Genomic DNA, 55,947 nt, shown 5'->3' on the forward strand with positions numbered 1-55,947 from the left:
GGATCGATCGGCGCCGTGATGCTTCATGCCGATTTCAGCGGCAACCTTGAGCAGGACGGCATCAAGGTCACCTTCATTCAGTCCGGTGCGCACAAGACGGATGGCAACCCCTACGAAGCGTTGCCCGCAGGCTTACTCCAGCGTTGGCAGGCGCAGGTGGATGCGATCCGCGATCGCTTCGCTGAACAGGTTGGCAAAGGTCGCGGCAAGCGCATGACCAAGGCGCAGGCATTGAACACCGAGGCAAAGTTCTACGCATCGGCGGATGCGCTTGATCTTGGCCTCGTTGACGCGATCGGGCCGGGGCAGGAGGCTTTTGCGGCCTTCATCAAGGAAGTCAACCGGAGATCCTGACCAATGGTCAAAAGCCTTTTGGCCGCCGTTCACAACGCTGTTGTGGGCGCGGTCGATGACGCTCGCGAGGAGAGCGAAACCGGCGCCGCGGCGCTCAACGTAACCAAGAAGGAAGGCACGATGTCGAAAGACAACCAGCCAGCCGGCGGCGATCCCAATCAAGCCGGTATTTCGCAGGCCACGCACGATGCCGCAGTCGCCGCCGCTCGCGCGGATGGCAAAGCCGAAGGCGAAAAAGCCGCGACCGAACGGTTCAACGCTGCGCTCGGCGCCGAGGGCATCAAGGGCGACGCTGGCCGGATGGCTGCGGCGCTCGACCTCGCCGTCAAGTCGCCGGCGATGGCGGGTGCGGATGTCGCCGCGTTCGTCGTCGCCAATGTTGCGGCGTCAACCGCGTCGACGACGGCTGCGACTTATTCGGCGCAGCGCGTCGAAGCCGCGGGCTTGGCCCAGCCAGGCGCAGCCGCCCCGGCGAAGAAGGCAACCATCGACACGAATGGCATTTATGCCGCGCGTCGCAAACAGTCTTAGGAGGGCTGATCCATGGATAACAAGACTGAAGGCCCGCGCGATCTTGAGTTCGTTTTATCGGAAGGCAACGGCAAAATTTCCCGCGAGGTCGTCACCATCAAGTCCGGTGCCGGAAAGCTGGTTGCTGGCACTGTGCTCGGCGCCATCACGAGCGGCGGCAAATATGTCATCTCGGCCAATGCGGAAGTGAGTGGCTCCGAAGGCGCAGAAACTGCCAAGGCTGTGCTGGCTTACGGCGTCGATGCCACCAGTGCCGACGTTCAGGCTGTCGTCATCCGTCGTTTCGCCGAGGTGAAAAAATTGCTGCTGGTGTACGACGCAACCGTCAACGACGCCGGCAAGATTGCAACCAAGCTCAGCCAGCTCGCCGCGCAGAACATCATCGCCCGGTAGAGTGGGCAAAACCTCATCGCCCGTTAAAGGGCAAAACATTATCGCCCGGAGGAGGGCCACATGCCTCAAGTTGTCGACGTTTGGGATGGTGACGGCTTCACCATCGAATCGCTTACTGCGGCGATCAACAATGAGCCGTACCGTCCAGGTCAGGTCTCGGCGAGCGGTCTATTCGAAGAAGATGGCGTCACCACCACGCGTATCTCCATCGAAGAGCGCAACGGCAAATTGTCACTGGTCGAGCCAAGCCCGCGCGGCGGCCCTGGTGAAACGACCGGCGGCGATGATCGCAAGCTGGTGCCATTTGATATCCAGCACTATCAGCGGGACGATGCCGTGCTGGCCGATGAGGTGCAGAATGTCCGCGCCTTTGGAACCGGCGATCAGCTCGAAACGATTCAGGATCGCGTCGAGCGCAAAGGCATGCGTCACGCGCAGGATTTGACCATGACGCTGGAGCACCAGCGGGTTGGCGCGATCAAGGGAATCGTTACCTCGAAGAGTGGCGCCACCTTGCACGATCTCTACAATCGGTTCGGATTGTCGGTCCCGAGCGCCGTGTCGCTCGAGCTCGATGTCGATACCACGATTGTCGCGAGCCTGTTTCAGGACGTTGTCTATTCGATCGAAGATTCTCTCGATGAGCCTTATTCCGGAATCCACGTCTTCACGGGGCGCTCCTTCCATAAGGCGCTCTGGACCCACAAGTCGGTGCGTGAGACGTTCCTTTACAACGGTGGTGCGTCAGTGCTTCGGCAGGATGTGCCGGATACCTTTGAGTTCGGTGGCGCCACATGGGAGCGCTACAGGACCGGCGCAAAGGCAACGACCGATCTCGGCGCACCCTACATCGCGGACACCGAGGCCCGCGTCGTCGTCAAAGGCGTGCCGGACCTCTTCATCACCCGGTTTGCGCCGGCCGACTACGAGGAGACGGTCAACACGCTCGGGTTGCCCTTTTATATGAAGCAGTATCCCAAGCCGAATGGAAAGGGCCGCGAAATCGAGGTGCAAATGAATTCGATTTCGCTCTGCACCAAGCCCGGTACGCTGCGCAAGCTTACCCTGACCTGATCCCTGCAACGCAGCCGATCGCGGTCTCGCCCTCGCAGGGCGAGGTCCGCGCGGCTTGGCTGCGGCGAGCGCCTTGCGGGCGTTCCCCAGAGTCAAACCCGAAAGGAGCCGGCAATGGCAAAATCCGACACGATAACGATTGCATTTCCTCACGGCGGCATCCTTCCGCGCGATGTGACGGGCGGAGATGAGCAATCTGTCAGCCCTCATGAGCCCGTCGAAGTTCCGCGTGCTTATGGCGAGCACCTGATTGCCGATCGCTTTGCGTATTCGGTAAATCCGAAGCCCGCAAAGGCTCATCATCATTCGGCCGATGGCCAGTCCGGCAAGTCCGCAGCGAATAAGTGAGCGGACTAGACTGAATGTCGAGTGCCTTCAATGTCGCGGCGCGGATGGCTTCTAGTGCGCTCGATCAGCGGCACGGAGAGCAGATCACGTTCCGCGCCATGAAAACTGCGGCGAGCGTCAACCTGCCGCGGGTGGCGGACGAAAGCCGGGAGGAATTCACCGTCACCGGTGTATTCGTTGCACCGCCGAAATCGGTATATCCGCAAGCTCGCGCCGGGGTGTCTGACGACCATGCACATCGGGCCGATATCTCCGCACCCCGCGTCTCGGTCGATCAGCGATTGTTGAATTGGCCGGTGCAGCCATTCGATAGGGTGGTCCGCGTGCAGACAGGCGAAATGTTCGAAGTCGCTAAAGTGATGCCAGGCGACACGATACGCACGTTCTTTCACCTGACCGGGAAATCATCATGACGCTGGCGCGCACGGCGTTGCGGCTTTGTGTTGTCGAGGCACTCTCTGGCTCGCCCGGCGATCGTCCGACCATCGCGCAAGGCCGCGTCTACGACAGCAGGATCTCGGATTTCGCGCCGGAGACGAGCCTCGACGATGTCAAGCCGACCATCATCCTGTTGACGGACAATGATGAAGGCGATGCGCTGTCACAGCAGAACGGCGGACCGCCATTTCGGCGCATGATCGATGTCGTGCTCGAAATAGGTATGACGCAAAGCGTCAAGGACGGTAACGACTTCATCGTCGGCTATCCCGACACGGATGCTCGACACGAAGCCTCGCTCGACTTTCTCGAATTCCAGGCCATTCGGCGGTTGTCCTACGATCCTGCGCCGATGGCGGTGCTGTTTCGCAAGATCGCGAGAATCCGAAAGTACGACTGTCATCGTCAGGTGACCGACGACACCGGCGTCAAGATTGCCGCTCGCCTGCTCACGCTGACCTGCGAAGTCAGCGACGATCAAGTCCAGGTCTACAGCACCGGCGATGACCAACCGAACGGCATCGATGCTTTGCCTGAACCTCTGAAGAGCGTCGCGGTCGCGCTGCCGTCCGGGTCGAGCGGAGCGGATGTCGTCGCGGCGATCATCGGTGCGATGTCGACACTTACGGCGCCGGCGCTCAGGGGCATCGATATCACGGCAAGCTCTGACAGCGACCCTGACAATGATGTTCAGTCCACGGTCGACACGCTTGCCTTCACTGGCTTGGACTTCGGCGACCCTCGTAACAGCCAATATGTAGGACAGGTCATATGACGATAGCGGTTAAAGACGGGAATGGGGATATCCAAACCGTCAAGACGATCGACGATCTCGTTGCCATCGTCGCGCTGGCAGCGAAGCAGGACACCGGCAACGGCACGCTCGCATCGATCCTCGCTAAGATCACTGCCGATCCTGCGACGGCGACCGGGCAGGCCGCGATTGTCGCTGCAGTCGGCGGCAACCTTAAGACCCTCGACGGCGGCTCGGCCTTTGCGACTGTGTGGGGCCTCGCAGGTGTGCCGTTTGCAAGCGCTGATCAAAGCGGTGCCGTGGCGAGTATCACAGATGCTCCGGTCAGTGGCCAAAAGCTTGTAATCGACGACATTATTCTAAGCGTCGATACCGACATGACGGTGACCTTCAAAGAGGAAACGTCCGGGACAGTTATCTTTGGGCCCTGGTATCTGAGCGCCAAAAGCGGACCGGTCCAAGTGACGTTGCGAGGTAAGCGGAAGCTCCCGACCGCCAACAAGAAGCTTCAGGTGATCACGAGTGTCGCCGGCAACATCACCGTTTTGGTTGGGTCTCATAGCGAGTAACGGCCATGTTCGTCTCCGCTGCGATCCGGCCGAAGTTTAGACGGCCAACGACTGTACCTGCATCACCGCCGCCCGCCCCAACACTGACATGGACCTCTAGCGTCTCCAATGCGTATCCGGCCGGGGATGTGTACTTGGATGAGTCTGCGGTCGCGGGAGACAGCATACACTCTCAGCTTCAAGTCTCAGGCGGCGATTGGTCCTCCCTAGCAGCATCCGCTTCGCACACCATCACTAGCGATGAGATCACCTCGGGAGACTTGAGCTTAACGCAGGGTCCTCTTGCATCCGGGACCTATGACTGGAGAGTACGGACGCGGCGGGCATCTGACGGGCAGTATAGCGCTTGGTCCAACGTTGAGACCAAGACCCTAGCTATTCACGATCAGAGCGCCGACACCGTTGAGGCTAAGGCATACTTTGCCCGTGTTACCTCGGCAGGGCTTGAATCCGATAAGGCGCACGATGACGCTATAGCTGACCTCATTAACGGCCTCGTGGCGGACGGCGTATGGCCAAAGCTTGATGCTCTCTGGCTAACAGCGGCATCCTCTCTCGCCGTCGCACGATTGAACCTCGTGTCGTCTTCTTTTGCGTTGGAGGATATTTCCGGGAATGTCCCCACCTTCGTTGCGGATAGGGGCATCAAGTGCTCCAACTCCTACGGACAAAGCACACAATACACACCGTCTACCGCTGGGGGAGTTCTTACACTCAACTCGGCCCACGCAATGGTATGGACCAACGAGGCCATTGATAGCGCGTCCGGCGACTTCGGAACACTCGCAGGCACAGGCGACTGGATATTCATTTACACTGACACGCCTACAGGACCTTTCGGCAACAGCCTTAGGGTCAACACCACGGCTGGCGGAGACCCTTATGGTCACGCCACGAGCGGCAAGGGCTTCTATCTAGGATCGCGCGACAGCAACACCGTAAGAACGGCCTACCACGGGCAAGATGGGACCCTCACTAATCACGGCACGGGAGGATCAGGTACTGCCAGTGCTTTACCTAACAGCGAACTGCACTTGGGTGGCGTCAACGGTAACGGCGTTGGCAATAAGCAGGTCTCGGCGGCAAGCGTCGGTGCGTCTCTCACGCCAACCCAGGTGACGGCCTATTACTCGCGTCTTCAAGCCTACATGACAGCAATAGGTAACGTATAATGACGGCTCCATTCGCGACAGCGCACAATCGTGGCAGGCTTCAAGTCAACCTCAACTTCCTACAGATCGGCGGCGAATACCCCTTCCTCAACCTGATGAAGGAGGCGCAGCAGTGGACCTTGATTGATAATTCGGGGCATCCTGAACCAAGCACCCTCGATGCTAACGGCTACCCGACCACCATTGTAGGCGGCGGTGTCTATACTGTCCTCTACGCACCAACCCAAGCGGCTCGCCATGGGCGCTATGCTATGACATGGGACGGCCCCCCAGGCTCACAGGCATATCTTGGTGTGGCCGTGAGTGAGGCGGAAGGAGGCTTGACGACACCTGCATCAGGACATGGACGCTACGAGTGGTTGCCTCCTGATGACGCAAGCCGTCGTTTTGCGCCGGGCCTCACGTCAACGGGCATGTCCAACCTTCGCGTATTCCACGTCGATGATGAAGCCAGGCTCAATGCGGGCGAGGTATTCGGCGTCAAGTTCAAGGAGCGCTTAGTTGAGGCGAACTTCGGACGTATCCGCTTCCTCAACTGGCAACTAGGCAACACATCGAACGTTGTTGATTGGTCCGACCGGAAGCCCGTCAGCTATGTGTACTACGCGGGGTATGAGAACCGAGCGTCATCCTATGCGGGAACCACGGCAGGCTCAAGCAGTGCGTTCACTGTGGCCGCCCCACCAACTTGGAGTGGCTTGGTGGACAAGGCAAGAGTATGCATCAAGTTTGACCGCAGCAATGCTGCCGCATCAACCCTCAACGTCGGAGGGACGGGCGACAAGAACATATTGAGTGCGTATGGGACGGCCTTGTCAGAGGGTGGCAACTCATTCCCCGTCAGCGGGAGGATGGCCTACCTCGTTTACGATGCGGAACTCGATGCGTGGATCAAGTTCGGAGGGGACGTTGCGCTTGGGAGCATGGGGCTGGACAACGGTGTCCCTCCTGAATTGCTCATGCAGCTTTGCGCTGAGGTCGGTGCACATCCGCACTTCATCACGCCGATGTTCCCCTTCGACGCTGCGACAGACTACATCCCATCACTTGCTGCTTACACCCGTGACAATGCACCCGACTGGATGATCCCGTGCTACGAGGGTGCCAACGAGGTATTCAATACCGCAGGTGGGTTCTATCAGACGACATATGCACAAGCTAAGTCGGGGGCATATGGTTGGGGCTCCGATTACTACAACTGGTATTGTCGTGGCGTATCGTTCGTGGGGCAGCAAGTTTCGGCAGCATACTCGGCCGACCGCTCTAAGTACCACGTAGCTTGCGGGGTGCAGACGGCCGTCTCACCGGACGCACAAGACGACAGGATGCTCGGCACACTCTGGCTAGCGAGCGCCGTGCCTCTGCCTTCTGGCCTCCTACGACAAGCTGCCAAGCTATGGGTCAATGAGGTCGTATGCGCACAGTATTACTCCCCCGGCAGTGAAGACGATGCGACCCTGGCGGCGAACTACGCAGCGGCAACCACAGATGAGGACCGCACTGCAATCGCTGCGAGCTACTTAGCCACTGCGGAAGCAACGGCGACATACTCGCTAGCCTATGCCATCCCTCGATACGCGACGTGGAAGTCGTGGAGCATCAAGCACGGCATCAAGCGTATGTGCGGCTATGAGGGTGGTTACTCGCCAGATTATACGGCAAGCGGAACGTCCGACTTGGATAAGCTTAAAGCTGCATCCAAACGCCTTCCTGCCGTGGCTGACTTCAATGAGCGAAACATTGTAGGGTTCTTCGCCAATAATAAGGGCGACTTTGCTGCGGTGTATCCTTCGCTGTTTCAGCTTGGGGGCGGGGTCTATGACGGCTACTCCGCGAGTGCTTGGTCCGTTCTTGAGGACATCTTCGAGGAAGGCCCGCCTCAGTGGCAGAGCTACGTGTCCCTGAGCAACGCGCCGAACACCAAGCGGTGGGCGGTCAAGTCGGTCTAAAAATAATCGACCAAACCATTCAAACCGAGGCGCGGGATTCACCGAAGGAGAGGCGTCTCTTCGTCATGGTCTTTCGCTGACGATAGGTCATGAACCCGATGCTAAAGAAGCCCAAGATCATCATTGCCCAGGTGGAGGGTTCGGGGACGGCGGCGGCTAAGCCATCAACTGTGACTTTGATCGTGTAGGGGGTTAGGTTGTACTCGACGAAACCGCCGCCAAAAAACCTGTCTCCATAACCATAACGCGCGCCCCCAAAACCTATTGGAACTGTGCTTTCAATGCTGAAGGGGGTCAGAATGTTTCCTGGGATGCGAGGATCAACAGCGGTCATACTAATGGATCGAGTAGCAAGGCCAGTGTAGTCGCGGTTGAGCACGATCTGAGAAGTTTATCCGATCGATGCCGTGTCAGAAGCGTAAGTATCGCCAGCGGAAAGGCCTAAGGGCGAAAGGCTCCCGTATCCGACACTTGGGGACGAGATCAGGCCCATGTCCAAGTTATCCAAACGGACAGGGGTAAAAAAACCAGGGATGGCTAAGGACGTGTCGAAAACAAAAGTCAACGAAAATTGACCGGATCCCAAACTGCCCGAATTTGGGCCTCCGTAGCCAGGCTGGCCGGGTGGATAGTTGCCTGACCAAGACCCCGTGTATGTGCCGGTATAATCGATTTGAATAATCGCCGCCTCAGCGTCTGCAGATGCCAAGCATATTGATACCGACAAAGCCGCCAATATAGTTTTGAACATCTTACTCACCCCCGTTTGGGGCGTATTTCACCCTTCGTATGGCGGAGGAGTCAATTACGTCTTTTGAATTAGCTGTTCCGCTTCGATCCCTTGCTCATCTTTCGGACGAGCTCGCGGAGCCGGAGGACCTGCTCATAGAGTTCGCGAAGTTTGGCTTCGGACAGCCGCTTAGGTCTGACATTCGACGAGGGCTTTTTCGGCTTGCGGCTCATCGGCTTCGCAATCTTGCAGGCAGGTTCGAGGCCGCCGGCGGAATTATGGGGATACGCCGACGACCTCGCTCCGCGCGGAGCCGGACTGGGTGTCGTCCGGTGACGAGATCAAAGAAGAAGACGGGCGAGTGCACAACTAAAGCTTGCAATTAAGCTTGATGCGCCCGCCGGAGGTTAAATCTGGAACTGGTGAGCGAGCTGCGAAGTGCGTCCGTCACGTTCTGCCATAGCGACAATCGAACTTCATCAACCGTAAGCAAAGGGCATTCCATGCCGATGATCTACGTCAAACCCGCCCCCGGCGGGCGCGTCCGTATGCCTGAACGTGGCTCACGCCCGATGCCTCCCGAAGGGGCATGGGTTCCGCGTGTCGACTATTACGAGCGCCTTTTGATCAGCGGCGACGTGAAGATCAGCGAGCCGCCGGCGCCACCCGCAGCGCTCAGGAAGAAAACCCCGATAGCAAGGCAAGACCATCAGACGGCGGCTCAGCCTGCCGCAACGGTGGCGACTGCCCTCGCGCGTTCCGCAAAGGAGACCTGATCCATGACTGTTGCTTTCAACACGATCCCGGCGAACCTGCGCGTCCCGCTGTTCTATGCTGAGATCAATGCAGGTCAGTCGCCGTATTCCGGACCCAGCCGCCTGTTGCTGATCGGTCAGAAGCTCGCCGCGGGCTCGGCCGTGCTGAACACGCCGATCCGGCTCGACGGAAACGAGGAAGGCCTGCTGGGCGCGGGCTCTATGCTGGCTGAAATGGCGATCTGGGCGCGGCAGAATCATCCATTCGGTGAAATCTGGTTGCTGCCGATCGACGATCCGTCCGGCGCTAACCAGACCTTCACGGTCACGGTTGCCGCCGGCATCGCTGGCAAGACCGGCACCGTCGTGCTGTACGTTGCCGCCGAGCGCATCGAAGTCGCGGTCGCTGCGACCGACGATGAGGATGACGTCGCTGCCAACCTGGTCGCTGCGATCGGCGAGGGCTACGTCAAGTTCGGCCGCCCGCTCGCGTTTCCGGTCACGGCTGCGGCAGTGGACAATGTTGTCACGTTGACCGTGCGTCATAAAGGAACGTTGGGCGCCAAGCTCTCGATCGAGAAGAACCTGATCGGCGATGAAGGCCCGCTGGCGCAGTATCTGACGATCGCGGCTGGGACTGCGGGCACCGGCGTGCCTGCGCTCGGCGCCGCGCTCGCCGCTCTGGGTGACCAGGAATACGACTGGATCGCCGCGCCCTATGCGGACGCGACCTCGCTCGACACCATCAAGGATTTCCTTGGCGCCACGTCGGGCCGATGGTCGCCGATGCAGCAGCTGTATGGCCACTATGTCACGTCGCTGTTCGATACGATGTCAAACCTGGCTGCGGCCGGCGCGGCCCGTAACGATCCGAACGTCTCGATCATGGGCGTCGCCAATTCGCCTTCACCGCCCTGGCGCTGGGCGGCAGCGGTCGGCGCGCGGATTGCGATGGATAAGAATATCGGCGGAGAGGTCGATCAGGCATATCGGATCAGTCTCCCGCTTCATACGCTCTACCTGGTCGGCATCAAGCCGCCGAAGTCGCGGTCCGACTGGTTTTCAATCACCCAGCGCAACCAGCTTTATCAGGATGGCATCGCCAGCTACCGCGTCCTGGTCGACGGGACGGTACTGCTCGATCGTGTCGTCACCACCTACCAGAACAACAGCTACGGGCAGCCGGACATCACCTGGCTGGACGTCGAGACCCGCGCGCAGATGGTCTACTTCGTGCGCTACAATCGCCAGCGCATCACGCAGGTTTTCGGCCGCAAGGCGCTCGCTGACGACAACCCGACCAACAATCCCGGGATCGTGACGCCGCAGATCATCAAGGCCGAATGCATCCACGTCTACAAGGAGCTGGAAGCGGGAGGTCTAGTCGAGAACTCGACGGCCTTCGCTCGGGCGCTTGTCGTGGAGCGGTCGGCCGATCCAAATCGAATCGACGCGTACCTGCCGATCGCCGTGGTCAACCAGTTCCGCGTGTTCGCGGCGAACGTGACCACGTTCCTGTAGTATCCGGCCTAAGCCGCCCGGGTGGCAACAATCTCCTGAAAGGAAACGACAATGCATACTTCTGGCGGCCGTGTCTCCACGGTCATTGGCGGCGTGGCCTACTCGGCGCGAGGCGAGATCAAGCTTGATCCCTCAAACATGACAGTTGCCGCTGGCGTCAACCAAGATGGCACCGTTTATCGCACCGTCGGACCAAAGGTGCGGACGGCTGAAATCAGTTTCGACCGTTTCGTGGACAACAACGGATATCCGATGAAGTGGGACGAGTCTGTCTTGCGGCAGGTGAATCTCGGCTTCACCTTCATCGAACAGGACACCGGCGTGACGCACCTGCTGTCTGGCGGCTTCTTTACGGGCAGCCCGCAGGAAAACACGTCGACCGGGGAAATCTCCGGCCTCGGTATCGCCGCCGAGAAGTACGAGACGATTTAGGTCATGGCAGAAACAGTCACGATCAAGCTTCGCAAGCCGCTCCGATCTCCGGAGGGCGATGTCACCCAGATCGTCCTGCGTGAGCCGCGCTATTCGGACTACCTAACATATGGCGATCCTTACACGATCGCTGGAACGCGCGACGGTGCGAACTTCATGGTCGAGAGCCCGGAAGCCATCGCGCAATATGTCAAGGCCTGTCTGGTAGAGCCGAAGGATCCTGCCATCCTCGAGCAGGGCAACGCTCGCCTTGCCCGCGACGTGAAGGAAGCGATCCTGGGTTTTTTCCGGCCCGACGATCCGGTGAGCGAGGGCTCCGCGACCTCGCAGACGAGCTCGCCTTCGGCGAAGTCGGGCGAAACAGCTTCGCCGACCTCCAAGTCCTGACGGTTTCTGAGATCGTTTACTGGCACACGCGGGCGGTCGCGTGGTCTAACAAAAAGCGACGGTGATCGATGGCCAAAATTATCGAAGCCAAAGCCGTCATCAGCGCGCAGGACAAGACCGGCGCTGTCTTCGACAATATCGCCAAGAAGATCGATCAGATCGGCAAATCCGGGAAGGCCGCGGAAGCGGTTGATCGGATGGCGAAAGCGCTGGAGCGAGCCAAAGCTCAGATGGCGGCGATCGATCGGTTCAACGCATCACGCGGCGGATTTTCTGATGCCAGGGCCAAGTTCATTGCGACTCAGACCGCGGTGACGCAGGCCGCGCAGGCCATGAAGCGAGGCGAAGGCGACGCTAGGTCGCTGGCGCGGGCTTATGAGCGGGCCCAGTCGGCAGCGTCATCAGCGGCCAATGCCTTCGAGAGGCAGAAATCGGCGTTGATTGCTAACAAACGGGCTCTCGAAACAATGGGCGTTCCGATCAGTCAGGCTGCGTCGCATCAGGCGCGGTTGCGTGCCGAGGTTGAGCGGACGAGCAGAGCGCTGGACCGGCAGGCCGTAGCTGCCGAACGGTCGCACAATCGTCGGCTAGTTATTGCCGGCGCGGCTGCCTATGGCAGTCATCTTGCGGCGCACCGCATTGGCCATGGAGTGCGCGAGACGCTGCACACGTACCGGGAATTCGACAAGGAACGTCGCTTTGGCAAGGCGGTCATGGGCCTGACGGACGACCAGCAGAGACCACTGGTCGATCAGGCTGTGCATATGGGTGCGACGACCAAGTTCAATGACATTCAGGTTCTGGAAGCCCAGCGCGAGCTCGCGGCGCGCGGCCTGAAAAAAGATCAGGTCATGGGGTTGATGCATCCGGCTGGAAACCTTGGCATGGCGCTCGATCTCCGGCTTCCGGACGCCGTCAAGCAGATGGAAGGTGCCATCTTCGGTTTCAAAAAGGACATCTCAACCACGGCTGCTGCGCTAGCTTCTGCAACGAGGACTGCAGACCTCCAGGTAAAGGCTGCGAAGATCAGCGGCATGACGCCGGAAGATATCACGCAAGCCTATAAGTTTGGGGCAACACCAGCCCGCCTGTCGGGGATCAGCGAAGAAACGCTGCTCGCGTTTGCTGGCATTTCGAAGAAGGCAAACATGGGAGGCGATGAAAGCGGCGTGGCATTCCGGGCGTTGATGGCTGCCGGTCAATCGCCAACGCGTGGGGCGAAAGAGGCGCTGCTGGCCAACGGCTTAAACTACAAGAACTATCAGCACACCCCGGATCATCTTGCCCTCCAGCCCTTTGTTGAAAACGTTGCGGCGCAGTACGGCGTCAAACTGAACAAAAAGGCGCAGGCTGGTATCGGAGCTATCTTCACAAATCAGGCACTCATTAACGATCCGGCGAAGTTTACACCCGCCGTCATGCAGGTTCTGTCCGATACGCTCGGCGGCAGCGATGCAAAATCGAAGAAAAGCATCGCTGGCATGGCTAATCGGTTTCGGTCATCGTCGATGGTCGGCACAGCCGACGTGAACGCTTTCATCGCCGATTTGATGACGAAGATCCCAGGTAACCTCCAACTGGCCAACGCAATCTTCGGTGCGAAGCAAGGAGGCCGTATTGCGAGTGCGCTCGGAGATCCTGAGACGTTCAAACACATGATTCAGGAGCTGACAAAAGGCTCCGAAGGATATGCGCAAAAGATTTCCGACGAGCGAATGGCTGGCTTTGACGGCGCGGTCAGCAGGTTCGAGGGTGCGGTCAAAAACCTCGAGTCGGCTATTGGCAGTTCGCTCGATAATGGCGGAAAGGGAGGCCTGCTGACGAAGGGGACGAATTTCGCGGGCGGTATCACTCAATGGTTGGCCGAACAGCAGAGACGACATCCCATCAGAATGTTAACGGCGGAAGGTTACGCGGGATATGCGGGTCTCGTTGGCGCGGGAGCTCTCACCGGCAAACTGATGGGCGGCTTTGGTTTAAGCGCTTCAGCCGCTGCGCTTGATGGTTCTGCCCTTGCGCTGACGCGTGCGGCTGCTGCACTAGGTGGGAAGGGGGTCTTTGACTCTGTCCCAGGAGGCAAAGCACCCGCAAAGGCTGGTGGCAGCTCCATCTGGAGCAAGGTCGGAACGGCATTGCCGTTGCTTGGTGCGGTAGGAGTCGGCGCTGGTGCCTACTGGGCTGCTGAAGGAGCAAATGAGGCCTCCGGAATTACCCACGAAAGCACGCGCGAGCGCCATAGGCGCCAGGCAGCGAAGTACAATTGGTACGGAAAGTATATTGGAGACCAATCCTCCTCGCTGTCGGGTTCGCCGGAACTATCGCCGACGATGACTTATGGCACGGGCGTTGGCGGCGATAAGGGGCCGACATCAGTCGACGTCCATGGCCAGGCCGAGATTAAATTCACGGTCGAGGCGGGCAGCAGCCTTCTGCAGGTTGTTGAACAGGCCAAGAATTTGAATGTGAAACTGCAAGGGGGATTTAACTCGAACGGCCCCGGCTCTGCAGGTCATTCGTCGCCTGACGCCGGCGCGGCTTCGTCCGGCCAAGCGGGAGCGCCGTAGCATGGTGACCATCGCGCGCGACTGGTTGACGACGCTCTGGCCGGCAAGCTTCAAGGGCGTTCCGTTCAAAGTGGAACGTGATGCGGAAGCTGCGGGCCGACGCATTCGCATCCATGAATTCCCGATGCGGGATATCCCGTACCTGGAGGACCTCGGAGAGCTTCGCCGCGAATTCGATGTGATGGCCTATGTTGCCTCCGATAGCGCCGACACCGATGCAGCATCCCTCATTAACGCGTGCGCGGCGCGCGGCGCCGGCGTGCTTGTGTTGCCCTCGCACGGGCCGGTCTCGGCGCGCTGCCTGACCGCCGAGCGGCGCCGGGACAAGGATCGCCACGGTTACATTGCGATCGGCATGCGGCTGGTTCGCGAGGGGGCCTCGAGCGCGCTCGGCTCCGTCGCCATGCGGGCGAACCTCACTTTTGCTGCCGCCGATAACCTGAGCGTAGCTCTGGCGGCGTCATTTGCAGCGTTCCTCAGAGTTTCGGGCCAGCCTGGGTTTGTTGTCGATCAGACGACCGAGGCTGTGCAGGATAGCTACGCCGCTCTGGAAGGTGTCCGCACTTCCGAGCCGGTGTTGGCGTCTAAGAGTGCGAGTATCAGAAACACGATTCAGGCGTCTTTTGACGCCGCGCCGGCGGTCATTGTCTCGGAGCCGTCTGTCGCGGTATCGGGCATTGTCGCGATCGCGCGCGCGCTTGGCGATGCCATGCCTCCGGCGGCTGCGGTACAAGCCTTCGATACGCTGTCGCAGGTGGCTCCGGTCGACGTCGATACGTCGTCTCGCACTGCCTCAGGCCGGGCGCTGGCGGTCAACCTTGTCGCCTCTTATCGAAACCTGCGCCTGGCTGCTCTGGCGGCCTACTGCGAGGCTATCGTTCGAACGGAACTATCGGACCGGCCAGCGGCACTGACCTTACGCGCGAACGTGGCGGAGTATTTCGAGGCTGAGATGGATCGACTGACCGCGGATCAGTCGGACCTCTACAATGCGATGGCAAGCTTGCGGAATGTGACGGTTGATTTTCTGTCGCGCGCTGTTCTCGACCTTGCGCCTGTCATATCGGTATCGGCCAACTTGCCGATGCCGTCGCTGTTCTGGGCGTGGCGGCTGTATTCCGACCCGACGAGGTCGGTCGACCTGGTGGCACGGAATCGAGTCGTGCACCCGTCCTTCATGCCCGCCGAATTCGAAGCTCTAGCGCGGTAGATCATCAATGGGTCCGGAAGTCCTATCGGTCGTCGTTGGTGGCGCCCGCTACACGGCGTTTGAAGAAGTGCGCGTCACCGCTGCCATGAACAAGGCGGCGCGGACGTTCAGCCTCACGGTCGCTGCGGAATTAGGAGCACCGGCAACGAACGCAATCTTCGCCGTTGGGACCGAGCTTGAGATATACGCCAACGCCGATCTTCTGCTGACCGGGTTCGTCGACGGCAAGCAGCCGAAGATGTCCGCATCTGAAGCCCAGATCGACGTCAGCGGTCGATCGAGCTCCGGCGACCTGATCGACAGTAGCGCCGACCACAAAACCGGCCGGTTCGAGAACAAGACTCCGTTGGAAATCGGCCAGGAGCTGTCTTCTAAGTTCAAGAAGACTGGGTTCGTCTCCGATCAGCAGCTGGAGAAGGTCGACCAGTATCAACTCACCCCGGGCGAGAGCGTATTCCGGTGCATCGAGAAGATGTGCCGCCAGCAGGGCATGACGCTGGCCGGGACCGCAGACGGCCAGATCAACATCACCAAAGCCGGAACGTCGCGCCAGGGCGGAGCACTGATCGAGGGGCAGAACATCCTCGAGGGCACAGCCAACCATAGCGGCGCCAATCGCCATTCCTCGTACAAAATCCGGGGCCAGCGCCCGTTTGATCACGGCGAACAGAACCTCGAACTTGAGGCGGAGGAGATGGACGGCGCTGTAGGGCGCTATCGTCCTTTCATCGGTATCGAGGATGAGGACACCACGAAGGGGCTGGTCAAGAAAAGGGCAAAGAACAGAAAGGATCGTGCCGCCGGCAATGCGCTGAAGGCATCGATCCGGGTGCAGGGGTTTCGTGATGACACGGGCCAGCTCTGGACTCCCGGCAACCTGGTCTGGACCGAGAGCCCGTTTCTGGACATTGCGCAGGACATGCTGATCGAGCAGGTCGAATATGCGCAGAGCGAGGCGGGGAGCATTGCGACGCTGTCGCTCACCGATCCGCGCGCCTACGGCGGGCAGGGCGCCGGCGGAGGCAAGGGCAATCAGTCGGGCGACGAATGGAACATCGGGGACGTAGGCGAAAGTGGCGGCGGTGAAGAGCTGTGATCTTTGAACACGAAGACGCCATTCGGTCTGTGATGCGCCGCGCGCGCGTCGTGAAGGTCGACGACAGAGGCACACAGCAGAAGCTGGACCTGCGCGGCTTAGCCTCCGATCAGCCACAGAAGATCGTTCGTATCGGACAGCACGGCTTCGCATCAAACCCGCCGACGGATAGCGAGGGCGTGCTTTTGGCCCTTGGCGGCCGCTCCGGCCGGATGATGTTCCTCGGCGGCGAGCACAAGGACCATCGCCAGAAGGATCTGAAGGCGGGGCAGGCTGTGCTCTACGACGACAAGGGCAATGTCATCTTCGCCAAAGGCAGCGACGGGATTTCGGTCAAGGCCAAGGACGGCGCGGTTGAGATCGAGTCCCAAGGCAACAAGGTAACGATCAAGGGGCAGAACATCTACCTCGGTGGCGACGGGGCGGGTGGCGGTTATTCAAAAGTCATGACCGAGGCGGGGCCGTCGGCCAATGTATTTGCGAAGGCTGGCTGATGCTCAAGGTCCGCATCGACGAAGGCAATGCGCCGCAGCCGACGCTTCTGTGGGACAGCGTCTGGCAGCCGCCGGAAGGCGTCGCAGATTGGGCGCTGGCCGATGCTGACGAGACGCAGAACCTCGGTGGGCTTCGGTCCAAGGCAGCACTGCACACCGCCATTGTCCTCGCACTGTTCACCGACAAGAGGATCGCTGCTGAGCATCCGCTCCGCTACCTGGTCGCGAGCGATGATCCCCGCGGTTGGTGGGGGGACGGCAGCGATGTTCGCGCCGATCTCCATGAAACTGACCTGGGATCGCTGCTCTGGGTTTTCGAGCGATCGATCCTGACGGAGCGCATTCGTCAATGGGCGGAGCAACTGTCGCTTGAGGCGCTTGCCCCTCTGATCAATCAGGGCGCGGCGGTGCGCATCGAGGCGCAGGCGACCGCGGAGTTTGCCTTCAATCGGTTGCATCTCGCGATTCAGATTTACGGCCGCGACGGCGCCCGGATCTACGATCAGCGCTTCGAGGACATCTGGAAGCAATCCATGACGTCTCCGGCGCCGCTGCCGTTCCCGCAATATGCATCGCCGCCGGCAAACACATTCGGCCAACTCGATTTCTCCATACCCGACAACAGCGGCCTGCTCTCGCTGATCTGATCGGCCAAGGACGTCTCAATGTTTGCAATTCCGTCGCTTTCGGACCTTCTGCAACGCGCGCGGCAGGGCTTTCGAACCTATCTGCCCGGTTCGGATGCCTGGCTGTGGCCGAACAATATCTACGCGTCGGCCAAGGTCATCGCCGGGATGGCCTTCGAGGTGTTTGGCTTCGCGTCCTACATCTCGAAGATGATCTTCGTCTCGACGTCGCCGGACATCGAAACGCTGCGACTGCACGGGACTGAGTACGGCCTGCCGCAGCTTCCTGCCGCGCCTGCGTCAGGCAACATCACGCTCACGTCTGACGGGGCCATCACCGTGGCGGACGGCGCGGCATTCCAGCGCGGCGATGGGTTGACCTATCTGGTGACGTCGGGTGGCGTCCTGGTCGGCGCCGGCACGCTGCAGCTTCCAGTCACCGCTGTGGCCGATGGCGCCGCCGGCAATGCGGAAGAAGGCACGCCGCTGGCAATCACTTCGGGCGTCAGCGGGCCAGGTAGTGCCACGGCCGCGGTTGGCTCCGGCGACATCGTCGAAGGGACTGATGTCGAAGGCATCGAGAGCTATCGGGCGCGGCTGTTATTTCGGAAGCGTAACCCGCCCCACGGAGGCTCTGCCGCCGACTACGTGATCTGGGCGCGGCAGGTCTCCGGCGTCTCGCGGGTCTTTGTCGAGCGGCTCTGGAATGGCGGCGGGACGGTGCGGGTCTTCGTCTTCATGGATGGGCTATTCCCTGACGGTATCCCATCGCCGACGGCCGTCCAGCGCGTCCAAGACTACATCGAAACCGTGATGCCGGCGGGTGCCATCCTGACGGTGGCCGCACCGGTCGTCCATCCGATCAACGTCACAATCGATAATCTCACTCCCGATACCCCGGCGACGCGCGAAGCCATTCTGGACGAGCTCCGCGACTCATTCCTTCGCCTTGGCCGGGTTGCCGGCAGTGACACGGTGCACGGCGGCATGCCGTTTCTGGCCTCGCCAGCTCAGTTCTCGCTCGCCTGGATCTATCAGGCCATCGCCAATGCGACCGGCGTCACGAGCTTTGATCTTGTCTCTCCCACGGGTGACACGACGCTTGCGATCGGGGCGACGGCGACGCTCGGGACCGTGACGTTCGTTTGATCATGACAGAACCGGACAAGTTGTTTCGATGCCCGACCTTCATCGAGAGCTTCCGCGCGACCTGCGCGCTGTGGCCTCGGGGTCGGGCCTGGCCCGTAAGCGACGGCATGACGCCGGACAACTATTTCGCCTGGCTCACGGCGCTTGTGGGCCTGCCGCTCAAGTGGCCTACGGGTTTTGTGCAGGCCGGCTATTCTGCGGCGATCGCGGCAGTGCGGCACTACATCGAGACACGCCTATGCGCGCTCCGGCAGGAATTCTGGTGTGCGACGAAAGTCGAGACCAACGATCAATGGCTAATCGAGTACGGTCTTCCCGACCCCTGCGATCCCTTTCCCGACCTTTGCACCAAGGTCGCGGCGATCGGAGGAACACGCTGCGAATACTATGCCGAGATCGCGGCGAGGGCGGGCTGGTCGATCACCTGCACGACGACCGATGATGACTGCGGCACGGCGCTCGGAGATTTCGAGATCGGCTGCTCGAGCCTTGGCGGTTCGATCGGCGCCGCGACGGTGTTGATCACTGTGTTCTTGAATGAGAGCCCGGCCTACGTTGCACCGCTCGAAACCGGACCGTTCATTGGCAACTTCCAGATCGGGGGTTCGCTCGCCTGCGATCCAGACATCACGCCGCTGAAGTGCATCCTCGATCGGGTCATTCACGCCCATATCGTCACGCTCTATCAAACCGAAGGGTAATCCAACATGACCGACATCCTTGGCCCGGCAGACGCGCCGAACTTTACGACGTCGCGGCCGGCCGACGATCGGAGCATCGGCTCGACCGATACTTGGATGAAGGACTGTACCGGTCCGAACGTCAATGACGGCACCAAGCTGAAGGCAGCGCTCTTCAATTCGATCCTTGCCAACCTGCGCGCGCTGGTGCGCGGCAATGGCAACACGGGAGGCGGCCCGGCGGTTGTCACGGAGGACAATGCCGACGATATGCTTTTGCGCGCAGCGAAGCATCTGATCCAGCGCGGCCAGACCATCTACGGTGCCGATAGCGGGTCGACTAACGCCCTTGTCGTCTCGTTGTCGCCCGCGCTGGCGGAATACAAGGCCGGTCTGACGTTGCGGATCAAAGCGGCAAACAGCAATACGGGCGCTAGCACGCTCAACGTCAACGGTCTCGGTGCCAAAGCGGTGGTTCGCCGTGATGGCACAATCCTTCGAGACAGCGACATCATCTCCGGTTCGGTGCAGGAATATGTTTATGACGGAACGTCGTTCCAACTCGTATCGGCATCCGGCCGCGCCGCGTTGGTTCGCAACGTCGATCTCTATGTGAACGATAGCACCGGAAACGATAGTAACGACGGTACGGCGAACACGAGCGGCAAAGCGCTGAAGACTATTCAAAAAGCTTTTGATATAGCTTTCAGCTATCCGCCAAGTCAGTACACGATTACAATTCACGTTGCGGATGGAACCTATTCGTACGTCTCAACGCCGACTTACAGTGGACCGAATATAATTTTGACCGGAAATTCGGTCACCCCCTCGAACGTTGTGATCGATGGCACTTTGGCTCCTGAAAGTTGCGTCTTGGTGCAGGGGCCGAATACTTTAACGGTGAATTATCTAAAGGTGCAGGCCGGCGGTGTCGGCAAGCGTGGATTTTCGGCAAAAAAAGGTGGCCAGCTGTTCACCAACAATACAGTGAGCGGCGCGATCAGCGGCGAAGTCTTCGCAGCGGTCGGTGGCGGAAGCACGGTCGACCCAGGCAACCACACCTTTTCAGGGAATTGCGGGACTTTCTGGTACGCGACGAACACCAGTTATATCCCGTTCAATACCGGCGTCGTTTTTACGTTTTCAGCACCACTTACGGTCACTTATGGCGCCTTCGTTAATGACTGCGGCGTTCTTCAAGCTGGCATTCCGCCGCCTTCGTTCGTTAATCCTGGCAATGTCACCGGCCAGAAGTGGGTCGCGCAACTGAACGGCGTCATCAATACGCAAGGGGCTGGGACTTACTTTCCCGGTACCGTTGCGGGCGCTGCATCGTCCGGTGGACAATACGCATGATCTATCATCCCTCGCACTGGTACTGGCTTGCCGACGATGGCCGCGTTTATTCCGGGCCGAAGCAGCAGCCCGTTGAAAACACCGATGAAGATTATCTGGCCTATGTCTCCGAAGGCCGGATCGTTCGGCCATGGCCGCGCGATATCGAAGGCGAGCAGACCACCGCTGCGCTGCAGGACGTTCTGACGTCCTACGGCATGTTCGCTGATCTCAAAGGCTACGCGGCAGCTGTCCGCTATGCAAAAGAGGTCGCTGGTTGTCAGGTAGGAGGCGTAACCTATCCGAGCGACCGTGAGACACAGGCCAAACTGACAGCAGCCGCTCTCTTTGCGCAGGTGGATAATGCGCAAAACTTCCAGTGGAAGCTCGCCGACGGCTCGTTCTCCGAGAGTTTATCGGCTGCTCAGATGATCGCGGTTGCCGCCGCGGTCGGTGGATACGTCAACTCGTGCTTTGCTGAAGAAGCGCAAGTCGTGGCCGAGATCGACGCCGGTACGATCACCACGCGAGAAGAGATCGACGGCGCGTTCGCTTCGTAAAAGCAGCTCTCATCCTGATCGGGGCTGCCCTTCGGGGCAGCTTTTTATTGGAGCATTCAATGATCACTGCCGCGCAGATCAAGGCGATTGCCGGCTCCGGCGCGCGCTCGGACCTCGTTACGGCCGTGGTCAACAGCTGGCCTGCCGCCGTCCAGAAGGCGGGGTTGACGACAAAACTACGGGCCTGCCATTTCCTCGCGCAGATCATGACCGAGACCGGGGGGCTTCGGATCCTCAGCGAGAGTGGCGCCTATAGTGCCGCGCGTATCTCTGAGATCTTCGGCGTTGGTCGTCATAGCGCGAAGGTTACGCCGGCCGAGGCAAAGCGCATCGCGGCGCTGCCCGTCGCCCAGCGCGGCCCGGTGCTCTTCAACCGGGTCTATGGGGTCGGCAACCCGACCAAGATGCGTGAGTTCAACAATACCGGGCCGAACGATGGCTGGCTGTACCGCGGCGGCGGTATGATGCAGGCGACCGGTAAGAGCAATTACGTCGCGATGCAGAAGAAGACCGGACTGCCGCTCGTCGCTCATCCTGAGCTTTTGCACAACCCAGACAGCGCGTTCATGGCGGCATACCTGGAATGGGCGCAGGACGGCCGCTGTAATGCGGCTGCTGACCGGGACGACGTTGTCGCAGTCCGCAAGATCATCAATGGCGGCAAGAACGGGTTGGCTGAATGCCGGACGTTCCTGGCGAAGGCGAAGAAGGCGCTCGCCAATTACGAGGCGGCTCCCGTCGCCAACGTCTTCGCAGATCCTGAGCTCGAAGACGCTCCCGATGAGGCTGACGAGCATGTCGATGACGAGGCTTCGGAAGAGGGCGAGGCCGAGCGTATCAAGGCTGCGGTCATGTCTGTTCAGAAGCGCCTTAAGAAGATGAACTACAGCCCCGGCATCATCGATGGCTGCTGGGGCAGTGGGATATCCGGAGCGCTCTCGGGCTTCTTGAACGATCGACCGTTGACTATGAAGGCTCCGACGTCGGCCGAAATGTTCATGGATGACCTTCCGGAGATCGAGGCGGAGTTGAGCGCGGCGGAAGCGGAAGGCTTCACTCGCCCGGTTTCCGAAGATCGAAGGTCCGGAAATCTCAAGACGGTGGCGGCTGTTGCGCCTGAGGTGGTGCCGACACGCCGCAATTTTCTCGCTGCGATCTGGGCGTCCATCACAGCGTTCTTCTCCGCGATAGTGACGTCGATCAGCAACTACATTTCGCAGGCGTGGGACTTCTTCACCGATCACAAAGACAATCTGCCGACGGACTCGGGCTTTCTAGAAACGGCAAAGGAATGGCTCAGCAGCGTTCCGATCTCGCTGTGGATCGCGCTCGCCGGCTGCGGCTTTGCCTTCCTCGCCTACAACGCCTTCGTCGGCATGAAGACGATCAAAACATCAGTCGAGACTGGAGCGCGCCAATGACCGCGTTTTTCGCAGCATTCAAGCTTGCCGGTTGGGGGACCAAGCTGGCTGTCATCGGTGTGGTGGTCATGACTCTCGCGACCGCATACGGCATTTGGCACTACAAAGTTTGGAGCAGAGGCTATGATCGCGCATTGTCTGACATCGCAAAGCAAGACCAGAAGGCGATTTCTCGCGCCAAGGAATATCGCGGCGCTGTTCTTGACTGCCGGGCTCGCGGGCTGCGCTGGGACCAAACTTCCGGCCTCTGTGAAGGACGGAGAATGTAAAGTTTTCGAACCTCCAAAATACGCAGTCGCTGGCCGCACTTCCTACGATCAGGACTGGATTGACGGTAACGTCGAAGCCGGTGTCGGCGGATGCGGCTGGAAGCGGCCAGCAGCGCGGCCGCCTGGACTTGACGCCAAGACGAACAAGCCGGCGCCTCACAAGGCGCCAAAGAAGAAGCCCGGCTTCCTCGCCAGGGTGAAGGCCCACGTCACCGGCAAGCCCGTCCCCCCGGTTCCTTACCTCGCTGCATCTCCGCCTGTAGCTATAGAACCAACGCCAGCACCAGCTCCGCGCGATCCCGTATACGAGCTGCTGGGCGTTGATGGGAAGTAGGTCGGCCCGGCCTGTCGCCGCGAGCGACAAAACCGGACCTAACCGATTGTCGGTCGGCAACAAGCGGCTGGAAGTCATGAGGCACGCCAGCATTCAACACTGGGTTAATGGGGAATGCTGGAATGGCGCCAACCTGGGAAATGCCGGGGGGAGATCGCAATAAAGAGCCGAGCATCGAAGTGCTGGCATATCGGGTCGATACCCTCACCCGGGAGAAGGAAGAACTCGAAGAACGCATCGCCCGCATGGAAGGCTACGTCCAGAACGGAAAGGGCTTTATGTGGTCAATTACCATCATGGGCGCAGCGCTTGGATTTGCCGCGACCTATTGGAAATCGTTATTCGGACCGTGGATTGGCAAGCCATGATCCTGAAAATGCATGTCTATAGCAGCAGAGCTCTCGCGGTCCTCATAGCCTTTACTGCCGGCTCAGTTGTCTTCATGGCGTTCGACACGACGCCACCTTACGAATACGACGAGAGTGCGAGCTTTGTGGTCCCGTCGCCGGCTAACGACGGCGATCAGGTCACCGTCAAATGGCGGCTCAAGAAGGTGAACCGGGAATGCCCAGGTATCGCGCAGCGCGTTCTATTCGACCCGAAGACCAAGATCATACTGGCGAACTATGATCCCACGCCGGCGGCGACCTCAGAGAGCGTCCGCGATGGATACCTCAATCGCACGTTTGCATTGCCGCGCGCGCTTCCGAGCGGTCAGATCGCCTATCGCGCTGACGTTTGTTACGGCTGCAATTTGCTTCAGAAATTCATCAAACCGCTCTGCGTCCCGACGCCGAACCTGATTTTCACTGTCCGGTAGATCGGGACTGCCGACCTCCGAGGGGTAATGGGGGTCATCGATCGGCAGCCCCTTGCTGGATCGCAACCAGCTCTTTGAACCTATCCGCAAATTACGGAGAGACCATGATCCTGCGAATTCTCGCCGCTGCGATTCTGTGCGTCCTGATGACACATGCGGTCGATGCGCGGCCGAGGCATCATCACCGCACTTTTCAACACAAACGAGTAATTTCGGAAAAATATCAACACATCCCTCCCGGCCTTCACCGCGTCATGGCGGAAGGCGTGGGGAGGGTGGTCGGCGGGCGTCCATCTGGCTGCCCTAGGCGCTACTGCGGTTGCGGTGCCTCGCTCCACGTCTTCGGTCGGATCATCCCGTCGCTCAATCTCGCGGCCAACTGGCTGCGCTTCCCTCGAGCAATGCCAGCGCCCGGTATGGTCGCAGCGCGGCGAGGTCATGTGTTTGTGCTCGAACGTCATATGCGCGGGAACGTTTGGTGGGTCTACGACGCGAACAGCGGCCGGCATCGGACCCGGGTGCATCCGAGATCGATCGCCGGGTTCGCCATCGTCAATCCGTATGGCTCGAGGCTGGCGCTGCAATGACGCGCGGGCTCCTGTTACTCGCAATCAATGTCTGGATTGCGTTCGGGTTGGTCTGCCTGCTTTGCGGGAAGGCCAATGCCGATGAGCCAGCAAGTGGCAACCGGCTGATAATCACCTGCGCCGATGTGCGCGAGATCGTTCGGCTTCTGGGAGAACAGAAGGCCGAAGAGGCGGCGCGGGCGGCCGGCGCCACTGAAGCGCAAATTGCGAGGGCAAAGAAATGCCTGCGATGATCATGGCGCTTGCTGCCATCCTATTGCTGTCTGGTTGCTACAACGGCCCGACCGAGGCCGACATGGCGGGCTGCGCTGTGCGTAGCGGTGGACCTCCGATCTCAACTCGGGAGGTGGCCGACTGCGCTGTCAACCGGGCGGGGTTTAGACGGGAGCGAGAGATCGAGGTGCCATCGTCATACCAGGGGCATGGGCAACGGTAATTGCACGTCCCGCCCGTCAGATATATCGACGCCACTCACGGTGACCTTCGACCGGCTGCTGATCGATTGTTGGCACACATCCATAGTCGCAGCGTTTGGCACGTAGAATTGGCTCATAGGCTAAGTTCTCCCGGTACGGAGCGGGGGGCGACCCGAGGGGTGCTGCCTGCTCTGTCACCAGAATGGGGTTTTAAAAAACGCGGAATTTGAAAACCGACAGTCCCGTCATTTCGGAGGTTGAAGCTCTGGCGAATTGATCCAGTTGTAAAGTTCCGGAGATCCGTCAGCCTCAGAAATCTTCTTTAAGAGAGCGTCGTCTTCCGGTGCTGACGCCGTCTTTTCTTCCCGCTCTCCGACCTCGATGGGTTTTCGCCTCGTAGACATAAGACTGCTCCTCCCGCTTTAGACGAAAAGGAATGCAGGATCCTACCGCCGTGGGGTTCCGCGCGCGAGTCCAAAAGAATCGTCTTCGAGGCGATGTTGTCCCAGGCCATGGGGCGTCCTCAAACTGCCCCGCTATCGGCTTCGGCCGGTGGCGGGGCTTTTTGCGTTTCCGGCGCGCTCACCTATCTCTCGCCAGCTTCCGCTTTCCCCAGTTGCGGCTCTTCTTGCCTTCCGGGTTTCCGATCGGAGGCGGCTCGTCACCGTATACAGCCCGATAGAAGTTGATCCGGGCCATGAAGACGAACGGGCCGCCGTGCTCAGCTGCCTCGTGCAGCACCTTCGCGGCGCGCTGCCAGGGCTCCGTGTTGGTGACCTTCTTGGGCAGTCCGGTGGCGTACTCTGCTGCTTGGCCAATGGTCCGGATCGTGCTCCCGTCCGGCATTGTGATCGGATCTTGGAAGCGGCGCCCCCAGCTTACTTTCGCCACGACGCATTAGCCTTGGCGAGGTCCTCGGTGCGGTGCCAGGACGCGATATCCTCGGGCGTCAGGGACGCATAGAACCGCTCCCAGGCGGCCCTAAACTCGCTCTTGGCCTCGTCCAAACTAACGGCGTCGCCATTGCACCATGATGGTATTGGGAGAGGCGGGTTCACGTTCCACTGCCATCTCTCACCTTGCCAGGACCGCTCATCGGCACGTCTGATCCTCCCGATGCATCGATCCTTATGGAAGACGCAATAATCGTCCTTCAGCTTGTCGCCGTCGATGACCGTGGGGCGGAGTAGGTAGTCCATCGCTCCATCCTAGAGCGGTAGGCGCGGAATCCTAGCCCTTCTTCACCGGCCTCTTCTTCGACCCATGCTCGGCAACAAAGCCGAGACGGGGTTCGTTGAGGAACGCAACGTGGACGGCAGTTTCAGAAATGCTACGGAATGCAGTTTCAGAAATTTGTGCCGAGGAAGATGAGCAAGGTTGCGTAAGTAACTGTCACTCTATAATAAGCCCGAACCTAGGGGCCACGTGGCGGAGTGGTTACGCAACGGTCTGCAAAACCGTGTACACCGGTTCAATTCCGGTCGTGGCCTCCATCAATACAATCAAATAATTAATCCGAATTCCTCGCGAGTTTATTCTGGCCGATAAAATTCATCTGGAGATCCTTTGGGGGAAGAAGGCGTCGCCGGAGTGGGCGAAACAGTGGGCGCTGAGAGTTGCTTTGCATTCATCCCGGCTACCGACGAGGAGCGTAAGGCTTGGGAACAGGAACGCCTGGACACTCGCGAGGGTGTGTACTTTCTGCCCTACGAAGCGAGGAAGTGAAGGCAAGGTGCCGCCTACAGACCTAAGCTGGACGAATGCAAGGCAGGCCCGCCGGTTGGTGTCGGGAAGCATCCGTCGCGCCCCTCTGAAGCCATCCACCGCCTTGTAGAGGGAGAAGACGGTGACGAAAGTCGTAGAGGTAGCGATTTTGTCTCTGGGCTTCAATTTACTTACGAGCATTCCTGCTTCCACTCGAAAACTGAAGCCTCCGCGGCGCCAGATGAACCGTCTCCCAAGAGTGCCGAACCCGTCCCGCAAGCGGGCGAAGCCTACATCTACGCATGTAAATTTCAGGGAAAAAGCTCCGTTCTGAAAGTGGACGACGTCAAAAATACTCTGACCTGGCTTGGATCCACTTATCGGATCAAGCAAACGGAATGCGGTCGGTATGGGTGGCATGCCGAGCGTGACGGCATGTCCTTCGATTTCTGCACGGCGACCAAAGGATACGCCTCTTCGACATCCCTAGCGGCACCGTTGAGTGCGAGCCGCAGTGATGATAGGTCGCGGGTGCGCCAGGTGACTGTGACGCGAACCTCGGGCCGCCTCGGGGACCAGTCTCAGGAAGGCAAATGAAATGAAGAAGCCCGACAAGTTCGAACATCCTAAGCTATCGACGGCAGCATCGAACTGTTCTTGCGGCACGTTGGCGATAATTCGGAGCGGCGTCCCTCGTGACGCACGAGCGATAAGAGGAATGGCCATGCCCAGCACCGGACGGCACTTTTGGAGCTTGACCGGTCGTGGCATGAAGACGGTTTTTGCCATTGCCGTTTTGATGTCTGTGACGCCAGCTCTGGCTGATAATATCTATCTTACTGAGAGTGGAACCTGCGCAACTGGTTACGTCCGCGATGGGAGATTCTGCGTAGCTATCGAAACCGGATTCGAGGTTCGCTCATGTCCGAGATCAACATTCCAAAGTGACACCTTCTGTAAGGTGAAACCCGATCCCGCGTATCATCTCCTTGATCAATGGTTTTCAGATCTCGGCTTTCGGTCCCGATAGCCGAGGGACCAGCCAGCGCTGGCAACCAACTCATCACGCTAGTGTCAAGAGGACCTCGCCGTGACCAGAAAGCAAATGGCCCGAAGCATTGCCCGGGCCATCCACATCGCGAGCGAGCGTACATCCGGCTCAGCTCACTAACCTATCCGCAGGTTCTCCGCGCTTTCTTTACCGCGGTTCGCGACGATCTCGTAGGACACTTTAGCGCCCTCTGCCAGGCCGTTATATCCGGCCTTATCCACCGCTGAGATGTGGACGAACACGTCCTTGCCGCCACTGTCGGGCTGAATGAAACCATAACCTTTTTGATCGTTGAACCACTTCACAGTACCTGTAGCCACGTTAGTCATCCCCAAAACATTGAGACGCGATTACAGCCTTAGGCTGTGACGAATGCAAGACAGGCCCGCCGGCGCCGTTTCTGGGCGCGGATCTCCCAGCCACCCGGCATCAGAGGGCAGAAAGACCGTCCCGAGCGTAACAATAAAAACGTTATTTCTCTTTTGCTATAGCGAATACTGCCTTAGACTTTCTTCGGCAGTATGATGACGTTGATCGCAAGGGCATGAGCACGCGCGTGGTGAAAACTCTTCGTAACGCCGGAAAGTCTTGGACGCCGGATGACGTTGAAACGTTAGAAAAGCTGGCAGCAGAAGATAAGCCAGTACGCGTGATCGCTTTATTGATGGGTCGAACGGCGCTCGCGGTTCAGGCGAAAGCCTTGCAAGAGCACATTTTGCTTAAGCGCCAGTCTCGATCGGCACAAGCTCGAATTCCTAGATGAAACCTCGCTGGAGCGGGGAAGGCGAAGCGATAGTTTAGTGGATAGATCGACAGCGCCATCTGCGCGTCGCTCGATGCCAATCGAGTGTCCTGCGTTCATTGAGCATTCAGTGAAAACGGGAATTATCTTCCGGTCCTGGAGGTAAACACATGAAACTCTTTGCTTCTACAGCTTTCGCAGTCGGCCTCGGTATTGCGTCCGCGCAAGCGATGCCTATTACGCCGCTTCATGATACCGGTACGGTCACCCAAGTTGGATGGCGATGCGGTGGTCCGGGCTGGCATATGAACCCATGGGGACGGTGTGTTCCAAATCGCGGTTACTACGGTGCACGGGGTTACTACGCCCCACCGCGCTACTATGGTCCGCGCCGCTACTATGGCCCAAGAGGGTATTACGGCTGGCGCCGCTGGTGACGAAACAGAGCCCGCTGTTTGGCGGGCTTTGTTTGCATCATGTGTTGACGAAAAAGAAGCCAGAGCACCTTGGGTGCCGACCCCGCTTCCGCGAATTCACTTAGTCGGGAACGGCTCCTTCGTTTCATTCAAGCAAATACTCCAAAAATCAAACGAGCAACCTGAACCCGTAGCTTTGTATTCCAGAGATCTCGTCGCCAAGTCGACGGAAATGCCAAAATGTGCGAACACATCGTAAATCTCGGAGATCGTTAACTCGTTCATTAGCGGCTTGTAGGTTGCGCCGACAATCCCGCCACGCCCAAAAACCAGACCGCTCACGAACGCCTCGAAGTCCTTGTCGGACACTTTCGAAAATGGAGGGGTGTTTCGTAGTTGCCGAACATCGTCAGCGCATCGAGCAATCCAATCAGCGTTACTGGCGAGCAGCTGATGATATTCTGGAATGCCTTTGGCAAGCTTGGCCTTATCAATTGTGGTAGTGTTCATATCTTACCTCACGATTTTTAAAAAAATTTAAGTTGTAATGCGCAGGTGTGCAACCTACGGACGCCAGCATGGCATAAACCAGTTGATCAACCTAAGCAATTGGCTAGGTCGAAGATCGATCCGGGCGACCAAGCGTCATCCCGTCTGATCCGTCTGCGATCCGTTTCGAGAAGTCGCCAAGCGACCGACCGAATCCTTCTTGCAGTCTGAACTTACGTCGTGATCTGAACTTACGTCGTGACGAGTAAGAAGCTGACCTTTTGGTATGGGAGTCTGGAGAAGCGGAATTATCGACTTCAGAGCCCGGTGGCTCCGTCAGGCAGCAACATTTCGACGATATTCGGAGACAAGCAGATTTGGCGGCAGTGTTGTCGCGATTTGTAGCCTTGGCGAGACAGCGCACATCATCAGCCCGCCGACCAAACCACTGAAGCGCTGCCCCCATCGCCCAGGCGCAATCTCGATCAACCAAGAGTGCGGACCCGAGGAAGTAGGCCCTTCCTTCCTGGCTACCATTTAGCGCCTCGCCAATTGACCGCGTTGACTGAGCACACGGCTGGTCGAGCTACCCGGATTCGCCGCATTCTTCGCAGTGATCGCGTCCACGAACTGGGTGATGTCGATATCACCGTTGCCATTCCGCCGCTGCTCGCGTTGCCCAGCGCGGCTGCTATCTTCAATGACATTGAAGGTGATGTTCGGTGACGCGCCCGCTGGCGCAAGCTGCATCTCCCCAGGCGTCAGAACGGATTCATCGTACTTGATGATAGCTGGCCGCTCGCCAGGCCCAATTCCGGAGTGGAAGCGCGACGCATTATTGAAATATGCAGGATGGATATAGCGTGTCGCGGAGATGGCATCGCCCGGTCCGTATCCGCCATGATGTACAGCGGCCAAACCATCTAGACCAAGGGGTTGTGATGACGATCCACCCAGGAATCCGCCGAGACCCGCTTGCAGCGAACGCATCAAGGGACCCACGACGTATAGCTTGATGATCATCTGCTCAATGGCGCGGATTACCGATAGAGACGTATCGGAAAACCCATTGGATACCGACTTCGCGCCCAACGAATGTTGGTCAGGCCTGACGCCAGGTCGTTTGAAATCGACGACGACACGCCGCTGAGCGCTTGGTTGGTACGATAGGCCGTGGCCTCGATGCTTTCCAGCGCCGTGGCGACGTCGGGGTATCTTTGCGTTGTGGCGGGTACCCTGTGACCGATCTCTTCTTCGCTGAGGAACCGTTCGCGGACACCTTGGCGAAACATCTTGATTTTTTTGGCAGGTTTGTGCCTGGGGTCGGAGACCGATTTCCTCTGCAAAGGTGAAAAGCGCGCGCGTCGTGCTGATCGTGTAATTCGCGCGACGTGGCGTGTTCGCCATGGTGGCGTGAAACGCGATGACGTCGCTTCGTGACAGCTGTAACGGGCAGGGCGCCGAGACGGGAATAATCCGGTGCTCGAGCAACCGCTCGTAGTCGGAAATCGCGCGGGGCTTCAGTTTCGGTCGGACATACTCTTTCAGCCACCGCTCCGAGAGGGTCGCGACAGTGGTCTCGCCAGTGGCGATCGCGGCCTGTCTGATGGCTTTTTGTGCGCGGGGATCTTTGCCGTCGCGGATACCCTGTAGGACGCCGTGCGCTTAGGTCCGGGCCGCCGAAAGCGTTTTGGCCGGATAACCCCCAACGTTAGTTTGACGCGCTTGCTGCCGTTCCTGGTCCGCACGATCCAAAGGGCGGTTCCAATAGCGGTGAGGCGGAGTCCGAAGCCGGGGACAGCACTATTGAAGACCGTACGTTCAGCGCCCGCGGCCACAATCGACGAGTTCTCGCGTGAGTTTTGGCCTAAACCGCGTACTTGGAGGTGGGTCCCCAGGGTCAGTTTGGGGTCAATTCCAATCCAAGTGAACGGATTTCAAATCAAATTTTAACAATGAAAACAGGCCTTATCAACTGTCGGAGACCCGCACAAATACCTCCTGACATGCCTGCCACAACACAATCAAAGTCTTAAGACAACTAATTGATAGATATTATATTTTACCGATACGTCGGTCCAGCTTAATGTAGTTCAGCAGGCACCGTTCCATCCCTCGGGGAAAGGAAGGAGCGGCCATGCGACTTCATTGTCGTTGGCGGCTTGCAGCGGCCTGATGAAACGCGCGTGGTCGATATCCGGCTGCGCGGCTTCTTCGATGCGCGGAGCGATCACCGCGCTCACTGCGCTAAGCAATCGATCAAACTCGACTTCACTCATGTACGCCTCACTGTTCATGCACACAGAGTGACAAAAGGGACTTGGGCTCCCGTTGCAGAAACTGCTAAAATTGTTTCGATCGGGCGCTAAATTGCCAAGCGGCTTTTAGCCTGCCACAGGAGGCACTCGGCGCGCATCCTCGAGGCCGCGGATTGTCGGCTCGCAAACAATCAAGGTTATCGAATGCTTACCAATGGCTAGGTCGCCGCTGGGGCTCCCGTTTCTTACGAGACATGCTTCGTTCACAAAGAAGCCGGCCAGCTGAATGCGTGAAATGCAGGGGACATTTGTACGCTGGCGGTTTGTGCTCCGGCCGATTTAACACTGTCGCAATCGGCAATAATTATTGTTTCCGTACGTTCCGGGTTTTCGTTAAGAGGGCCCGGTCTTTCGCAATTTTCTGAATTTTTGGGGATATTGATCCGCATGTGCGGCATTGTAGGGATTCTGGGGCGAGGTCCGGTGGCGGATCAATTGGTTGATTCGCTCAGGCGTCTCGAATACCGCGGTTACGATTCCGCCGGCATTGCGACACTAGAAGGAGCGCATTTGGCCCGTCGTCGCGCCGAGGGCAAGCTGCGAAACCTGGCCGGGCGCTTGCTGACCGAGCCGCTGATCGGGCAGGTCGGAATCGGACACACACGCTGGGCAACGCACGGCAGACCGACCGAGAACAACGCACATCCGCACGCAACCGAGCGCGTGGCCGTCGTTCACAACGGCATCATTGAAAATTTTCGCGAACTGCGTGAGAAGCTTCAAAAAAAAGGAGCGGTTTTTGAAACTGAAACCGATACTGAAGCAGTGCTACATCTGGTCGATGGCTATCTTGCCGCCGGCGTCAATCCGGTAGAGGCGGTCAAAGCCACGTTGTCGCAGCTTCGCGGCGCATTCGCTCTCGGTTTTATCTTCGCAGCCAACGATGACATTCTGATCGGTGCGCGCAACGGGCCTCCGCTGGCGATCGGATATGGCGACGGCGAAATGTATCTGGGATCAGACTCGATTGCGCTCGGGCCGCTCACCGATTCGATCAGCTATCTCGAAGACGGTGACTGGGCTGTTTTGACGCACAACGGCGCGACCGTCTACGACCACCGCAACACCATCGTTCAGCGCGAGGTCGTCAAGCACAGCGCTTCAACCTCTCTGGTCGATAAGGCGAACTATCGCCACTTCATGGCCAAGGAAATCCACGAACAGCCTGAGGTGGTCGGACACACGCTGGCCCGCTATATCGACATGGCGACCGAGCGTGTATCGCTTCCAGTGGATCTCCCGTTCGATTTTCGCGAGATCAAGCGGGTCTCGATCATCGCATGTGGAACCGCTAACTATGCCGGCTACATCGGCAAATATTGGCTGGAACGGCTAGCCCGGCTTCCCGTCGAAATCGATATAGCGTCCGAGTTTCGCTATCGTGAAGCGCCGCTGGGCGAAGGCGATCTCGCGATCTTCATTTCGCAATCCGGTGAAACCGCCGATACGCTCGCGGCGCTGCGATATGCGAAGCAGCATGGACTGCACACGCTCTCGATCGTCAACGTCACGACGTCGACGATCGCACGCGAAAGCGAGACGATGCTGCAAACGCTGGCAGGTCCGGAGATCGGCGTCGCATCGACCAAGGCTTTCACCTGCCAGTTGATGGTGCTTGCAACTCTCGCGATCGCCGCAGGCAAGGCGCGCGGCGAATTATCCGAAGAGGATGAATCCCGGCTCGTGCATGGACTGATCGAAATTCCGAGATTGATGTCGGAAGCGCTCGCCACCGAACCGCAGATAGACAAGCTCGCGCGCGAAATCGCCAAATCCAGGGACGTCTTGTATCTCGGACGCGGCACCAGCTACCCGCTCGCGCTGGAGGGAGCGCTCAAGCTCAAGGAAATCTCCTACATCCATGCGGAAGGTTACGCCGCGGGCGAACTCAAACATGGACCGATCGCACTGATCGACGAGAACATGCCTGTGGTGGTGATCGCCCCCTATGATCGCGTTTTCGAAAAGACAGTGTCCAATATGCAAGAGGTGGCGGCGCGGGGCGGCAACATCATCCTCATGACAGACGCGAAGGGGGCGGCGGAGGCGACCATCGAGTCCTTGGTGACGATTATCCTGCCCGATATGGCAGCCACTTTTGTTGCGCTGGTCTATGCGATTCCAATGCAATTGCTGGCCTACCATACCGCAGTCGTCATGGGCACCGACGTCGACCAGCCGCGCAATCTGGCAAAATCCGTCACTGTCGAATAAGATAGAAGACCACAGGGCAGTCCATCACGCGGCATGCAAAGTTTGCTAGAATGCTTATATGAGCAGATATCAGCCTTTTGGACGTCCTTTGATCTGGAACCACGATGACGCGTGACAACCCTTCGAGCGGCGTACCAAGCGACCACCATCCGGATATGCCTCGCGGGCTCATCGCGCGATTCCGGAATTACTTTCTGACCGGACTGATTGTCGCAGGCCCGGTGGCCATAACGCTTTACCTGACCTGGTGGTTCGTAAACTGGGTCGACAACCTGGTACGGCCATTCGTCCCAATCGCATATCGGCCTGAAACGTACCTGCCTTTCGTATTGCCGGGATCAGGCTTGATCGTTGCGGTGTTCGCGCTGACGATGCTCGGCTTCCTGACAGCCAACCTGATCGGCCGGACACTGGTCGATCTTGGCGAAAAAGTACTCGGCCGGATGCCTGTGGTGCGGGCGATCTACCGTGGACTCAAGCAGGTCTTTGAAACGCTTTTTTCCGGATCTGGATCGAGCCTCCGCAGAGTTGGTTTGGTTGAATTTCCGTCGCCCGGCATGTGGTCCATTGTGCTCATTTCGCAAGTACCAAGCACGAACGTTGCCGCCAGACTCCCCGCTCAGGAGGAACATATTTCCGTGTTCCTGCCTTGCGCCCCCAATCCGACGACAGGTTTCTTTTTCTACGTGCCCAAGAGCAGGGTCGTCGAGATCGACATGACCACGGAGGAGGCGGCAACTCTGATCATGTCTGCCGGCGTCGTTCAGCCCAATTCCGACTCGCAGAAGAAGCTCGCAGCTCTCGCAGGAATGGCCGAAGCGGCGCGCGCTGCAAATACGTCGAGCCTTGCGCCCACAACGGCTGCAAAGGTTGACTGACGCTTGGAGCCTTTCCGCTTCTGACAGAGTCAGAAGCGGGGCTCTATGATTTCGATCTGACGCGTTTTCTTCACGCGAACCGGTGTCCAATTCGCTCGAAAACGCTTTTAACCCGCGCCGAGCAGGGGCAGGGCTTCGTCACGCTCAAACAGATACAGCAGGCATCGCAACGCTTCGCCGTGCGCGCCCGTGAGCTCTGGATTCTGCTTCAGAATGCGCAGGGCTTCGTCGCGGGCCAACGTGATGAGTTGCGCGTGGACATCGGAGCGCGCGATGCGATAGCCGGGCAGGCCGCTTTGGCGGGTGCCGAGCACGTCGCCTTCGCCGCGCAGCTTCAGGTCTTCTTCGGCAATCCGGAAGCCATCCGTGGTCTCCCGGATTACCCTTAGCCGGGCGGCGGACATTTCTCCTAGCGGCTCCCGGTAAAGTAAAAGACAAGTCGAGGGTTCCGAACCGCGACCGATTCGGCCTCGCAATTGATGAAGTTGCGCGAGACCGAAGCGTTCGGCGTTCTCGATCACCATGATCGTCGCTGCCGGCACGTCGACGCCAACCTCGACAACGGTTGTCGCGACCAGCAGATTGATTTCGGCCGCCGCGAATTGCGTCATCACGCGATCTTTCTCAAGGCCCCGCATCTTGCCATGGACAAGGCCGATCTTGTCACCGAAGCGTGCCTTGAGGCTGTCGAAGCGCTGTTCCGCATCGGTCAGGTCGACGGTCTCGGATTCCTCGACTAACGGACAGATCCAGTAAACCAGCTTGCCGGCCTTCACCGCGCGGCCGACCGCATCGATCACCTCGTCCAACCGGTTGTCGGGGACGGCGCGGGTATCGATCGGCTGCCGACCAGCGGGTTTTTCGCGTAATTCGGATACGTCCATGTCGCCGAAATAAGTGAGAACGAGCGTGCGCGGAATTGGTGTCGCGCTCAGCACCAAAACATCCACGGCCTCGCCCTTGGCGGTTAGTGCGAGACGCTCGCGCACGCCGAAACGGTGCTGTTCGTCCACTACCGCAAGCGCTAGCGCCTTGAACGCGACGTCATCCTGAATCAGCGCGTGGGTGCCGACGAGCAAGTCGATGTCGCCATCGGCGAGGCGTGCCGTGATCTCGCGCCGTTCCTTGCCTTTCTCGCGGCCGGTCAAGATCGCAACGCGCAGGCCAGCCTGTTCGGCGAGCGGCGCGATGGTCTTGATATGCTGACGGGCAAGGATTTCGGTCGGCGCCATCAAAGCCGTCTGCTTGCCGGCTTCGGCCACCGCCGCCGCAGCGAGCAGGGCGACAACCGTCTTGCCCGAACCGACATCTCCCTGAAGCAGCCGCAGCATCCGCACCGGCTGCCGCAGGTCGTCGCTGATCGCGGCAGCCACCTGCTGTTGAGATGCGGTCAGGGCGTAGGGAAGCGCGTCAATGATCCTGTTGCGCAGGTGCCCGTCGCCGGCGTGTCGGCTTCCAGCCGGCCGGCGAAGCTGCGCCCGCACCAGTGCCAGCGCGAGTTGTCCGGCAAGCAGTTCATCGAAGGCAAGGCGTGACCAGAACCGGCCTTCCGGCAGAATATCCGTCAATTCCAGCGGGACATGAACGCGATGGAGCGCTTCCTGAAGCGGCGGGAAGCTGCACCGGCGCAAAATGTCCGGACTGATCCATTCGGGCAAAACGGGAAGCTTTTGCAAGGCTCCCGCCACTGCACGCCGCAACGAACCCAGCGCCAGGCCCTCCGTGAGGGGATAGACGGGATCGATGCCTGAGAGCTTTGCCAGTCCCGCCTCATCGACCACACGATCGGGATGCACGATCTGAAGTGCACCGTCGAACGTCTGAACCGTACCGGACACATAACGCTTACTGCCTATGGGAAGCAGCTTTTCGACATAGCCTGGCTGGGCGCGGAAGTAGGTTAGTACGACATCCCCGGTCTCGTCGCTGGCATAGACCAGATGCGGCGCGCGCGAGCGCCCGGGCGGCACGGGGCGATGCCGGTCGACGGTCACCTCCAGCGTTACGATAGTGCCGGGGACGGCGTCGCGAATCTTGGGCCGGGCTCTGCGATCGACGACGCTTGCAGGCAGATGAAACAGCAGATCAATCGGCCGCGGAGTTTCATCGCGTGTGAGCAGATACCGGAACAGCTTGTCCTGCTTCGGGCCGACGCCAGACAGGCTGGTCACCGGTACAAAGAGCGGATTGAGCAGCGCAGGGCGCATCAAGCGACTCGACGAAGTGAACTGGATCGGTTGCAAGCCTTGAATGCAAATTTCTGATTATGCAATGCGCGAGACAGGTGCTGACATCCGTTATCGCGAAGGCTATATGGTGCCGGCCCGGCTCGTCCGGGCTTTTGGCGTTTGATTGGAATTGATGGATGACAGGATCGACACGATCAAGCCGTGGCCTGGATGACCGCCGAAAACGGCTGCTGTATCGCTGCTGGCATCGCGGGATGCGCGAGATGGACTTGATTCTTGGCCGATTCGTTGATGAGGAGATTGGTTCGTTGACGGACGCGGAATTAAACGATCTCGAAAGCTTGATCGAGGTTCCGGACCCGGACCTATACGCAGCACTCAGCGACGGCGCTCCGCTGGCTTCCGAGTATCGGACCGCGCTGTTTGATCGTATAAAGTCATTTCGGCCGGGACAGGCCGCATGAAAGCGGCTCCCCGATCACCTGCGGACTCGCTGTCACCGGGTCGTCCACTGACGCTCGCGAATGTCGCGGAAGGCGCCGAAGGGCTTGTCGTCTCTGACCTCGCGCGAGCCATCAAGGCCAAGGCGGGGCGGCAGGTCTCGGCAGTTAGCCTGGCGGTGGTCTGCCGGGATGGCCCGCGGATGCAGCAGCTGGCGCGCGGGCTGGAGTTCTTCGCGCCTGATATTTCGGTCATGCAGTTTCCGGCGTGGGATTGCCAGCCCTATGATCGAGTCTCGCCGCATGGAGGCGTACTTGCCCAGCGCCTGACAACGCTTGCGCGCTTGTCTCGTCTGACCGGCAGCGACGCGCCTCTGATCGTGCTCACGACGATCAACGCGATCCTGCAACGCGTGCCGGCGCGCGAGATCGTTGCGTCTCAGGCCCTGTCGGTCGCGCCCGGCCATGTGGTGCCGATGGATTCAATCGTCGCATGGCTTGAGCACAACGGCTACAATCGTTCCTCGACGGTTCGCGAACCCGGCGAATATGCCGTGCGCGGCGGCATCCTCGATCTGTTTCCCTCCAGTCTCGACCAGCCTGTCCGATTCGATTTCTTCGGCGACTCGCTGGAGTCGATCCGATCATTCGACCCGGAAACCCAGCGCACGCTGTTCGACGTACGCTCGCTCGATCTCGTCCCGATCTCCGAATTCCAGTTTGTCACCGAAACCATTCGGCGCTTCCGAATGGGATACGTCGCGGCTTTTGGCGCACCGGAACGCGATGACCTGTTGTATGAGGCTGTCAGCGAAGGGCGGCGATATCCAGGCATGGAGCACTGGCTGCCGCTGTTTCACGAACGCATGGACACGCTGTTCGATTATCTTGACGGCGCGGCCATCGTCATCGAACCGCAGGGCGAAGACGCCGCAAGCGAGCGTTTCAAGCAGATCACCGATTACTTTGAAGCGCGCCGCGAGGCCCTTGAGCACGCCGGCGGCGGCGCGCCCTATAAGCCGCTTCCGCCTGACCGTCTTTATCTTATGCCAGATGAATGGACGAAACGGATCAATGAAGCGGCGCTGGTGCGACTGACGCCGTTCGCGATGCCTGACGAAACTCTCAATGTCATCGATGCGGGCGCACGGCAGGGGCGAAATTTTGCGCCAGAACGGGCAGACGCTACCCTCAACGTTTTCGAGTCCGTCGTGTCCCACGTGCTGGCCTTGCAGGCCACGCGGAAGAAAGTCATCGTTTCGTTGTGGAGCGAGGGTTCGCGCGACCGCATGGCGAGCATGCTCAGGGATCACAAGCTGCTCAACCTGACGAGCATCAATGTCTGGCGCACGGTTCAGGCAACGCCACGCAATGAGGTCATGCTGGCCGTCGTCGGAATAGAATCGGGATTTGAGACCGAAACCGTAGCGGTCATCAGCGAACAGGATATCCTTGGCGATCGTCTGGTGCGGCCGCGCAAGGCCAGCCGTAAACTCGATAATTTTATCTCGGAAGTAACCAGCCTTGCGACGGGCGATCTCGTTGTTCACGTCGAGCACGGTATCGGGCGTTTTGTCGGCCTGCAGACGCTGGAAGTCGGCGGTGCGCCGCACGATTGTCTGGAACTGCGTTACGCCAACGAAACCAAACTATTCCTGCCGGTTGAGAACATTGAACTGCTATCGCGCTACGGCTCCGATCACGCCAATGTCGAACTTGATCGGCTCGGCGGCGGTGGGTGGCAGGCCCGCAAGGCCAAGCTGAAAAGCCGCATTCGTGAGATCGCAGGCGAATTGATTAGAATCGCCGCGGAGCGGCATTTGCGTGATGCGCCGAAGCTGCCGGTACAGTCCGGTCTCTACGATGAATTCTGTGCGCGCTTCCCCTACGATGAAACGGAGGATCAGCTCGGCGCCATCCAAGCGTCGCTGGAGGATCTCGAGAGCGGCAAGCCAATGGATCGGCTGGTGTGCGGTGACGTGGGCTTCGGCAAAACCGAAGTGGCCTTGCGGGCGGCTTTTGCTGTCGCACTGGACGGAAAGCAAGTCGCGGTCGTTGTGCCGACAACACTGCTTGCACGTCAACATACAAAAACTTTCATTGAGCGGTTTCGTGGTTTTCCCGTCAATGTCGCGCAGGCATCGAGGCTGGTGTCGCCGAAGGAGTTGACGAAGGTCAAGAAGGGGATTGCTGACGGCTCGGTGGATATCGTCGTCGGCACACATGCCTTACTTAGTAAATCCATTAAGTTCAGAGACCTTGGACTTCTGGTGGTCGACGAGGAGCAACATTTCGGCGTCAGTCACAAGGAGCGGCTGAAGCAACTGCGAGCGCACGTACACGTTCTGACGCTGAGCGCCACTCCGATCCCGCGCACGCTGCAATTGGCCCTTACTAGCGTACGCGACCTCTCGATCATCGCCTCGCCGCCGGTCGATCGGCTCGCCGTCCGCACCTTCGTGGCGCCGCACGATCCTTTGATGATCCGCGAGGCTCTGCTGCGCGAACGCTATCGCGGCGGCCAGGCCTTCTATGTCGTACCGCGCGTTAGCGATCTGGCCGAGGTCAAGGATTTTCTCGACAAGCACGTGCCGGAAATGAAGGTCGCTGTCGCTCACGGTCAGATGCCGCCGACAGTGATCGAGGACATCATATCGGCCTTCTACGACGGCAAGTACGATGTCCTGCTCTCGACGACCATCGTGGAGTCCGGGCTCGACATTCCGACCGCCAACACTCTCATCGTGCATCGCGCCGACATGTTCGGGCTGGCGCAACTTTATCAGTTGCGCGGCCGGGTCGGCCGCTCGAAGCTGCGCGCCTATGCGCTGTTCACGCTGCCGTCGAAGCATAAGATCACGGCGCAGGCCGAGCGCCGGCTGAAGGTTTTGCAGTCGCTCGAAACCCTGGGGGCCGGGTTCCAGCTTGCATCGCACGATCTCGACATTCGCGGCGCCGGCAATCTGCTCGGCGAGGAACAGTCGGGCCACATCAAGGAAGTCGGATTCGAGCTCTATCAATCGATGCTGGAGGAGGCGATCGAGAATCTCAAAACCGGCGTGACGGAACTTGCCGACGATCGCTGGTCCCCGCAGATCACCATCGGGATGCCGGTGTTGATCCCGGAAGACTACGTTGCTGATCTGGCAGTTCGGCTATCGTTGTATCGTCGGCTTGCCGACCTCGACACCGATGATGAAATCGATAACTTTGCCGCGGAGCTGCGCGACCGCTTTGGCCAATTGCCGGACGAAGTCCGTTACCTGTTCAAGGTCGCAGCGATCAAAGCCTATTGCCGCCGTGCCAATGTCGAGAAGGTCGATGCGGGACCGAAAGGCGCCGTGATTTCCTTCCGGGACAACAAGTTCGCGCAACCCGATCGGCTGGTTTATTTCATCCGCCAGCATGGACAGGCGGCAAAGGTTCGCCCCGACATGAAAGTCGTGTTCTTTCAGAACTGGGAAACTCCGGAGGAACGCCTGATGGGTACCACCGAAATCATGCGCCAGCTTGCCAATCTCGCGGAGGATCGCAAGGCGGCGTAACGGCTATCATGACGCAGCACGCGCCTTCTCATTCAAGCGGCTCAGAAGCGACGCTACGGAGTCATCGGATCTTGATGCCGTCAGGGCGACCTGGGGATCGATTCGCATTGCTCGTTTAACACTGTGGGTCGTATGCTTCATCACGCTCGAAAGCCGTCGCGCGATCATCTGGGCGTTGCGCAAATCGGCGTCGGCGAAGACCACAACGATCGAGCCGTCGGTTTCGAGCGTACCGAAATCCATTCGCCGCATGAGCCGGCTCAGAATACGAGCTGCATCGAATAGTGAGCGTTCATGCTTCTGACCAAGTGAGAAGCGGGCAACAGAGATGTTTGCCGCGCTGGATCGGGTCTGATGGATTGCCGAGTTTAGTTCACGGTGGAAGGCATCCAGGGTCAGAAGGCCGGTTCGTGGGTCCAAAAGACCACCCGCATCCATGGACCTTAGCGTACGACGGAGACGGGCTTCGAAAGCTTGCTGTCGAACCAACGGCAGAAATGTGCTTACGACGCGATAGGGCTCGCCTGACATCACTTCGAGATTTGGAAGATCATAGTTCGCCAACGAGCCGCCGGACGTAACCGCGATCGGCAAATTACGAAAGCGCGAGTCTTCAGCCAGTACAGTCAACAGCGCGTCAACCACACGCTGAGAGAATCCTTCGCTGATAATGATTCCGTCCAGATCGCGCGCGTTGAGGTGCTTCGCCGCTACCTCGATGCTGAGCGCCCCGACGACGCCGAGCCGTTCGCCAAAAGCAACCGATAGCGTGGGATAGGCGGCGCCGCGCCCAATCAGGAGAACGGTCGCATCCCCGATCGGGTTCGAATCCGGCAGGCGTGGGACCGCCGGATTACTCGCAAGCCGCCGAAGTACGGTCTTGTGAAGCGTTCGCACGCGTAGCGCCGCATTGAGACGCCTGTCGAACCGATCGATCCCTCCGTTCAGGAGCGAGAACGGAAGCGCGTTGTCCGGGCAGGGCATTTCGGGATCGGCGACGATCAGGGGAACGTAAGGCTGCATCGCAGCAAGCTGATCAGCAAGACGATCCAATCCCCCACCCGCCGCGCCTTCGGTCGTGGGGACAAAGACGGCTGCAGGTTGAAGGAGTTCGATGCCCTCGGAAGCTTCCGACCAATCGATGTCGATGACGGGAAAGATGCTCTGGCATGATGGGATGACTAGAGACGCTCGTCGCTCGCCGTGTGAGATAACGATGAGCGGGCCTTGCTGGGACATCTTTCACGAACCCGGATACGTACCAAGGCTCACAATCCTAGTTTGTTGCCCTTAATGCAGCGTCAATGAATGGTGCCGGATTCGATCAGTCGGTCACCCGACGATCGCGAAACGCTTCCACCATCAACGGGTTCAACCCCAGTTCCGTGAGCGCCTCGCGAGCGCGAGTATTGTCGCTGGCTCGCCCGGCAAGGCGATGGCCGCTCAGACGGTCGGGAAGCGCGGTCAGCATGGCGCTCGGTCCGAGCCGTCGTGCCCACTCCTGGAGATCCGGTTCAAGAAACCTGTAACCACCTACGGCCATGACACCAGCGGGCGGGGCCGTGATGGCGATGGCGCCTGTGGCGCGATCGATCCGTGCCGCATAGCCTGTATCCACGAAGTCCGGCTGGGACAGCGAGCCGAGGGCATCGGACGGCCGTTCCGACGGGGCGTAAGCCGCGATCGGAACCATCGGTCCCCGTAGCCCCAGCGTTCCGTTCGGAGTCAAAACGATTTCGCCGGCCGTCGATGATATGGGAACCTGAGGCGGCGCCCGGTAAGGACCGGGCATGATTGGGGCAGGGGAGCCATCCTCCGCCCGGCGAGCCGCGAAAAGACCCACTTCGCCGAACAGGTAGACGTCCGTCATCTGACACCCGTTGTCGGGCCAGAGCGCACTCGACCCCACCTGTTCCGGAACCCGCCAGAGCCCGACGACATGACGCAAGCTCGGCATGGATGACAGAACGCCGGCTTCCGCCATCCGCAATGCCAGCGGAGCCGGCGTGACCAGCGTGTCGCAACGTTCGGTCTCGATCTGCTGCGCAAGAACATCCTCGTCGAAGGGATGATGCAGTGCCAGCGTGCCGCCGCTGAGCAGCCACATCACGAACGATGAAGTCAGCCCGGCGAACGACGACGGTGCGAGAGCCGAGAGAATTGTTGCGCTCTGGGGCAATTCACTCTCAAGAAACACGGCGAGCCCGGCGGCGATCAGGTTTACATGGGTTCGTGGCACCGCGAGAAAACCCGAGCCCGAGGCCTCGAACGTCACCAGCGCGGCGCGGCGCGAATCCTGGACCGCGAGCCGCGAGTTGTCGATTTTCCTATCGATGGCAATTTCCAGTGGAACCATTCCTTCCGGCAAATTGCTGCCGAATCCGCAGACATGACGGACGGAAAAGACCTCCGCAGCCGCATTCATCGCCAGATCGGCATGATCGACACCGTCGATATTGCCCATGGCAACGATCGCGCGCGCTCCCGTTCGGTTGATCGCAACAGTAAGTTCAGCCTGCCGCCAAAGCTGGGGCAATAACGCGACGATCAGACCGGCGCGATAGGCGGCAAGCACTGTCAGCACCAATTCAATGGTGTTCGGCAATTGTACTGCTATGACCGAATTGGCCGGCAAACCGGCGTCGATAAAGTGGGCCGCCAACGCTGATACGGCCCGATCTGCCTGGGCAAAGGTCAGACGCCGCGGCGGTTGTCCCGTAACCCGCAACTTGTCGGGCGGATCAATCAGCGCCGGCTGATCCGGCTGCCGGGCACGGATACGGTCGAATAGCTCATCCAGCGTGGGCGATGGATTGTTCTGGAGCACGAGGTCACTTGCCCGGCTTCGGCGGCCTTCGCCACCATGTTTCAGGGAGATATCCAGTCAACGCGGTCGCTGCTGGTCGTTCTATCCGATTCCAGCGCGCGATCCATTGTTCTCGAACGTTATAGACCGGAATTGCATAAAATCCGGACATCAGGACCCGGTCGAGTGCGCGAACCGCATCTACGAAGTCGGGTCGCTGCCGGGCTTTGAGCATGGCTGCGATCATGGCATCGATCGCCGGGTTCTTCACGCCCATGTAATTTCGGGTACCCGGAGTGTCGGCGGCTTCGCTACCCCAGTAGAAGGACTGTTCATTGCCGGGCGACAGCGATTGATCCCAGCGATTCTGGATCATGTCAAAATCAAACCCGAGCCGACGCTGATCGAACTGTACGCCATCGACTGAGCGCACGGACACGTCAATGCCTGCCCGCTTCAGATCACGCGCGTAAGTCAGCGCGATTCGCTCCTGATCACGGGTGGTCACCAGGATTTCAAAGGCGAGGGGCACTTTGGTTGAGCGGTGACGTAAAACCGTGCCGTCAAACTCATAACCCGCTTGCGACAGAAGGGCGAGGGCGGCACGCAAGGCCTCGCGGTCCCGGCCCGAACCATCGGTCATCGGAAGGCGGTAGCTGCCGTCGAGAATGTCGGGCTGCACGGCCGACGGAAACGGCTCCAGCAACGACCGCTCTCCTTCGTCAGCAGCGCGTGCGTAGGCGGATAGCTCCGATCCCGCAAAGAAGCCGCCAGCACGGCTGTAAAGTCCAAAAAAATAATTTCGGTTGATCCACTCGAAATCAAATAGCAGCGTCAGCGCCTCGCGGACACGAATATCGGAGAATATCGGCCGTCGCGCATTGAACACCAGATATTCCGAGGGAGCGGGCAGGCCGGTCTTGACGGCTTCGCGCACGAGCTGGCCATTGCCCGCAGCCGGAAAATTGTACCCTTCGTGCCAGCGCAGCGGTTCAGTCTCGACACGAAAATCATACAGACCGCGCTTGAAGGCCTCGAACTGACTATTGGCTTCTCGATAAAAATCGAACCTGATCTCATCGAAATTCCACAGGCCGCGGTTGACCGGCAGGTCACGCCCCCAGTAGTCCGGGTTGCGCGTCAGCGTAACACTGGCGCCAGGCTTGACTGAGGTCACGCGATACGGCCCAGACCCCAACGGGGGTGTCATCGAGGTCTGTTCGAAAGTAGCGGCATCGATGGCATGTTTCGGCAAAATAGGCATCAAGCCAAGGATCAGGGGCAGTTCGCGATCCACGGTTCCACCGAAATCGAAACGCACCGTCCATTCATCGATCGCCTCTGCCGTTGCAACTTTCGAATAATACTGACGATGATTGGGGCGGCCCTTGTCCCGGAGGAGTTGCCAGGAAAAGAGCACGTCTTCGGCACGAACGGGTTGTTTGTCGTAAAAACGCGCCAGCGGGTTGAGGTGGAAGGTGGCGTAAGTTCGGGCATCGTCGGTTTCAATCTTGTCCGCCAGCAGGCCATAGAGCGTGAAAGGTTCGTCGTTGCCTCGGGCCATCAGGCTCTCGACCACGAACCCTCGAATTTGCTGGAGCGCGACGCCTTTGACGATGAAGGGATTGAGGCTATCGAAGCTACCGGGAACACTCTGAACCAGTTGACCACCCTTGGGAGCGTCCGGATTGGCATAGGGCATCTGGCTGAAATCAGGCGGCAAGACCGGTTTGCCATGCATTGCGATGGCGTAGCCGGGATTCGCCGCAACTCCTTGGTATCCGGCAGCGAGCAGCCCGACTGCGAGCGCCAGACACACTCCTGTCCGGCCGCGGTAACGCGGTATCGATCGAAAAAACCGGATCCGTTTTGATTCGAACTTACGCACAGAAAATTTTATCACAACCGCCGCGACGCGGTTTGAAGGGATGTCAAAAAACGTATGTTGCCATTGATCTTTTTATGCGCCCTAGTATTGAAGGCGGGCAATTGTCCATGATAGTGCGAACCGTCACGTAACCGCCTCATTTCACTAAGAGACAGCCGCCGAATGGTCTGCGCCGACGCCCGCCCTTCGGGGGCGGGTCCTAGTGGAGTGAATTCGATATTTTCGCCAGCCGACCGCGTCGGGAACGCGAATGTCGAATTCGAAACTCCACCAGCAATTGGGTTGCAAGCGGTCCTTCGATTCTAAACATTCGTAAGGCTCGCTGAAACGAAATGCGAATGTTAGAATCGAGACCGCTGGCGTTCAGGAAAGGGTTTTCCGCAATGAATTTTCGTCTCTTGACCGCGTCCGCTTTGCCTCGCGGACGGGCCTTTGCCTTGTTCGCCGCGGTGACGCTCGTAGCCGCTCCATTTGTGTCGGACGCTTTCGCTCAGCAAGCGCCCGCCTCATCCAAAGGCAAACCGGGGGCCGCAAAGGGAGCGCCAGCGACTCAGGCGGCGCCAGCAACTCAGGCAGCGCCGGCGACTCAGGCAGCGCCAGCCGACCAGCAGGTACAGCTGATCTATGCGCCCTGGACCAAGTTCTGCCTGAAGGGGAAGGACGAGAAGGCCAAGCAGGTGTGTTTCACCGGCAAGGATGGACGGATCGAATCCGGCCAACCTGTGATCGCAGCGGTCATCATCGAGCCCGAAGGCGAGCCGAAGAAGATTCTTCGCGTGACGCTGCCGCTCGGGATGCAACTGGTCCACGGAACGCGGATCATTATCGACAGTAATCCGCCGCAGCAGAGCCCTTACGTGATCTGCTTCACCAACGGCTGCATGTCTGATTATGAACTGACAGCGGATATGCTCGGCCACATGAAGAAGGGCCAGAACCTGATTGTGCAGGCGATCAATTCCAACGGGGCTCCGCTGACGCTGCCGCTGCCGCTCGCTGAATTCGCGAAGGCCTATGACGGCCCGCCGACCGACCCCAAGGTGTTCGAGGAGACCCAGAAGAAACTCCAGGAAGAACTGCAAAAGCGAGCCGCTGAGGCACGCGCGAAGCTCGAAGCTACTCAGCAGAGCGCCGGCGCACCTACCGCCAAGCAATAGATTTTTTCAAACACGCAAATGAAAAAGCGCTCCTCGCGGAGCGCTTTTTTTTTGTTGACGAGTAACTACGCCCTCAGTTCAGGGACGGGTTGCGAGGGCGATAGCCCCCGGACTTGTCCTTGACGAAAATTTCTGTGACCTGCGAATGCCGAATTGGTTCACCGGAATCGTCTGGCAGAAGGTTCTGCTCGGACACATAAGCCACGTATTCGGAATCCGCATTCTCGGCAAGCAGATGGTAGAACGGCTGGTCCTTGTGCGGCCGGACATTCTCCGGGATCGAGAGCCACCATTCTTCCGTGTTGTTGAAGACCGGATCGATATCGAAGATCACGCCACGAAACGAAAAAATCCGATGGCGAACGATTTGGCCGATCTGGAATTTGGCGATACGCGCTTTCATCATCCTTGGTCGAATAGACCAGGATTGCGGCCTAAGCTAGAGGCAAAACCGAGTGAATTGGGTTCCGCTAACCGGGACGGCCGAGGCGGCCGTTCAAGCTGAGCCAAATCCGGTTTCTCCGTATGGACGTTGCCGCCACGACGGCGAAAGACCTTCGCGCATGGCAAGGCGCCGGAGCGGGCCGACCTTGCTGATCAGGTGCAGCCCGAGCGCGCGTGCAGTCTGGATCGGCAGGAAATCGCTCAGCAGCGACCGATTTGCCATGTCGATCGCGAACGACCGGCTTAGGACGTCGCTGCGCCGCGCCGTTTCAAATCGCGCAAGAGTCTGAGATGCACCCGGATCCTTTCCGGAAGAGAGAGCGTCGCGGACAACGTCTGCGATATCGGCGGCATCACGCAGGCCCAGGTTCAGCCCCTGCGCGCCGATCGGCGGTAGTACATGGGCGGCTTCGCCAACCAGTACAATGCGGTTGCTTGCAAAGCGCGCTGGTTGCTCGATCCCTAGCGGAAACACACTCCGCCCTTGGCCGACCTGAAGCCGTCCCAGGATCGAATGCGATTGCCGTTCGGCGGCTTCGACCAACTCGTCGTCGGTTAGCGCAGCGAGCCGTGCCGCCTCCTTCGGAGAGGCGACCCAGACGACGCTGGAGCGGTCTCCGGGCAACGGCACGAAAACGCAGGGGCCATGCGGCGTGTGAAATTCGGTGGAAATGTTCTTGTGCGGCCGGCTGTGCGCAACGTTGAACGTCAATGCAGCCTGATCGAGCGCGCGACGTGTGACGCCGATGCCCGCAGCCTTGCGGCAGAGCGACTGCCGCCCATCGGCGCCGATAGCCAGACGAGCGGTTAACGTCTCTCCCTGCCGGGTTGCGATGGTGACGACAGTATCGTCCGGCGTGACGTGCTCGGCCTCGCCGTCGATCCGCGTGAGGTTTTCCGCTTCCACGGCTCGCGCCTCCATGGCGGCCATCAGCGTGCGGTTTTCAATGTTATAGCCGAACGCATCGAGCCCGATCTCGTCGGAGGAGAAACGCACCTCCGGAGCCCGGATAAGACGCCGGGTATCGTCGACGAGCCGCATGACACGGAGCGCGGCGGCATCGGCCTCGCAGCGGGGCCATACGTCAAGCTGCCGCAAAAGATCGACGGAACCGCCGAGCAGGGCCGTCGTCCGATTATCGCCATAGCCAACGCGCCGCGCGATCAGCGCCGTCCGTGCACCTGCACGGGAGAGGGCGATCGCGGCAGCCAATCCGGCAGGCCCCCCACCCACCACCGCGACATCAAAGATCGCAACCGGTTTCGTACTCTCATTCATGGATCAACAATCGGCATTCGCAGCGACATTTTCAAGCCCGCAGACGAGCATTGCCGTAGCCAGCAGGAGTCGTTTCCAATCGCTCGCGCGGCGGAACGCCGCAACGACCATTATACAAACCGGTCCGATTCCTGATAGCAAGATGTGCAAATGAGCCAACCAAGCCGGCAGGCCCCGCCACCCGGACCCGGAACGTCGCGCGCTGCCGCGCTGTTCGTCCATGTCTTCACAGCTAGTGGGGCCGGAATTGCGCTGCTCGCCATGCTGGAAGCGGTGCGAGAGCACTGGACAGCCGTGTTTACTTGGCTTGGTCTCGCGCTCCTGATCGATGGCCTGGATGGGCCGATGGCGCGGCGGCTGAATGTCGAAGCAATGCAGCCAAACTGGTCCGGAGAAACCCTGGATCTGGTTGTCGACTTCCTCACTTACGTATTCGTTCCGGCCTATGCCATTACCGCGAGCGGCCTGCTGCTTCCGCTCGCCGCACCGTTGCTGGGTGTAGGCATTGTGATCAGCAGCGCACTCTATTTTTCCGATCGCCGAATGAAGACAGAGGACAACCACTTTCGCGGCTTTCCGGCGCTCTGGAATGCCGCGGCGTTTTATCTGTTTCTGCTGCGTCCATCGCCGGCGGCGTCGGCGTTCGCCATCGCTGCGCTTATCGTACTGACTTTCGTTCCCTTCAAGGTATTACATCCGGTACGGGTGAAGCGGTTTCGCGGTTTCAATCTGTCGCTGATCGCTGTATGGGCTGCGCTTGCGATGATGACCATTGCCAACGATTTCAATGTGGCAATGCCGGTCACCGCCGTGCTTTGCGCCATTGCGCTCTACATCGTCTGTGGCGATGCCGTGATCCGTCTCCTGAGGCCAGAAATTGATGATTGAACTGCTGACCAGCCCCGAAGCATGGGCTGCACTGTTGACGCTGACTGTGCTCGAGATCGTGTTGGGCATCGACAATGTCATTTTCCTGTCGGTGATCGTTTCGCGTATTCCGCCCAAGCAGGCAAAGCGCGCGCGCCAGATCGGCCTGGCGCTGGCGGTGATCTTCCGCATTGCTCTACTGACCGTTCTGGTCTGGCTGATCGGCCTGACCGAGCCGGTGCTAACGGTGCAAGACTTCGCATTTTCCTGGCGCGACATCATCCTGGTCGGCGGCGGCTTGTTCCTGATCGCCAAGGCCACGCACGAGATTCATGGAGAGGTGGAAGTTCGAGAACACGAGGTGCGCGAAGCGCCGAAACCACGCGCGTTTTTTTGGGTCATCGTGCAGATCATTATCATCGATCTGGTGTTTTCTCTTGACTCCATCATCACCGCGATCGGCATGGCGAAAGATCTCGAGATCATGATCGCAGCCGTCATCATCGCATGTTTCGTCATGTACCTGGCGTCGGGACCGGTTTCCCGGTTTGTCAGCAAACACCCAACAACCAAGATGCTGGCGCTGGCGTTTCTGGTGCTGATCGGGGTCGCGCTCGTGGCCGACGGATTTCATTTCCACATCCCGCGCGCCTATATCTACTTTGCGATGGCTTTCTCCGCGGCGGTGGAAATGTTCAACGTGCTCGCGAGGCGCAATCGCGAGAAGACGGGCGGCTGAGTTCCTGGAGGCGTTTCGCTGGTTGACAACATCAGTCCAATGTCTTTCGCTCTTGATGCAAAAGGCAGGGAGAGGGACGATGACCAGGGCGGTACGCGTTCATCAGGTCGGCGGTCCCGAGGCGCTTGTCTATGAGGCCGTGGACTTACCCGCGCCGGAACAAGGCGAGGTTCGCATCAAACAACATGCGATCGGCCTGAATTTCATCGACGTGTACTATCGCAGCGGGCTCTACAAGATGCCGGCTACGCCGTTTATCATCGGCAATGAAGCGGCTGGCGAAGTCGTCTCCGTTGGACCGGGGGTCACCAATTTTCATCCCGGTGACCGCGTCGCTTACTATTTTGATCTTGGCGGTTATGCGACCGACCGCAATATCCCGGCGGACAAGCTGGTTAAACTGCCCGACCACATCACCTACGAGCAGGGCGCGGTGCTGATGCTTAAGGGGCTGACGGTCTGGTATCTCCTGCACAAGACCTTCAAGGTCGAGCACGGTCATCGTGTGCTGATCCATGCCGCGGCGGGCGGCATCGGGCTTCTCGCCTGCCAGTGGGCGAAGGCGCTTGGCGCGAATGTCATCGGCACCGTAGGGTCGAAGGCCAAGGCGGACCTCGCGCTGGCCAATGGCTGCGATCACGTCATCCTCTACGAGGAGGAGGATTTTGTCGCGCGCGTCAAACAGATCAGCCGCAACGAATTGTGCGACGTGGTCTACGACGGCGTCGGCAAGGCCACGTTTCCAGGCTCGCTATCCTGCTTGCGGCCGCGCGGACTATTCGTCAGTTTCGGCAACGCTTCAGGTCGGGTGCCGCCGTTTGCATTGGCCGAACTTTCCAATCATGGCTCACTGTTTGCCACGCGTCCGAAGCTGAACGACTATGTGGCGACGCGCAGTGAGCTTCTTGAAGGCGCCGATACGCTGTTCGCCGCCGTCATCAATGGCAAGCTGCACATTCAGATCAATCATGCCTACGCACTGAAGGACGCGGCGAAAGCTCAAACGGAGCTGGAAAGTCGCCGGACGACAGGAGCCATAATCCTCAAGCCGTAAAAGCACGTCTCGCAGCGCAGCATCTGGACCACCCGCGAATTGAATTTTTCGTACAACGGGGAGGGGAGAATTTCTGTCTGGATATGCCGCGTTTTGAAGAATCGTATCGTTATTTTCCTCTACTACCTTGCCTCTGATGGGAACCGTCGTTCATTGTTAGCCCGTGTTGAGCCGGAGGGCCGAAGATGCAACAACGATCTGACCGCCTGAACGTTAGCGCCCGTAGCCTGAATGAGCGAACCGTGTTACGGCTCCAGACACTTGCACTCTATGGCTCGCTCGCCCTGATCGCCGCAGTGGTATTCGGCTCGCTCGCTGTCCATCCGTTCTGACGGAGCTATTATTTCATTGCCCTGAACGGCGCGACCGCGATGCCGTTGTCTTTGAGCGCTTTGCGCAATGAACGCGCGATATTGACCGCACCCGGCGTATCGCCATGAATGCAGACGGTGTCCATGCGCATCTTGATCGTCTTGCCGGTGATTGAAATAACCTCTCCGGATTGAAGCATTCTCACAACGCGGCGAGCGATATCGTCCGCGTTATGCAGCACCGCACCCGGCTTGCGCCGCGACACCAGCGATCCGTCGTCTTCGTAGGCACGGTCGGCGAACACTTCATGCACCATCGGCAGACCGGCAGCCTCGCCGGCCCTAACGAGACGCGAGTTCGCAAGCACCACGAAGACGAGATCGGAGTCGACCGCCTTGATCGCGGAGGCGATCGCGCGCGCGGTCGTGTCGTCCTCGCAAGCCACGTTGGACAGCGCGCCATGCGCCTTCACATGCGTGACCCTGTGGCCGGCCATGGTGGCGATCGCCTGGAGCGCGCCGATCTGGTAAGCGACGAGGTTTTCGATTTCCCTCGACGTAAGACCGACGATCGGCCGTCGCCCGAAGCCGTGCAGATCGCGATAGCCAGGGTGCGCGCCTATGCTGACGCCGTGTGTTTTGGCGAGATCGACAGTCGTCTTCATTGTGTCCGCATCGCCGGCGTGGAAGCCGCAGGCGATGTTAACAGACGTCGCAAGCTCGATCATTGCAGCATCATCGCCCATCGGCCAAACGCCGAAGCTTTCGCCGAGATCGCAGTTGAGGTCGATCGTCATGGTTCGTCCGATACGAGGAGTGAGAACCCGTTATGGCTCCAAAGGCGGCCAAGTCTGCCACGTCCCGCTGTCGAATGCATTCACCGCGGTTCCGGCGATATTTGCATTTTGCAACACATCATTGATGTCCGTATTGCGCACCTTACAGACACGGTTGGGCAATGCCCGCAATAGGCGCGCCATCGCGCGTGCTTCAGCCTGTGCTTCGGCGATGGTGACCGCCTTGAAGCGAAAGCTGCGACCCATGGGAATTTGGGCGAAGCGACCGAGGTCCGCTGTAATGACGGTTGCGATTTTCGGATAGCCGCCGCTGGTGCCGCGATCTGGCATCAGGACGATCGGTTGTCCGTTGCCGGGAACCTGAATGCTGCCATTCACGGTGCCATCGGAGACAATGTTATGGCCGTAAAGATGCTTGATGATGGGACCTTCGAGGCGATAACCCATGCGATCGCTCGTCGCCGAGATTCTCCACTCGCTGCCAAGAAACAGTTCTATAGCCTCGCCAAATTCATCGTCTTGCGGACCCATTACGACGCGGATCGGACCATCGGCTTGAGAAGGAAGTTCGATCCCGTGCTCGACCCCAGCCTTTGCCGCATCCACATCGAGCACGTCGCCAGCCCGAAACGGCCGCGGAAACGGACTGCCAAGGCCAGCGCGTGCATGAACGGCGAGGCTGCCAAACATCGGCTCACCCTTCACTCCGCCTTCGATCGCGAGATAGCTGAAGGTACCATCGCGCGCAGCGGCGAGCATCAGGCTGTCGCCATCAGCGAGCGTGCAGGATTCGTTGAACGAAATCGAGCGGCCTGAAACTTCAGCATCCCGCGCAGCGCCCGTGAGCGCGATGCGCACCTTGCCTTCGCGGACCGCGAAGCTTGTGCTGAACGGGCCGATTTCAACCGCAGCGGCAAAGGGTAGATTGCCGACCAGACAGTTACCAGCAGCCAGTGCCAGGCGATCCGCTGCACCGCTTGGCGTCAACCCATAGCGCTGCGCACCATAGCGGCCGCCGTCCTGAACTGAGGTCGCTGGCCCGGCCGCCGTGACAACAAGTTTGCTCACGAAGTCACCAACTGCGCGACAAACTCGCCGCGCTCGGCAGCGCGATCCTGTTCCGCGAATTGCTTGCCGTCGACCGCATAAAACGTGATGGCGTCTCCCGGTTCGAGCAGGAAAACAGGATTGCGATGGAGCTGATAGGTACGCACAGCGGTTCGTCCCAACAGGCGCCAGCCGCTGGGTCCAGCGAGGCACTGGATACCCGTCTGAAAACCGCCAATCGAAACTGCACCGGAAGGCGTAAGTAAGCGCGGGTTCTGCAACCGTGGCATCTGTAGCGAACGGTCGAGGCCACTAAGATAGGACCAACCCGGCGTAAATCCGATCATGGCGACACGATAGTCGCCGGCGACATGACGCGCCACGATATCCTCAGGCGTGATGTTCAACGTCTTCGCGATATCTTCCAGATCGATGCCGTTCTCGCCACCATAGACAACGGGGATGCGCCAGCGCCGCGCCGGGGTGGTCGGAGGCACGGGCAATCGCGCGAGTGCCGACAGGCGTTCCCCAAGTTCTTCGAAACCGATCCGAACGGGATCGTAGTGAACAAGCAGCGATCGATAGGTTGGCACCGTTTCCGTAACGCCGTCGATTGGCGTGTCTGAAAGCGCGCGATCAAGTGCAAGCACACGACGGTTCGTCTGCTCGTCGATGTTGGGGCCGAATTCCACCGTGATGGCGGCGTCGCCGCTTGGCAGAAGGCGAGGCGGGGACAAGGATGCGTCCATGACCAATCAATAAGTTCGCCAGCCCGGTTGGCCCCAAGCGGAAGCTCAGGAATGCCGAGTGGAATCTCAAGAATAGTGTATGCAAATTCAATGAATTATTGATGGCGAGCTCACAGGATGCTGTAATCAGCGAAGAGGCACGACAGCGCTCAGAGCGCCGTCGCGTGCGCGGCAACTCAGGGAGGATCACCATGGATATCCATCAAGCAGGGTCGCGACCGGCAAAACCTGGACCCAAGGAATACTTCTCCGGCATGGTTTCGGTCGAGCCGATCATCGCTACCGCGAACGCGCCCTCGCGTGTCCTCGCCGCGAACGTCGCGTTCGAGCCGGGCGCGCGCACGGCATGGCACACTCATCCGCTCGGCCAGACGCTATACGTGGTTTCCGGCGTCGGGTTGGTCCAGACCGAGGGCGGACCAATCCGCGAAATCCACCCCGGCGACACAGTATGGTTCTCACCGGGAGAAAAGCACTGGCACGGCGCCGCGCCGACCGCCGCCATGACCCACATCGCGGTGCATGAGTCCCTTGACGGAAGTGCCGTCACCTGGATGGAGCACGTCACCGACGAGGAATATGCCGGCAAGGTCAGCAGCTGACGACATCAAAGCCCCGCCCATGCGGCGGAGCTCAATTGGTAAAACAAGAAGATCGATTAATATTCTGATCTATTGGTTCAGCGGGGTCCAGGATGGCTCGCCGGCAGAAGATGCCTGTCGGAATTGTCTGTTCGACCTTGGAGTTAGAATCTCTGGAATGTAATCCAAGTCACTCACAATGCGCCGAGGTGGAAGCCGCTCGCCTTTTCGACGGAGCCGCACGGCGTTCGGCTCAGAGAGGTCAGTTCTTCAGTCGGCCGCCAACTATTCGCTAGCGCGCTGCCCGGTTTCTCCGCCAGCCATCTCACTTCGCAGAGTTTCAAACCGCTGGCATGCGTCACGTTCGCGGTCGTCGACGAACTTGATTGCGGCTTCGTGTGTCATCGGACCGCTGACAAGCGGGTAGGAGCTTTCTCCGATCGTTTCATCAACGAAATATTCGTCTTTGTCGCCGCGGCGTGTCGTCCACTTGAACCGAACGGCGACGAGCGGGCCGGGGCCGAACTTCGTGTAGCTGTCATCCTCATTGAGGTTGGAAGGGAGTTCGGGGACATCTGGCTCCGCCGCTAGGACGTCCTCCTCCGGATCCGGTTCAAAGCCGGGCTCTTCTGCCGTCTCAGCCTCGGGTACGCCCCCGGCGTCTGCTTCGTTGGATGTTTCCGGTTTGTTGAGGTGAACCGCAATTGCCGCGAGAGCGTAGTCGGTCGGGTCGTTTTCACTCACCTGCCTGTTCCCCCTGTTTAGGTGGGGACGGCGGTGTGGCCCAAGTCCGCGCCTTACCGACGCATCCGTTCCCATACACGTCTGGGTATGGGGGCATATGGGCGGTTTTTTGTCTATTCAGAACGCCGTCTGATGGGATTGAAAATCATTATTTATCAGTATGTTAAAGAACATTTGATATCATTCGCTTTAACATAATAATGTGCTTCGCCCTCCGCGATCAGCTTCAAGCGTCAAGAAAGCGCTATGAGCGGCCGCTCAATCGCCTTTCGCGATCTCTTGAGGTGCATCTTCAGGTGCCTCTCGCTCTTCCCGCATGGGGGGATGAGATCGCACGTAGCGATAGCTGACATAAAAGAGCAGGCCGCAGCTAAGGATCGCGCTAAACATCAACACGGGCATGGGTCTTACGCGCCTCCAAATAGCAAAACGAAACGTTTTTTGCCGGTCACGAAAGCGACCAACACCTCCGCGACTCCGTATCGCGAGAGATGAGGGGTAATATTGGAATGCGTCGTATCCACCGGGAG

General features: G+C 59.3%; 57 protein-coding genes, 1 tRNA gene and 1 pseudogene (1 of these 59 cut by a window edge). 42 read left to right on the top strand and 17 right to left on the bottom strand.

All coding sequences use genetic code 11. The features are described 5' to 3' along the window. The 10 genes from AC1RT6_RS04365 to AC1RT6_RS04410 form a co-directional block, all read left to right on the top strand. Positions 1-354 carry the 3' portion of a S49 family peptidase gene (locus tag AC1RT6_RS04365; RefSeq protein WP_472789631.1) on the top strand. The gene continues 567 nt to the left of window position 1, outside the view, so 354 of the gene's 921 nt are visible here — the last part of the coding sequence; its start codon lies off the left edge, out of view; it ends in the stop codon at positions 352-354. A 3-nt stretch (positions 355-357) separates the two neighbouring features. Beyond that, the gene (locus AC1RT6_RS04370) at positions 358-885 is read left to right on the top strand and encodes a hypothetical protein (RefSeq protein WP_472789629.1); all 528 of its coding nucleotides are present in this window, start codon (positions 358-360) and stop codon (positions 883-885) included. Between the two features lie 12 nt (positions 886-897). Then, a complete protein-coding gene (locus tag AC1RT6_RS04375; protein ID WP_472789627.1) occupies positions 898-1,278 on the top strand; it encodes a head decoration protein in 381 nt (126 codons plus the stop codon). A 60-nt stretch (positions 1,279-1,338) separates the two neighbouring features. Then, entirely contained in the window at positions 1,339-2,352 is a 1,014-nt protein-coding gene (locus AC1RT6_RS04380) for a major capsid protein (RefSeq protein WP_493029151.1), read from the top strand. 114 nt (positions 2,353-2,466) lie between these two features. Beyond that, complete coding sequence (locus AC1RT6_RS04385; RefSeq protein WP_472789623.1) at positions 2,467-2,700, top strand: hypothetical protein; 234 nt, start codon at positions 2,467-2,469, stop codon at positions 2,698-2,700. Between the two features lie 14 nt (positions 2,701-2,714). Then, the gene (locus AC1RT6_RS04390; protein ID WP_472789621.1) at positions 2,715-3,113 is read left to right on the top strand and encodes a hypothetical protein; all 399 of its coding nucleotides are present in this window, start codon (positions 2,715-2,717) and stop codon (positions 3,111-3,113) included. After that, entirely contained in the window at positions 3,110-3,913 is an 804-nt protein-coding gene (locus AC1RT6_RS04395) for a hypothetical protein (RefSeq protein ID WP_472789619.1), read from the top strand. The genes AC1RT6_RS04390 and AC1RT6_RS04395 overlap by 4 nt, the downstream gene beginning before the upstream one ends. Next, positions 3,910-4,461: a hypothetical protein gene (locus tag AC1RT6_RS04400; protein ID WP_472789618.1), complete on the top strand. Its 552-nt coding sequence runs from the start codon at positions 3,910-3,912 to the stop codon at positions 4,459-4,461. Before AC1RT6_RS04395 ends, AC1RT6_RS04400 begins: the two co-directional genes overlap by 4 nt. A 134-nt stretch (positions 4,462-4,595) precedes the next feature. Next, entirely contained in the window at positions 4,596-5,633 is a 1,038-nt protein-coding gene (locus tag AC1RT6_RS04405; protein WP_493029154.1) for a hypothetical protein, read from the top strand. Then, positions 5,633-7,582 carry a hypothetical protein gene (locus AC1RT6_RS04410; RefSeq protein ID WP_472789614.1) on the top strand — a complete coding sequence of 650 codons (1,950 nt, stop codon included), beginning with the start codon at positions 5,633-5,635 and terminating at the stop codon, positions 7,580-7,582. Before AC1RT6_RS04405 ends, AC1RT6_RS04410 begins: the two co-directional genes overlap by 1 nt. A gap of 19 nt (positions 7,583-7,601) precedes the next feature. On the opposite strand, the pseudogene AC1RT6_RS04415 reads toward AC1RT6_RS04410, so the two are convergent. Continuing rightward, positions 7,602-7,733 (bottom strand): annotated as a pseudogene (locus AC1RT6_RS04415) (PEPxxWA-CTERM sorting domain-containing protein); the annotation flags it as partial. A gap of 1,082 nt (positions 7,734-8,815) precedes the next feature. Here AC1RT6_RS04415 and AC1RT6_RS04420 point away from each other — a divergent pair. The 19 genes from AC1RT6_RS04420 to AC1RT6_RS04510 all read left to right on the top strand — a co-directional run bounded on the left by AC1RT6_RS04420 (position 8,816) and on the right by AC1RT6_RS04510 (position 24,785). Beyond that, complete coding sequence (locus tag AC1RT6_RS04420; protein ID WP_472789612.1) at positions 8,816-9,088, top strand: DUF2635 domain-containing protein; 273 nt, start codon at positions 8,816-8,818, stop codon at positions 9,086-9,088. 3 nt (positions 9,089-9,091) lie between these two features. After that, on the top strand, positions 9,092-10,588 hold the full coding sequence (locus tag AC1RT6_RS04425) for a phage tail sheath subtilisin-like domain-containing protein (protein ID WP_472789610.1): 1,497 nt from the start codon (positions 9,092-9,094) through the stop codon (positions 10,586-10,588). A gap of 51 nt (positions 10,589-10,639) precedes the next feature. Continuing rightward, a complete protein-coding gene (locus tag AC1RT6_RS04430; protein WP_493029156.1) occupies positions 10,640-11,020 on the top strand; it encodes a phage tail tube protein in 381 nt (126 codons plus the stop codon). A gap of 3 nt (positions 11,021-11,023) precedes the next feature. After that, entirely contained in the window at positions 11,024-11,407 is a 384-nt protein-coding gene (locus AC1RT6_RS04435) for a hypothetical protein (protein ID WP_472789606.1), read from the top strand. Positions 11,408-11,475: 68 nt separating this feature from the next. Beyond that, positions 11,476-13,971, top strand: a complete 2,496-nt coding sequence (locus AC1RT6_RS04440) for a phage tail tape measure protein (RefSeq protein ID WP_493029158.1) — start codon at positions 11,476-11,478, stop codon at positions 13,969-13,971. 1 nt (position 13,972) lies between these two features. Beyond that, positions 13,973-15,181, top strand: coding sequence for a DNA circularization N-terminal domain-containing protein (locus tag AC1RT6_RS04445; protein WP_472789602.1), 1,209 nt, complete (start codon positions 13,973-13,975; stop codon positions 15,179-15,181). A 7-nt stretch (positions 15,182-15,188) separates the two neighbouring features. Then, complete coding sequence (locus AC1RT6_RS04450) at positions 15,189-16,277, top strand: phage baseplate assembly protein (protein ID WP_472789601.1); 1,089 nt, start codon at positions 15,189-15,191, stop codon at positions 16,275-16,277. Between the two features lie 32 nt (positions 16,278-16,309). Then, the gene (locus AC1RT6_RS04455) at positions 16,310-16,771 is read left to right on the top strand and encodes a phage baseplate assembly protein domain-containing protein (RefSeq protein WP_472789599.1); all 462 of its coding nucleotides are present in this window, start codon (positions 16,310-16,312) and stop codon (positions 16,769-16,771) included. Then, on the top strand, positions 16,771-17,418 hold the full coding sequence (locus tag AC1RT6_RS04460; protein WP_472789597.1) for a phage GP46 family protein: 648 nt from the start codon (positions 16,771-16,773) through the stop codon (positions 17,416-17,418). Before AC1RT6_RS04455 ends, AC1RT6_RS04460 begins: the two co-directional genes overlap by 1 nt. A gap of 18 nt (positions 17,419-17,436) precedes the next feature. Continuing rightward, on the top strand, positions 17,437-18,546 hold the full coding sequence (locus AC1RT6_RS04465) for a baseplate J/gp47 family protein (protein WP_493029161.1): 1,110 nt from the start codon (positions 17,437-17,439) through the stop codon (positions 18,544-18,546). Positions 18,547-18,548: 2 nt separating this feature from the next. After that, positions 18,549-19,247: a hypothetical protein gene (locus AC1RT6_RS04470; protein WP_472789593.1), complete on the top strand. Its 699-nt coding sequence runs from the start codon at positions 18,549-18,551 to the stop codon at positions 19,245-19,247. Between the two features lie 6 nt (positions 19,248-19,253). Then, entirely contained in the window at positions 19,254-20,582 is a 1,329-nt protein-coding gene (locus AC1RT6_RS04475) for a hypothetical protein (protein WP_472789591.1), read from the top strand. Next, positions 20,579-21,121 (top strand): DUF4376 domain-containing protein, encoded by a 543-nt coding sequence (locus AC1RT6_RS04480; RefSeq protein WP_472789589.1) that lies wholly within the window; start codon positions 20,579-20,581, stop codon positions 21,119-21,121. The genes AC1RT6_RS04475 and AC1RT6_RS04480 overlap by 4 nt, the downstream gene beginning before the upstream one ends. Before the next feature lie 59 nt (positions 21,122-21,180). After that, complete coding sequence (locus tag AC1RT6_RS04485) at positions 21,181-22,542, top strand: glycoside hydrolase family 19 protein (protein ID WP_472789587.1); 1,362 nt, start codon at positions 21,181-21,183, stop codon at positions 22,540-22,542. Then, positions 22,539-22,811: a hypothetical protein gene (locus tag AC1RT6_RS04490; protein ID WP_472789586.1), complete on the top strand. Its 273-nt coding sequence runs from the start codon at positions 22,539-22,541 to the stop codon at positions 22,809-22,811. The genes AC1RT6_RS04485 and AC1RT6_RS04490 overlap by 4 nt, the downstream gene beginning before the upstream one ends. 456 nt (positions 22,812-23,267) lie before the next feature. After that, the gene (locus AC1RT6_RS04495) at positions 23,268-23,513 is read left to right on the top strand and encodes a hypothetical protein (RefSeq protein ID WP_472789582.1); all 246 of its coding nucleotides are present in this window, start codon (positions 23,268-23,270) and stop codon (positions 23,511-23,513) included. After that, positions 23,510-23,965, top strand: coding sequence for a hypothetical protein (locus AC1RT6_RS04500; RefSeq protein WP_472789581.1), 456 nt, complete (start codon positions 23,510-23,512; stop codon positions 23,963-23,965). Before AC1RT6_RS04495 ends, AC1RT6_RS04500 begins: the two co-directional genes overlap by 4 nt. A gap of 104 nt (positions 23,966-24,069) precedes the next feature. Continuing rightward, entirely contained in the window at positions 24,070-24,552 is a 483-nt protein-coding gene (locus tag AC1RT6_RS04505; protein ID WP_472789579.1) for a hypothetical protein, read from the top strand. Beyond that, complete coding sequence (locus AC1RT6_RS04510; RefSeq protein ID WP_472789578.1) at positions 24,549-24,785, top strand: hypothetical protein; 237 nt, start codon at positions 24,549-24,551, stop codon at positions 24,783-24,785. The genes AC1RT6_RS04505 and AC1RT6_RS04510 overlap by 4 nt, the downstream gene beginning before the upstream one ends. A 765-nt stretch (positions 24,786-25,550) precedes the next feature. On the opposite strand, the gene AC1RT6_RS04515 is transcribed toward AC1RT6_RS04510, so the two are convergent. Continuing rightward, positions 25,551-25,859, bottom strand: coding sequence for a hypothetical protein (locus tag AC1RT6_RS04515; RefSeq protein WP_472789576.1), 309 nt, complete (start codon positions 25,857-25,859; stop codon positions 25,551-25,553). Further along, positions 25,847-26,167, bottom strand: a complete 321-nt coding sequence (locus AC1RT6_RS04520) for a hypothetical protein (protein WP_472789574.1) — start codon at positions 26,165-26,167, stop codon at positions 25,847-25,849. Before AC1RT6_RS04520 ends, AC1RT6_RS04515 begins: the two co-directional genes overlap by 13 nt. Positions 26,168-26,387: 220 nt before the next feature. Between AC1RT6_RS04520 and AC1RT6_RS04525 the strand changes: the two genes are divergently transcribed. Then, positions 26,388-26,461: transfer RNA gene (locus tag AC1RT6_RS04525), tRNA-Cys, on the top strand. Between the two features lie 1,378 nt (positions 26,462-27,839). Here the strand turns inward: AC1RT6_RS04525 and AC1RT6_RS04530 are convergent. Then, positions 27,840-28,043: a cold-shock protein gene (locus AC1RT6_RS04530; RefSeq protein ID WP_079446579.1), complete on the bottom strand. Its 204-nt coding sequence runs from the start codon at positions 28,041-28,043 to the stop codon at positions 27,840-27,842. A 224-nt stretch (positions 28,044-28,267) separates the two neighbouring features. Here AC1RT6_RS04530 and AC1RT6_RS04535 point away from each other — a divergent pair, with 224 nt between their 5' ends. After that, positions 28,268-28,486 carry a hypothetical protein gene (locus AC1RT6_RS04535; RefSeq protein ID WP_079446557.1) on the top strand — a complete coding sequence of 73 codons (219 nt, stop codon included), beginning with the start codon at positions 28,268-28,270 and terminating at the stop codon, positions 28,484-28,486. Between the two features lie 209 nt (positions 28,487-28,695). After that, on the top strand, positions 28,696-28,902 hold the full coding sequence (locus AC1RT6_RS04540; protein ID WP_493029164.1) for a GCG_CRPN prefix-to-repeats domain-containing protein: 207 nt from the start codon (positions 28,696-28,698) through the stop codon (positions 28,900-28,902). Between the two features lie 96 nt (positions 28,903-28,998). Here AC1RT6_RS04540 and AC1RT6_RS04545 read toward each other — a convergent pair whose 3' ends face one another. The 3 genes from AC1RT6_RS04545 to AC1RT6_RS04555 all read right to left on the bottom strand — a co-directional run bounded on the left by AC1RT6_RS04545 (position 28,999) and on the right by AC1RT6_RS04555 (position 31,649). Next, on the bottom strand, positions 28,999-29,391 hold the full coding sequence (locus AC1RT6_RS04545) for a hypothetical protein (protein ID WP_079446555.1): 393 nt from the start codon (positions 29,389-29,391) through the stop codon (positions 28,999-29,001). 516 nt (positions 29,392-29,907) lie between these two features. Next, entirely contained in the window at positions 29,908-30,393 is a 486-nt protein-coding gene (locus AC1RT6_RS04550; protein ID WP_079446554.1) for a hypothetical protein, read from the bottom strand. Positions 30,394-31,463: 1,070 nt separating this feature from the next. Next, complete coding sequence (locus AC1RT6_RS04555) at positions 31,464-31,649, bottom strand: hypothetical protein (RefSeq protein ID WP_079446552.1); 186 nt, start codon at positions 31,647-31,649, stop codon at positions 31,464-31,466. Between the two features lie 426 nt (positions 31,650-32,075). Between AC1RT6_RS04555 and glmS the strand changes: the two genes are divergently transcribed. Both glmS and AC1RT6_RS04565 read left to right on the top strand, forming a co-directional pair. After that, entirely contained in the window at positions 32,076-33,902 is a 1,827-nt protein-coding gene (gene glmS, locus AC1RT6_RS04560; protein WP_309774618.1) for a glutamine--fructose-6-phosphate transaminase (isomerizing), read from the top strand. 104 nt (positions 33,903-34,006) lie between these two features. Further along, on the top strand, positions 34,007-34,780 hold the full coding sequence (locus AC1RT6_RS04565) for a DUF502 domain-containing protein (RefSeq protein ID WP_079446550.1): 774 nt from the start codon (positions 34,007-34,009) through the stop codon (positions 34,778-34,780). Between the two features lie 107 nt (positions 34,781-34,887). Here the strand turns inward: AC1RT6_RS04565 and recG are convergent, their stop codons facing one another. Further along, entirely contained in the window at positions 34,888-36,987 is a 2,100-nt protein-coding gene (recG, locus tag AC1RT6_RS04570) for an ATP-dependent DNA helicase RecG (protein WP_472789572.1), read from the bottom strand. A gap of 158 nt (positions 36,988-37,145) precedes the next feature. Between recG and AC1RT6_RS04575 the strand changes: the two genes are divergently transcribed. Both AC1RT6_RS04575 and mfd read left to right on the top strand, forming a co-directional pair. Beyond that, positions 37,146-37,433 (top strand): FAD assembly factor SdhE, encoded by a 288-nt coding sequence (locus AC1RT6_RS04575; RefSeq protein ID WP_079446548.1) that lies wholly within the window; start codon positions 37,146-37,148, stop codon positions 37,431-37,433. Next, positions 37,430-40,954: a transcription-repair coupling factor gene (gene mfd, locus AC1RT6_RS04580; RefSeq protein ID WP_493029166.1), complete on the top strand. Its 3,525-nt coding sequence runs from the start codon at positions 37,430-37,432 to the stop codon at positions 40,952-40,954. The genes AC1RT6_RS04575 and mfd overlap by 4 nt, the downstream gene beginning before the upstream one ends. 6 nt (positions 40,955-40,960) lie before the next feature. On the opposite strand, the gene AC1RT6_RS04585 is transcribed toward mfd, so the two are convergent. The 3 genes from AC1RT6_RS04585 to AC1RT6_RS04595 form a co-directional block, all read right to left on the bottom strand. Continuing rightward, positions 40,961-42,193 (bottom strand): GGDEF domain-containing protein, encoded by a 1,233-nt coding sequence (locus tag AC1RT6_RS04585; RefSeq protein WP_079446546.1) that lies wholly within the window; start codon positions 42,191-42,193, stop codon positions 40,961-40,963. An 85-nt stretch (positions 42,194-42,278) separates the two neighbouring features. Continuing rightward, the gene (locus tag AC1RT6_RS04590; RefSeq protein ID WP_079446545.1) at positions 42,279-43,781 is read right to left on the bottom strand and encodes an AMP-binding protein; all 1,503 of its coding nucleotides are present in this window, start codon (positions 43,779-43,781) and stop codon (positions 42,279-42,281) included. Positions 43,782-43,785: 4 nt separating this feature from the next. Beyond that, a complete protein-coding gene (locus AC1RT6_RS04595; RefSeq protein WP_079446544.1) occupies positions 43,786-45,648 on the bottom strand; it encodes an extracellular solute-binding protein in 1,863 nt (620 codons plus the stop codon). 383 nt (positions 45,649-46,031) lie between these two features. Between AC1RT6_RS04595 and AC1RT6_RS04600 the strand changes: the two genes are divergently transcribed. Further along, entirely contained in the window at positions 46,032-46,805 is a 774-nt protein-coding gene (locus AC1RT6_RS04600) for an invasion associated locus B family protein (RefSeq protein WP_079446543.1), read from the top strand. A 73-nt stretch (positions 46,806-46,878) separates the two neighbouring features. Here AC1RT6_RS04600 and hspQ read toward each other — a convergent pair whose 3' ends face one another. Both hspQ and AC1RT6_RS04610 read right to left on the bottom strand, forming a co-directional pair. Further along, the gene (gene hspQ, locus AC1RT6_RS04605; protein ID WP_079446542.1) at positions 46,879-47,211 is read right to left on the bottom strand and encodes a heat shock protein HspQ; all 333 of its coding nucleotides are present in this window, start codon (positions 47,209-47,211) and stop codon (positions 46,879-46,881) included. Between the two features lie 90 nt (positions 47,212-47,301). Beyond that, positions 47,302-48,528: a UbiH/UbiF family hydroxylase gene (locus AC1RT6_RS04610; RefSeq protein WP_079446541.1), complete on the bottom strand. Its 1,227-nt coding sequence runs from the start codon at positions 48,526-48,528 to the stop codon at positions 47,302-47,304. A 150-nt stretch (positions 48,529-48,678) separates the two neighbouring features. On the opposite strand from AC1RT6_RS04610, the gene pcsA reads away from it, so the two are divergent. The 4 genes from pcsA to AC1RT6_RS04630 all read left to right on the top strand — a co-directional run bounded on the left by pcsA (position 48,679) and on the right by AC1RT6_RS04630 (position 51,520). Next, on the top strand, positions 48,679-49,416 hold the full coding sequence (gene pcsA, locus AC1RT6_RS04615) for a phosphatidylcholine synthase (RefSeq protein ID WP_079446540.1): 738 nt from the start codon (positions 48,679-48,681) through the stop codon (positions 49,414-49,416). Beyond that, positions 49,409-50,134 carry a TerC family protein gene (locus AC1RT6_RS04620; protein WP_079446539.1) on the top strand — a complete coding sequence of 242 codons (726 nt, stop codon included), beginning with the start codon at positions 49,409-49,411 and terminating at the stop codon, positions 50,132-50,134. The genes pcsA and AC1RT6_RS04620 overlap by 8 nt, the downstream gene beginning before the upstream one ends. 79 nt (positions 50,135-50,213) lie before the next feature. Beyond that, on the top strand, positions 50,214-51,188 hold the full coding sequence (locus AC1RT6_RS04625) for a quinone oxidoreductase family protein (RefSeq protein ID WP_079446538.1): 975 nt from the start codon (positions 50,214-50,216) through the stop codon (positions 51,186-51,188). 185 nt (positions 51,189-51,373) lie between these two features. Beyond that, positions 51,374-51,520, top strand: a complete 147-nt coding sequence (locus tag AC1RT6_RS04630) for a hypothetical protein (RefSeq protein ID WP_087881137.1) — start codon at positions 51,374-51,376, stop codon at positions 51,518-51,520. An 8-nt stretch (positions 51,521-51,528) separates the two neighbouring features. On the opposite strand, the gene AC1RT6_RS04635 is transcribed toward AC1RT6_RS04630, so the two are convergent. From AC1RT6_RS04635 to pxpB, 3 genes are read right to left on the bottom strand one after another with little or no spacing between them, the layout of a single operon-like run. Further along, on the bottom strand, positions 51,529-52,296 hold the full coding sequence (locus AC1RT6_RS04635; RefSeq protein ID WP_079446537.1) for a LamB/YcsF family protein: 768 nt from the start codon (positions 52,294-52,296) through the stop codon (positions 51,529-51,531). Positions 52,297-52,326: 30 nt separating this feature from the next. Next, positions 52,327-53,364, bottom strand: a complete 1,038-nt coding sequence (locus AC1RT6_RS04640) for a 5-oxoprolinase subunit C family protein (RefSeq protein ID WP_079446536.1) — start codon at positions 53,362-53,364, stop codon at positions 52,327-52,329. Next, positions 53,361-54,092, bottom strand: a complete 732-nt coding sequence (gene pxpB / locus AC1RT6_RS04645; protein WP_472789562.1) for a 5-oxoprolinase subunit PxpB — start codon at positions 54,090-54,092, stop codon at positions 53,361-53,363. Before pxpB ends, AC1RT6_RS04640 begins: the two co-directional genes overlap by 4 nt. 191 nt (positions 54,093-54,283) lie before the next feature. Between pxpB and AC1RT6_RS04650 the strand changes: the two genes are divergently transcribed. After that, entirely contained in the window at positions 54,284-54,694 is a 411-nt protein-coding gene (locus AC1RT6_RS04650) for a (R)-mandelonitrile lyase (protein WP_079446578.1), read from the top strand. Positions 54,695-54,958: 264 nt separating this feature from the next. Here the strand turns inward: AC1RT6_RS04650 and AC1RT6_RS04655 are convergent, their stop codons facing one another. Then, a complete protein-coding gene (locus tag AC1RT6_RS04655) occupies positions 54,959-55,417 on the bottom strand; it encodes a hypothetical protein (protein ID WP_079446534.1) in 459 nt (152 codons plus the stop codon). Between the last annotated feature and the right edge of the window lie 530 nt (positions 55,418-55,947).

It is taken from the genome of Nitrobacter sp. MLSD-S21 (genome assembly GCF_058809865.1).

What these genes read in the sequence shown, in the direction of transcription:
- AC1RT6_RS04650 (WP_079446578.1), top strand. Translation starts at nt 54,284, where the DNA reads ATGGATATCCATCAAGCAGGGTCGCGACCGGCAAAACCTGGACCCAAG.
- AC1RT6_RS04505 (WP_472789579.1), top strand. Translation starts at nt 24,070, where the DNA reads ATGATCCTGCGAATTCTCGCCGCTGCGATTCTGTGCGTCCTGATGACA.
- pxpB (WP_472789562.1), bottom strand. Translation starts at nt 54,092, where the DNA reads ATGGACGCATCCTTGTCCCCGCCTCGCCTTCTGCCAAGCGGCGACGCC.
- AC1RT6_RS04430 (WP_493029156.1), top strand. Translation starts at nt 10,640, where the DNA reads ATGCATACTTCTGGCGGCCGTGTCTCCACGGTCATTGGCGGCGTGGCC.
- AC1RT6_RS04495 (WP_472789582.1), top strand. Translation starts at nt 23,268, where the DNA reads ATGGCGCCAACCTGGGAAATGCCGGGGGGAGATCGCAATAAAGAGCCG.
- glmS (WP_309774618.1), top strand. Translation starts at nt 32,076, where the DNA reads ATGTGCGGCATTGTAGGGATTCTGGGGCGAGGTCCGGTGGCGGATCAA.
- AC1RT6_RS04410 (WP_472789614.1), top strand. Translation starts at nt 5,633, where the DNA reads ATGACGGCTCCATTCGCGACAGCGCACAATCGTGGCAGGCTTCAAGTC.
- AC1RT6_RS04435 (WP_472789606.1), top strand. Translation starts at nt 11,024, where the DNA reads ATGGCAGAAACAGTCACGATCAAGCTTCGCAAGCCGCTCCGATCTCCG.
- AC1RT6_RS04600 (WP_079446543.1), top strand. Translation starts at nt 46,032, where the DNA reads ATGAATTTTCGTCTCTTGACCGCGTCCGCTTTGCCTCGCGGACGGGCC.
- AC1RT6_RS04550 (WP_079446554.1), bottom strand. Translation starts at nt 30,393, where the DNA reads ATGATCATCAAGCTATACGTCGTGGGTCCCTTGATGCGTTCGCTGCAA.
- AC1RT6_RS04400 (WP_472789618.1), top strand. Translation starts at nt 3,910, where the DNA reads ATGACGATAGCGGTTAAAGACGGGAATGGGGATATCCAAACCGTCAAG.
- AC1RT6_RS04545 (WP_079446555.1), bottom strand. Translation starts at nt 29,391, where the DNA reads ATGAACACTACCACAATTGATAAGGCCAAGCTTGCCAAAGGCATTCCA.
- AC1RT6_RS04380 (WP_493029151.1), top strand. Translation starts at nt 1,339, where the DNA reads ATGCCTCAAGTTGTCGACGTTTGGGATGGTGACGGCTTCACCATCGAA.
- AC1RT6_RS04370 (WP_472789629.1), top strand. Translation starts at nt 358, where the DNA reads ATGGTCAAAAGCCTTTTGGCCGCCGTTCACAACGCTGTTGTGGGCGCG.
- AC1RT6_RS04620 (WP_079446539.1), top strand. Translation starts at nt 49,409, where the DNA reads ATGATTGAACTGCTGACCAGCCCCGAAGCATGGGCTGCACTGTTGACG.
- hspQ (WP_079446542.1), bottom strand. Translation starts at nt 47,211, where the DNA reads ATGATGAAAGCGCGTATCGCCAAATTCCAGATCGGCCAAATCGTTCGC.
- AC1RT6_RS04420 (WP_472789612.1), top strand. Translation starts at nt 8,816, where the DNA reads ATGCCGATGATCTACGTCAAACCCGCCCCCGGCGGGCGCGTCCGTATG.
- AC1RT6_RS04635 (WP_079446537.1), bottom strand. Translation starts at nt 52,296, where the DNA reads ATGACGATCGACCTCAACTGCGATCTCGGCGAAAGCTTCGGCGTTTGG.
- AC1RT6_RS04460 (WP_472789597.1), top strand. Translation starts at nt 16,771, where the DNA reads ATGCTCAAGGTCCGCATCGACGAAGGCAATGCGCCGCAGCCGACGCTT.
- AC1RT6_RS04610 (WP_079446541.1), bottom strand. Translation starts at nt 48,528, where the DNA reads ATGAATGAGAGTACGAAACCGGTTGCGATCTTTGATGTCGCGGTGGTG.
- AC1RT6_RS04390 (WP_472789621.1), top strand. Translation starts at nt 2,715, where the DNA reads ATGTCGAGTGCCTTCAATGTCGCGGCGCGGATGGCTTCTAGTGCGCTC.
- AC1RT6_RS04535 (WP_079446557.1), top strand. Translation starts at nt 28,268, where the DNA reads ATGAGCACGCGCGTGGTGAAAACTCTTCGTAACGCCGGAAAGTCTTGG.
- AC1RT6_RS04475 (WP_472789591.1), top strand. Translation starts at nt 19,254, where the DNA reads ATGACCGACATCCTTGGCCCGGCAGACGCGCCGAACTTTACGACGTCG.
- AC1RT6_RS04585 (WP_079446546.1), bottom strand. Translation starts at nt 42,193, where the DNA reads ATGTCCCAGCAAGGCCCGCTCATCGTTATCTCACACGGCGAGCGACGA.
- AC1RT6_RS04385 (WP_472789623.1), top strand. Translation starts at nt 2,467, where the DNA reads ATGGCAAAATCCGACACGATAACGATTGCATTTCCTCACGGCGGCATC.
- AC1RT6_RS04575 (WP_079446548.1), top strand. Translation starts at nt 37,146, where the DNA reads ATGACAGGATCGACACGATCAAGCCGTGGCCTGGATGACCGCCGAAAA.
- AC1RT6_RS04565 (WP_079446550.1), top strand. Translation starts at nt 34,007, where the DNA reads ATGACGCGTGACAACCCTTCGAGCGGCGTACCAAGCGACCACCATCCG.
- AC1RT6_RS04465 (WP_493029161.1), top strand. Translation starts at nt 17,437, where the DNA reads ATGTTTGCAATTCCGTCGCTTTCGGACCTTCTGCAACGCGCGCGGCAG.
- AC1RT6_RS04540 (WP_493029164.1), top strand. Translation starts at nt 28,696, where the DNA reads ATGCCTATTACGCCGCTTCATGATACCGGTACGGTCACCCAAGTTGGA.
- AC1RT6_RS04375 (WP_472789627.1), top strand. Translation starts at nt 898, where the DNA reads ATGGATAACAAGACTGAAGGCCCGCGCGATCTTGAGTTCGTTTTATCG.
- AC1RT6_RS04395 (WP_472789619.1), top strand. Translation starts at nt 3,110, where the DNA reads ATGACGCTGGCGCGCACGGCGTTGCGGCTTTGTGTTGTCGAGGCACTC.
- AC1RT6_RS04425 (WP_472789610.1), top strand. Translation starts at nt 9,092, where the DNA reads ATGACTGTTGCTTTCAACACGATCCCGGCGAACCTGCGCGTCCCGCTG.
- AC1RT6_RS04500 (WP_472789581.1), top strand. Translation starts at nt 23,510, where the DNA reads ATGATCCTGAAAATGCATGTCTATAGCAGCAGAGCTCTCGCGGTCCTC.
- AC1RT6_RS04510 (WP_472789578.1), top strand. Translation starts at nt 24,549, where the DNA reads ATGACGCGCGGGCTCCTGTTACTCGCAATCAATGTCTGGATTGCGTTC.
- AC1RT6_RS04445 (WP_472789602.1), top strand. Translation starts at nt 13,973, where the DNA reads ATGGTGACCATCGCGCGCGACTGGTTGACGACGCTCTGGCCGGCAAGC.
- mfd (WP_493029166.1), top strand. Translation starts at nt 37,430, where the DNA reads ATGAAAGCGGCTCCCCGATCACCTGCGGACTCGCTGTCACCGGGTCGT.
- recG (WP_472789572.1), bottom strand. Translation starts at nt 36,987, where the DNA reads ATGCGCCCTGCGCTGCTCAATCCGCTCTTTGTACCGGTGACCAGCCTG.
- AC1RT6_RS04555 (WP_079446552.1), bottom strand. Translation starts at nt 31,649, where the DNA reads ATGAGTGAAGTCGAGTTTGATCGATTGCTTAGCGCAGTGAGCGCGGTG.
- AC1RT6_RS04625 (WP_079446538.1), top strand. Translation starts at nt 50,214, where the DNA reads ATGACCAGGGCGGTACGCGTTCATCAGGTCGGCGGTCCCGAGGCGCTT.
- AC1RT6_RS04450 (WP_472789601.1), top strand. Translation starts at nt 15,189, where the DNA reads ATGGGTCCGGAAGTCCTATCGGTCGTCGTTGGTGGCGCCCGCTACACG.
- AC1RT6_RS04480 (WP_472789589.1), top strand. Translation starts at nt 20,579, where the DNA reads ATGATCTATCATCCCTCGCACTGGTACTGGCTTGCCGACGATGGCCGC.
- AC1RT6_RS04490 (WP_472789586.1), top strand. Translation starts at nt 22,539, where the DNA reads ATGACCGCGTTTTTCGCAGCATTCAAGCTTGCCGGTTGGGGGACCAAG.
- AC1RT6_RS04485 (WP_472789587.1), top strand. Translation starts at nt 21,181, where the DNA reads ATGATCACTGCCGCGCAGATCAAGGCGATTGCCGGCTCCGGCGCGCGC.
- AC1RT6_RS04520 (WP_472789574.1), bottom strand. Translation starts at nt 26,167, where the DNA reads ATGGACTACCTACTCCGCCCCACGGTCATCGACGGCGACAAGCTGAAG.
- AC1RT6_RS04455 (WP_472789599.1), top strand. Translation starts at nt 16,310, where the DNA reads ATGCGCCGCGCGCGCGTCGTGAAGGTCGACGACAGAGGCACACAGCAG.
- pcsA (WP_079446540.1), top strand. Translation starts at nt 48,679, where the DNA reads ATGAGCCAACCAAGCCGGCAGGCCCCGCCACCCGGACCCGGAACGTCG.
- AC1RT6_RS04440 (WP_493029158.1), top strand. Translation starts at nt 11,476, where the DNA reads ATGGCCAAAATTATCGAAGCCAAAGCCGTCATCAGCGCGCAGGACAAG.
- AC1RT6_RS04630 (WP_087881137.1), top strand. Translation starts at nt 51,374, where the DNA reads ATGCAACAACGATCTGACCGCCTGAACGTTAGCGCCCGTAGCCTGAAT.
- AC1RT6_RS04470 (WP_472789593.1), top strand. Translation starts at nt 18,549, where the DNA reads ATGACAGAACCGGACAAGTTGTTTCGATGCCCGACCTTCATCGAGAGC.